The 57,671-nt window shown below is 61.3% G+C and carries 53 protein-coding genes and 1 pseudogene (1 of these 54 running past the window's edge); 7 read left to right on the top strand and 47 right to left on the bottom strand.

The window, feature by feature from the left end:
- From rsfS to pyrR, 36 genes and pseudogenes are all read right to left on the bottom strand, one after another.
- Positions 1–342: the 5' portion of a ribosome silencing factor gene (gene rsfS / locus NUW23_01515; protein ID MCR4424857.1), read on the bottom strand. 48 nt of this gene lie to the left of the window's left edge; the window shows 342 of its 390 coding nt (coding positions 1–342); the start codon lies at positions 340–342; its stop codon lies off the left edge, out of view.
- Complete coding sequence (gene yqeK / locus NUW23_01510; GenBank protein ID MCR4424856.1) at positions 342–974, bottom strand: bis(5'-nucleosyl)-tetraphosphatase (symmetrical) YqeK; 633 nt, start codon at positions 972–974, stop codon at positions 342–344. The genes rsfS and yqeK overlap by 1 nt, the downstream gene beginning before the upstream one ends.
- A gap of 101 nt (positions 975–1,075) precedes the next feature.
- Positions 1,076–1,333: an RNA-binding protein gene (locus tag NUW23_01505; protein MCR4424855.1), complete on the bottom strand. Its 258-nt coding sequence runs from the start codon at positions 1,331–1,333 to the stop codon at positions 1,076–1,078.
- Positions 1,334–1,345: 12 nt separating this feature from the next.
- Entirely contained in the window at positions 1,346–2,005 is a 660-nt protein-coding gene (gene nadD / locus NUW23_01500) for a nicotinate-nucleotide adenylyltransferase (protein ID MCR4424854.1), read from the bottom strand.
- A gap of 15 nt (positions 2,006–2,020) precedes the next feature.
- Positions 2,021–3,346, bottom strand: a complete 1,326-nt coding sequence (obgE, locus tag NUW23_01495; GenBank protein ID MCR4424853.1) for a GTPase ObgE — start codon at positions 3,344–3,346, stop codon at positions 2,021–2,023.
- A complete protein-coding gene (locus tag NUW23_01490; GenBank protein MCR4424852.1) occupies positions 3,328–4,230 on the bottom strand; it encodes a Spo0B domain-containing protein in 903 nt (300 codons plus the stop codon). The genes obgE and NUW23_01490 overlap by 19 nt, the downstream gene beginning before the upstream one ends.
- 373 nt (positions 4,231–4,603) lie before the next feature.
- A complete protein-coding gene (locus NUW23_01485; GenBank protein MCR4424851.1) occupies positions 4,604–5,305 on the bottom strand; it encodes a CPBP family intramembrane metalloprotease in 702 nt (233 codons plus the stop codon).
- Positions 5,302–6,624: a radical SAM protein gene (locus tag NUW23_01480; GenBank protein MCR4424850.1), complete on the bottom strand. Its 1,323-nt coding sequence runs from the start codon at positions 6,622–6,624 to the stop codon at positions 5,302–5,304. The genes NUW23_01485 and NUW23_01480 overlap by 4 nt, the downstream gene beginning before the upstream one ends.
- A gap of 342 nt (positions 6,625–6,966) precedes the next feature.
- The gene (locus tag NUW23_01475; GenBank protein MCR4424849.1) at positions 6,967–7,173 is read right to left on the bottom strand and encodes a LuxR C-terminal-related transcriptional regulator; all 207 of its coding nucleotides are present in this window, start codon (positions 7,171–7,173) and stop codon (positions 6,967–6,969) included.
- A 417-nt stretch (positions 7,174–7,590) separates the two neighbouring features.
- The gene (gene ssnA / locus NUW23_01470; protein MCR4424848.1) at positions 7,591–8,928 is read right to left on the bottom strand and encodes a putative aminohydrolase SsnA; all 1,338 of its coding nucleotides are present in this window, start codon (positions 8,926–8,928) and stop codon (positions 7,591–7,593) included.
- Positions 8,925–9,386 (bottom strand): (2Fe-2S)-binding protein, encoded by a 462-nt coding sequence (locus tag NUW23_01465; protein MCR4424847.1) that lies wholly within the window; start codon positions 9,384–9,386, stop codon positions 8,925–8,927. Before NUW23_01465 ends, ssnA begins: the two co-directional genes overlap by 4 nt.
- Positions 9,383–10,336, bottom strand: a complete 954-nt coding sequence (locus NUW23_01460) for a xanthine dehydrogenase family protein subunit M (GenBank protein MCR4424846.1) — start codon at positions 10,334–10,336, stop codon at positions 9,383–9,385. The genes NUW23_01465 and NUW23_01460 overlap by 4 nt, the downstream gene beginning before the upstream one ends.
- A complete protein-coding gene (locus NUW23_01455; GenBank protein MCR4424845.1) occupies positions 10,333–12,675 on the bottom strand; it encodes a xanthine dehydrogenase family protein molybdopterin-binding subunit in 2,343 nt (780 codons plus the stop codon). Before NUW23_01455 ends, NUW23_01460 begins: the two co-directional genes overlap by 4 nt.
- Before the next feature lie 4 nt (positions 12,676–12,679).
- Positions 12,680–14,956 (bottom strand): molybdopterin-dependent oxidoreductase, encoded by a 2,277-nt coding sequence (locus tag NUW23_01450; protein MCR4424844.1) that lies wholly within the window; start codon positions 14,954–14,956, stop codon positions 12,680–12,682.
- A gap of 11 nt (positions 14,957–14,967) precedes the next feature.
- Positions 14,968–16,236 carry an FAD binding domain-containing protein gene (locus NUW23_01445; protein MCR4424843.1) on the bottom strand — a complete coding sequence of 423 codons (1,269 nt, stop codon included), beginning with the start codon at positions 16,234–16,236 and terminating at the stop codon, positions 14,968–14,970.
- Positions 16,237–16,261: 25 nt separating this feature from the next.
- A complete protein-coding gene (gene preA, locus NUW23_01440) occupies positions 16,262–17,458 on the bottom strand; it encodes an NAD-dependent dihydropyrimidine dehydrogenase subunit PreA (protein ID MCR4424842.1) in 1,197 nt (398 codons plus the stop codon).
- A 19-nt stretch (positions 17,459–17,477) separates the two neighbouring features.
- Positions 17,478–18,794, bottom strand: coding sequence for an NAD(P)-dependent oxidoreductase (locus NUW23_01435; GenBank protein MCR4424841.1), 1,317 nt, complete (start codon positions 18,792–18,794; stop codon positions 17,478–17,480).
- Between the two features lie 68 nt (positions 18,795–18,862).
- Positions 18,863–19,675: an XdhC/CoxI family protein gene (locus tag NUW23_01430; protein ID MCR4424840.1), complete on the bottom strand. Its 813-nt coding sequence runs from the start codon at positions 19,673–19,675 to the stop codon at positions 18,863–18,865.
- Positions 19,659–20,330 (bottom strand): nucleotidyltransferase family protein, encoded by a 672-nt coding sequence (locus tag NUW23_01425; protein MCR4424839.1) that lies wholly within the window; start codon positions 20,328–20,330, stop codon positions 19,659–19,661. The genes NUW23_01430 and NUW23_01425 overlap by 17 nt, the downstream gene beginning before the upstream one ends.
- Positions 20,311–20,757 carry a (2Fe-2S)-binding protein gene (locus tag NUW23_01420; protein MCR4424838.1) on the bottom strand — a complete coding sequence of 149 codons (447 nt, stop codon included), beginning with the start codon at positions 20,755–20,757 and terminating at the stop codon, positions 20,311–20,313. Before NUW23_01420 ends, NUW23_01425 begins: the two co-directional genes overlap by 20 nt.
- Before the next feature lie 52 nt (positions 20,758–20,809).
- Positions 20,810–22,015 (bottom strand): YgeY family selenium metabolism-linked hydrolase, encoded by a 1,206-nt coding sequence (locus NUW23_01415; protein MCR4424837.1) that lies wholly within the window; start codon positions 22,013–22,015, stop codon positions 20,810–20,812.
- A 24-nt stretch (positions 22,016–22,039) separates the two neighbouring features.
- Positions 22,040–23,419: a dihydropyrimidinase gene (hydA, locus tag NUW23_01410; protein ID MCR4424836.1), complete on the bottom strand. Its 1,380-nt coding sequence runs from the start codon at positions 23,417–23,419 to the stop codon at positions 22,040–22,042.
- Between the two features lie 94 nt (positions 23,420–23,513).
- The gene (gene thrC, locus NUW23_01405; GenBank protein MCR4424835.1) at positions 23,514–24,764 is read right to left on the bottom strand and encodes a threonine synthase; all 1,251 of its coding nucleotides are present in this window, start codon (positions 24,762–24,764) and stop codon (positions 23,514–23,516) included.
- 68 nt (positions 24,765–24,832) lie between these two features.
- On the bottom strand, positions 24,833–27,226 hold the full coding sequence (locus tag NUW23_01400; GenBank protein MCR4424834.1) for a hypothetical protein: 2,394 nt from the start codon (positions 27,224–27,226) through the stop codon (positions 24,833–24,835).
- Positions 27,174–28,373, bottom strand: coding sequence for a metallophosphoesterase (locus tag NUW23_01395; GenBank protein MCR4424833.1), 1,200 nt, complete (start codon positions 28,371–28,373; stop codon positions 27,174–27,176). Before NUW23_01395 ends, NUW23_01400 begins: the two co-directional genes overlap by 53 nt.
- A 431-nt stretch (positions 28,374–28,804) precedes the next feature.
- Entirely contained in the window at positions 28,805–29,839 is a 1,035-nt protein-coding gene (locus NUW23_01390) for a WYL domain-containing protein (protein ID MCR4424832.1), read from the bottom strand.
- Between the two features lie 7 nt (positions 29,840–29,846).
- A pseudogene (locus NUW23_01385) lies at positions 29,847–30,011 on the bottom strand (HNH endonuclease).
- Between the two features lie 114 nt (positions 30,012–30,125).
- Complete coding sequence (locus tag NUW23_01380; GenBank protein MCR4424831.1) at positions 30,126–31,187, bottom strand: deoxyribose-phosphate aldolase; 1,062 nt, start codon at positions 31,185–31,187, stop codon at positions 30,126–30,128.
- A gap of 34 nt (positions 31,188–31,221) precedes the next feature.
- Complete coding sequence (locus tag NUW23_01375) at positions 31,222–32,142, bottom strand: sugar phosphate isomerase/epimerase (protein ID MCR4424830.1); 921 nt, start codon at positions 32,140–32,142, stop codon at positions 31,222–31,224.
- Between the two features lie 73 nt (positions 32,143–32,215).
- Entirely contained in the window at positions 32,216–32,842 is a 627-nt protein-coding gene (gene pyrE / locus NUW23_01370) for an orotate phosphoribosyltransferase (GenBank protein ID MCR4424829.1), read from the bottom strand.
- On the bottom strand, positions 32,832–33,566 hold the full coding sequence (pyrF, locus tag NUW23_01365; GenBank protein MCR4424828.1) for an orotidine-5'-phosphate decarboxylase: 735 nt from the start codon (positions 33,564–33,566) through the stop codon (positions 32,832–32,834). Before pyrF ends, pyrE begins: the two co-directional genes overlap by 11 nt.
- A gap of 39 nt (positions 33,567–33,605) precedes the next feature.
- Positions 33,606–34,547 carry a dihydroorotate dehydrogenase gene (locus tag NUW23_01360; GenBank protein MCR4424827.1) on the bottom strand — a complete coding sequence of 314 codons (942 nt, stop codon included), beginning with the start codon at positions 34,545–34,547 and terminating at the stop codon, positions 33,606–33,608.
- Positions 34,548–34,573: 26 nt separating this feature from the next.
- Positions 34,574–35,362 (bottom strand): dihydroorotate dehydrogenase electron transfer subunit, encoded by a 789-nt coding sequence (locus tag NUW23_01355; protein ID MCR4424826.1) that lies wholly within the window; start codon positions 35,360–35,362, stop codon positions 34,574–34,576.
- Between the two features lie 63 nt (positions 35,363–35,425).
- Positions 35,426–36,730 carry a dihydroorotase gene (locus NUW23_01350; GenBank protein MCR4424825.1) on the bottom strand — a complete coding sequence of 435 codons (1,305 nt, stop codon included), beginning with the start codon at positions 36,728–36,730 and terminating at the stop codon, positions 35,426–35,428.
- On the bottom strand, positions 36,714–37,655 hold the full coding sequence (locus NUW23_01345; protein ID MCR4424824.1) for an aspartate carbamoyltransferase catalytic subunit: 942 nt from the start codon (positions 37,653–37,655) through the stop codon (positions 36,714–36,716). The genes NUW23_01350 and NUW23_01345 overlap by 17 nt, the downstream gene beginning before the upstream one ends.
- A 195-nt stretch (positions 37,656–37,850) precedes the next feature.
- Complete coding sequence (gene pyrR, locus NUW23_01340; protein ID MCR4424823.1) at positions 37,851–38,399, bottom strand: bifunctional pyr operon transcriptional regulator/uracil phosphoribosyltransferase PyrR; 549 nt, start codon at positions 38,397–38,399, stop codon at positions 37,851–37,853.
- Between the two features lie 398 nt (positions 38,400–38,797).
- Here pyrR and NUW23_01335 point away from each other — a divergent pair, with 398 nt between their 5' ends.
- Positions 38,798–39,478: an IS3 family transposase gene (locus NUW23_01335; GenBank protein ID MCR4424822.1), complete on the top strand. Its 681-nt coding sequence runs from the start codon at positions 38,798–38,800 to the stop codon at positions 39,476–39,478.
- A gap of 334 nt (positions 39,479–39,812) precedes the next feature.
- On the opposite strand, the gene NUW23_01330 is transcribed toward NUW23_01335, so the two are convergent.
- From NUW23_01330 to NUW23_01305, 6 genes are read right to left on the bottom strand one after another with little or no spacing between them, the layout of a single operon-like run.
- Entirely contained in the window at positions 39,813–40,859 is a 1,047-nt protein-coding gene (locus NUW23_01330) for a hypothetical protein (GenBank protein MCR4424821.1), read from the bottom strand.
- Positions 40,860–40,878: 19 nt separating this feature from the next.
- Complete coding sequence (locus NUW23_01325; protein MCR4424820.1) at positions 40,879–41,649, bottom strand: outer membrane lipoprotein-sorting protein; 771 nt, start codon at positions 41,647–41,649, stop codon at positions 40,879–40,881.
- A 25-nt stretch (positions 41,650–41,674) separates the two neighbouring features.
- Positions 41,675–42,928 carry an ABC transporter permease gene (locus NUW23_01320; protein MCR4424819.1) on the bottom strand — a complete coding sequence of 418 codons (1,254 nt, stop codon included), beginning with the start codon at positions 42,926–42,928 and terminating at the stop codon, positions 41,675–41,677.
- Positions 42,929–42,953: 25 nt separating this feature from the next.
- On the bottom strand, positions 42,954–44,195 hold the full coding sequence (locus NUW23_01315; protein MCR4424818.1) for an ABC transporter permease: 1,242 nt from the start codon (positions 44,193–44,195) through the stop codon (positions 42,954–42,956).
- A gap of 5 nt (positions 44,196–44,200) precedes the next feature.
- Positions 44,201–44,887, bottom strand: coding sequence for an ABC transporter ATP-binding protein (locus tag NUW23_01310; protein ID MCR4424817.1), 687 nt, complete (start codon positions 44,885–44,887; stop codon positions 44,201–44,203).
- Between the two features lie 4 nt (positions 44,888–44,891).
- Positions 44,892–45,416, bottom strand: coding sequence for a hypothetical protein (locus tag NUW23_01305; GenBank protein MCR4424816.1), 525 nt, complete (start codon positions 45,414–45,416; stop codon positions 44,892–44,894).
- Between the two features lie 589 nt (positions 45,417–46,005).
- Here NUW23_01305 and NUW23_01300 point away from each other — a divergent pair.
- The 6 genes from NUW23_01300 to NUW23_01275 all read left to right on the top strand — a co-directional run bounded on the left by NUW23_01300 (position 46,006) and on the right by NUW23_01275 (position 53,563).
- Entirely contained in the window at positions 46,006–47,928 is a 1,923-nt protein-coding gene (locus NUW23_01300) for a sigma 54-interacting transcriptional regulator (protein ID MCR4424815.1), read from the top strand.
- A gap of 243 nt (positions 47,929–48,171) precedes the next feature.
- Positions 48,172–49,137 carry a tripartite tricarboxylate transporter substrate binding protein gene (locus NUW23_01295; GenBank protein ID MCR4424814.1) on the top strand — a complete coding sequence of 322 codons (966 nt, stop codon included), beginning with the start codon at positions 48,172–48,174 and terminating at the stop codon, positions 49,135–49,137.
- 98 nt (positions 49,138–49,235) lie between these two features.
- Positions 49,236–50,753, top strand: a complete 1,518-nt coding sequence (locus NUW23_01290; GenBank protein ID MCR4424813.1) for a tripartite tricarboxylate transporter permease — start codon at positions 49,236–49,238, stop codon at positions 50,751–50,753.
- Positions 50,746–51,189, top strand: a complete 444-nt coding sequence (locus NUW23_01285) for a tripartite tricarboxylate transporter TctB family protein (GenBank protein ID MCR4424812.1) — start codon at positions 50,746–50,748, stop codon at positions 51,187–51,189. The genes NUW23_01290 and NUW23_01285 overlap by 8 nt, the downstream gene beginning before the upstream one ends.
- 43 nt (positions 51,190–51,232) lie before the next feature.
- Positions 51,233–52,567: an NADP-dependent malic enzyme gene (locus NUW23_01280; GenBank protein ID MCR4424811.1), complete on the top strand. Its 1,335-nt coding sequence runs from the start codon at positions 51,233–51,235 to the stop codon at positions 52,565–52,567.
- 60 nt (positions 52,568–52,627) lie between these two features.
- Positions 52,628–53,563: a hypothetical protein gene (locus NUW23_01275; GenBank protein ID MCR4424810.1), complete on the top strand. Its 936-nt coding sequence runs from the start codon at positions 52,628–52,630 to the stop codon at positions 53,561–53,563.
- Between the two features lie 160 nt (positions 53,564–53,723).
- On the opposite strand, the gene NUW23_01270 is transcribed toward NUW23_01275, so the two are convergent.
- The 5 genes from NUW23_01270 to larA all read right to left on the bottom strand — a co-directional run.
- Positions 53,724–54,581, bottom strand: coding sequence for a 4Fe-4S binding protein (locus tag NUW23_01270; protein ID MCR4424809.1), 858 nt, complete (start codon positions 54,579–54,581; stop codon positions 53,724–53,726).
- Positions 54,582–54,585: 4 nt separating this feature from the next.
- Positions 54,586–54,744: a hypothetical protein gene (locus NUW23_01265; protein MCR4424808.1), complete on the bottom strand. Its 159-nt coding sequence runs from the start codon at positions 54,742–54,744 to the stop codon at positions 54,586–54,588.
- A complete protein-coding gene (locus NUW23_01260) occupies positions 54,741–55,319 on the bottom strand; it encodes a TlpA family protein disulfide reductase (GenBank protein MCR4424807.1) in 579 nt (192 codons plus the stop codon). The genes NUW23_01265 and NUW23_01260 overlap by 4 nt, the downstream gene beginning before the upstream one ends.
- A 27-nt stretch (positions 55,320–55,346) precedes the next feature.
- Positions 55,347–56,423 (bottom strand): tartrate dehydrogenase, encoded by a 1,077-nt coding sequence (locus tag NUW23_01255; protein MCR4424806.1) that lies wholly within the window; start codon positions 56,421–56,423, stop codon positions 55,347–55,349.
- A 22-nt stretch (positions 56,424–56,445) separates the two neighbouring features.
- Positions 56,446–57,671 (bottom strand): nickel-dependent lactate racemase (gene larA / locus NUW23_01250; protein ID MCR4424805.1); only part of this gene is annotated, 1,226 nt, incomplete at its 5' end.

Here is a 57,671-nt window from a genome sequence, read left to right as displayed (position 1 = left end):
CAGATCGAGTACAGGGGCGTCCCCCCACAGGCGCTCCAGATCGTAGTAGCGCCGCTCCGTTTCACCGAAGATATGCACCACTACGTCACCCCAATCCATCAGCACCCACCCGGAATCGTCTGAGCCCTCCCGGTGCTTGAGGGTGAGCCCCTGGGTTTCCAGGACACGGGTCACCTCCTCCCTCACCGCCCTTGCGTGTGCCTGTGTACGAACACTGCAAAGGACAAAGAAGTCTGCCATGAGCGATACCCCGGAGATGTCCAGGGCCACAGTGTCCTCCGCCTTTTTGTCGATCGCAGCCTGGGCCGCGGCCCGTGCATGTGCTTCGGCGGCAAGTGGCATTATTCGCTCTCCCCTCCGGCCTTCCTCAGCTGGCAACGTTGGTAGCCTTTACTCTCCACCGAGGCGAGCAGTGCGTTTCTCGCGAGCACCGTTGAAGGGTCGATCTGCCTGCCTGTGTTGATCAGATGCCTTATTGTGCAATCGAACCCAAGGAGTAAGGCAGTGTCCAGATCCTCCTGAGCGGCCCTGCGGATCGATTCCACCCCTGGGAAAGCCCTACCGGGTTCCGTGTAGTCCGCCAGACAGACCACCTTGTCCTCCCTGGACATGGAAACCCCGCCCGTGGTGTGCAGGCCGATTGCCTGCAACACACGACTGTCGCACACACCGAAACTCTCCATCGCGAGATGGGCACCGACAATCCCATGGAGCAACACTGGATCGGAGAGCCTGGTGTCCACCTTCGCCTGGCTCAACGCCCGGGCCTGAGCCAGGAGTTCCTCATGGGGGAGATCCCTTGCGCAATCGTGGAGCAAACCTGCCAGTGCGCAGACCTCCTCATTCGCCCCAAACCGGAGCGCGAGACGGCGTGCCTCTTCTTCCACCCTGAGTGAGTGCTGGTAACGGGAAGGAGTCACCATGGAAGCAAGTCGCCGACATATCTCGTCCCTGGACACCCTGTGCCCGCCCACCTGCCTTCCGCCGGTACAAGAGCAACAACCATACACCACATAATAGCACATCGCCCCCTGGGGTTCCATCCCGGGAGGCGATGCCTCTGTACCTTGAAGGGCTAGATTCTGCCGGGCTTCTCTTTAGCCTCGTTCACGGTTATCTCCCTGCCCCCCACAAGGGTGCGGTCGAGAGACCTGATGATGGGCTCTACGTCATCGTTGGCGACCTCGACGAACCCGAACCCGCGAGACCTGCCAGTCTCACGGTCCGTTATGATCCTGCTCGCGATCACCTCGGCATAGGGCGAGAAAACCTGCTCGAGTTCTTGCTCGCTGAACGCCCACGGAAGATTCCCGACATAGAGTGTCTTGCTCATGCCAGCACCTCGCTATCGATCGTAGTGTGCCGCGCGGTCATGGCCGTTATGCGCAGGGCCGGCGTTTCGTTCGTCCTGGTACAGGCCAGCCTTGTAGATGTAGTTGGACACACTCTCAGGAAGCAGGTACCGTATGGGCCGTCCTTCTCTCACTCGCCTGCGGATATCAGTGGATGATATGGCCAAGGCTGGAACCTCGAAGAATTGAATGCGAGAGGCGTAGATCCCGAAGGTCTCCTCAACTCTATCCACGGGGAGGGTGTAGCCTGGCCTCGTGGCTGCGACGAAATCGCACAACTGAAGAAGAGTATGCGCGTCTTTCCACCCGAATATTTCGAGAATGGCGTCCGCACCGGTAATGAAATAGAGTTTGGTGTCGTCGGGATACAGCTCGCGGAATGCCCGCACTGTGTCGACGGCGTAGGAAGGGCCGGGCCTGTCCGTCTCAATGGAAGACACCTCGAAATGCGGATTGGACATGGTAGCAAGTACTGTCATCATGTACCTGTCAGCTGCGGAGGATATTCGCTGTCCGAGCTTGTGAGGGGGCTGGCCGGAAGGAACGAAAACCACGCGGTTGAGAGAGTAGCGAAAGAAGGCTTCCTCTGCCGTCACGAGGTGGCCGTAGTGTATAGGATCGAACGTCCCGCCCATTATGGCGACGCGCTGCATCTCAACACCGTCCCGTCATTGCTTCATGGCGGCGTAGGACTCCACGAACTCGAACTCCACATCACCGATTCGGACCGTGTCACCCTCAACCATACCCGCCTCGCGAAGGGAATCTATGATCCCGGCGCGCACAAGCATCATGTAGAACCGCTTCAGGGCATCCTCATTCGCTATGTTCGTTCGTCGGCAGAGACTCTCGACGCCCTCTCCTGAGACCACATAGACATCGCCGTCCCGTGAGACGGAGACATCGCGGAGCCGCGGACGGCGAACCGTATAACGCCTTGGGGGCGCGGTGACGTTCTCGGTCTCTGCCTTCCCTGTGGCTGTCTCTTCGATTTCCGCCAGGCGCGCGGCAATGACATAGAGGAGATGGTCTACACCCTCTCCCGTCAGCCCCGATATCCTGTGCACTGGAGTCCCACGCTGCCCCATGGTAGCGTGGAACTCCGCCGCACGCTCGACGGCGCCGGGAACGTCTATCTTGTTGGCTACCACAACCTCGGGTTTCGCCCCGAGGCCAGCCCCGTACTCCTGATCATACTGGGCGAGTTCCCGCCTTATGGAATCATAGTCCTCCACTGGAGACCGCTCGACCGTCCCAGATACATCCACCAGATGCACCAGGAGCCTTGTGCGCATCACATGCCTGAGGAACTCGTGCCCCAGCCCCGCCCCCCGAGAGGCGCCCTCGATCAGACCGGGGATGTCGGCAACCACGAAACTGGTACCTGCGGCTTCTACCACCCCGAGCACCGGGCTGAGCGTAGTGAAGGGATAGTCCGCAATCTTGGGCCGAGCGGCTGATATGCGCGCGAGGAGAGTAGACTTTCCGGCATTCGGGTACCCGACAAGACCGACATCAGCAAGGACCCGCAGTTCGAATACGAGGTCTCTCTCCTCGCCCGGCTCACCTTTCTCGGCGAACCGCGGGGTCTGCCGGACCGAGTTCGCAAACCTGGCGTTTCCCCTGCCCCCGCGACCCCCGCGGGCCAACACAGCCCTTTGCCCAGGGGACACAAGGTCCGAGATAACCTCGCCTGTCGCGCGGTCCCTGATCACGGTCCCGACAGGGACACCTACTACCAGATCCGCGCCGTCGGCCCCGAACATCTTGTTGACCCCGCCCCGGCCGCCGGAGCCCGCGCGAAGGTGCTTCTGGTATCTGAAGTCCATCAGCGTCCGAAGCGACTGGTCGGCCACGGCCACAACGTCCCCGCCGCGTCCCCCGTCCCCACCGGCAGGCCCACCCCTCGGGACGAACTTCTCGCGTCTGAATGCCACAGCCCCGTCGCCGCCGTCTCCAGCTTTCGCGTGGACCTCTACATAGTCGACGAACATGCCCCTGTTCCTCTCTTGGTAGCCGCGTTCCCTGCTCTCGGCAGTCTGACCAGGAATGAGTTGCCGCCTCTTGTGGACGTGCGAACCTTTATGGTCCCACCCAACTCTTCGGCCAGATGCCTGGAGGTGAACAGGCCCAGGCCGCTGCCTTTCCCGTCCTTGGTTGTGAACCCTTTCTGGAAGAGATGGGTGAGGACCTCCCGTGGAATGGGCCCGCCACTGTCCCACACCTCGAAATCGACAAATCCACCGGCTTCACGCACCAGAAGCCTGATGGACTTGGCACCATCATACTCGGTGAGGGCATCTATTGCGTTGTCCAGCAGGTTCCCAAGAATGGTGGCGAGCTTGAACGGTGGAACCGGAAGCAAATCCAGGTTCGCCGACACCTCACAAGAGGCATCAATGCCTTTTGCTTGTGCCAGCATGAACTTGGCCCCCAACAAGGCCCCAAGCTCCGGATAACGCGCGAGCCCAGGCCACGCCCCGCCCATCAGGACATCACTGCTCACAGAGAGTATGTAATCCTGAGCCTTTTGTATCTTGCCCAGCTGCAGGAGCCCATATATGACCTGCAGGTGGTTGACAAAGCCGTGGCGCTGGACTCGTAGATTGGTTACAACTTCCTCAGTGTTCTCAACCTGCATCGATTTCAATGAGTCCACGGACTCCCTCGCGGAACCCCGGGCGTAACTCCACAGAACCAGCATCGCGCACGACATCAGGACAAAGCCCGCGGCGGTCAACCAGACGCAGATCCAGGCTGGACGTCGGGCGGGTTGGCCGGCCCGGGGGACCAGAGCAAGAAGCGCAATCCCCGTAAGAACTGTGGACAGACCGAGCAAGGCCAGAACCAAGCTGATCGCTCGACGGCGGGCCTCCATCCACGCGACAACCCCTCAACCCTAGACTTATCGTGGAGTTGGTGCCGAAAGCTGCTATAATTGTTCATTCGACAGCTTGTTCCCATAATCCTTCTTCTGCCATGCCGCAGAACCTTGGTGCGAACCGCTCAGAATGCCTGCCGCCTCCACAAGGCCTCTGGGCACAGACGGCGACGAATCACCCAACGCCCACGCCATCGAGAAGGAACGGCATGCGTTCCAGGCCAACCGCTCACGGCGGGCACGGTCGGACGCGTGCCGAGCCCGGTCGAGGAAAGCCCTACCCAGCATGGCAAACACCTGGCCAATGTGCAACTTCTGTTCCCCCTCCCCTGGACCGCTCCAACCTGCCCTCAAGCAGTCGATGGGACCGTCACGCCGAGGCGCGCTCACTTGCCCTTCGCGATACCGCGATCAGAAGCGCCCCGTAGTTCAGACTCCAGTGGATAACCCAGGGCCCCATCAGGCTATCCTCCAGGTGCGCGATGAACCCGAGGACCACTCCGGCTGCGGTGGGCATCAAGGTCGCGTACACCACTACCGGCCCGGGGGCACGCCGGACAGCCATGGGAAGCCAGTGGACCGCACCGAACAGTAAAGCCTGCCCGATCAGGGCGGCACCGTGCCCAGCCACAGTCTCGACCGCCTCCGAGATGATCCCTCGAAACAGCAACTCCTCGAGGAATGCACCGGAGGAGGTGAACAGCAGCCCAAGAAGGGCGGCACGCCCCGTCGAGAGGTGCCTGAGCGCGAGGTAAGCGCCGCCGGGGTTGACGCCGGCCCTCACCATCCAGCGACCGTGCCGCCGTGTTAGCCAGATGTGAATGCACTCGTTCGTCACCAACATGACCAACGCGACCAGCCCCCACCTCACAATGTGCGCCCGGCCAATATGGGTTCCGGTCACTTTCCAGACGGCACCAGGGTCTGAGCCTGTCGCGGCCCACGTAAGACACATGATTAACCCGAGAAGCACATCCCCGCCGTCCACCTGAGTGCTCCCCCCACGCCTGCCGCAAAGGGCCCGGGACGCCACTGACAGCCCAAGAACCCCGTAGAGCCACGCGGAACTCACTGTAAGGCCGCCCAGGCGTGTTTGAGGTTTTCCTCTGTCCCCCGAGAGTCGTCCCAGGGCCATACGACGGCCTCCAGGAAGGCACGGTAGGACTCGCACATCGGGTCCCGGCCGGCCAAGTCTCCTGCGGCAAGGGCGGAGGCCCTGCAGCCGCCCGCACACAGGTACCTGACCTTGCACTCCGAGCATCCTTTCAAAGAGTCGACACCGGGGATACTCCAGGGCGACCCGGCCCCAGCACAGGAGAGGACCTCGTCGAAGGATACACCGAACTCGTCCGACATGAGCAGGTGACACGGATACACCGTTCCCCAGGCAGACACGGCAAGAATGAGGGTCCCCGCCCCACAGGCGGTCCTCGGCACAATCCCCAGAACGTCGTCAAGACTGGCCCCAGCTGGAATGAGACCAGCACGGTACGCGCGCAGGAGGTAGGACAGCAAGGCACGGGCAAAAGCTGACGGTTCTCTCCTGGAGTGCCTGGGTGTGCACCGCCCTCTGCCCACCTCCATAAAAAGGCTTGAATGAAAACCCGCCCCGAACTCCCGGGCGAGAGAGGTCAGGCGGTCCGGGTCGAAGGTGGCTGGGTCCACCATGGTGGCGACAAGCTCTATGGAAGCGACACCCGCCCGTGCCAATGTGGCGAGTCCACCCAGGGCACGCGCGAATGAACCCGGGCCTCTGACGCGGTCATTCTCCCCGGGGTCTGAGGAGTCGATACTCACCTGCACCCGGATGTCGAAGCTGGCGATGGCCCGCGCGAGGGCAGGAGATATAGAAGTGCCGTTGGTGGCCAGGGTCACCATAGGGGCGACGGACCGTGCCATCTCGAGCAGGTCAGGAAGGTCGTCCCTGAGAGAGGGCTCGCCCCCTGTCAGAACCAACTCCCGTGGACGCAACTCTACAATCCTGCTCATGGTGTCCAGGGCAACCTCGGTTGGAGCATCGCGGCCTGATAGGTCTCCTCGGTAGCAGGTGGTGCAGGCAAGATTGCAGCGTTCACACACAGACAGGAACACTTTGGGCCTCGGGGCGACCTCCTCCGCCCGAGCGACGGTCGGGGCGCAAGATATCAATCCCCGCGCAGCCATGTCCCGCACGAAGCCCTGTATCTCGTCCCCTGAGGCCCCGAAAGCAGTACTGACCCGATTCACGAGGGTTGGGAGGTCCTCTCCAGCATCATTCTGGCACACAGCCCCTGCCACTGGCGACAGCTTGGCCCATGTTCCGAGCCCTGGGTTCATCACAAGCCACGCTGACTCCGATTTGATGACCCTGGCGCCGGGATGGAGAGTCCATACTGTCTGGGGTTCGTCCATCGCGCCACACCTCACAAGAAGAGTGTTGGGGGGCGGGGACCAGTGCGCGAAACGGCCCCCGCCGAGCCTGGTTGGAGTGGAGGTCCCTCTGGGAAGTCATCCGATCGTTATGAAGTGCCCCCAGAGTGGAAACGAGATGCAGAAGCTGTTGATGGAGACGTTGACCCGGGCCTTGCGACCTGCGAGAACCCTGAACACTCCCGCTCACCTCCTCCCGTTGCGCGCCACGGGTGACGGCCCTCCAGCGCGGTGGTGCTTGCAGGCAAATCATACCATTCACGTCGAATCCACTACCATTGCCTGAACGGGTGAATTGTGAGGCGGAATGCGCCCGTGTGAGGATCAGATGAGTCCTGCTTCGAGAGCCCTTCGCACCGCGGAGCTTCTGGTCCCCACACCCAACTTCTGAAAGATCGAGCGCACATGGGTCTTAACCGTATTGACCGAGATGAAGAGTTCCCGCGCGATCGCACGGTTCGTCTTGCCCTCCGCGAGCAGGGCCATGACGGTTTTCTCAGCTCTGGTGAGCCTCGGACGCAGGATATCCAGACAGGGGGCAGAAGCCTTACCCGGCCTCTCCACAACCTGAACGTCCGAGCCACCCCGGACTGCAGGTGGGTTGATGTACAAGAGAATGATCCCCCGGCCTCGCCCCGGCGAACCGGGCTGTAAGGGTTCTAGCCCACCGAGCCCTGCAGCGACCAAAGCTGATATGTCGTGTCCGGACTCGGGCAGCGGCCTCAGCGCCGCTTCCATCACACAAGCGATGGGGCGAGGCTCGACTCCCGGCCCAGGGTCTGGCGTGGACTCATACATGCGGGGCCCTCCTTCCAAAAATCTCCGTTATTGGTAGTATGAGTATATCACCTCGGCCGGCTGCGGTCAACTGAAGGCGAAATAGATGGAAACACCCCGGTCCGCATGACCGGGGTCCCCATCACCTTGCTTGTTCTGCAACTCTTCCTGCTACAACCTATCCCACAGTCTCCTCGCAAGTTCACGGGATCTGGCAGCCATCTCCTCCTCATCCAGGGTGGTGAGCTTCCTCCGTCTCATGAGGAACTTCCCTCCCACCATGGTGCTGTCAACCATCCCTCCGGATACGCCAAAGAGGATGTGGCTGTACCAGTTGTGTTCGGTCATGGGTGTCGGCGGCCTGTAATCCACCACTATGAGGTCGGCATAAGCACCTGGGGTCAGAACGCCCAAGGGGGTTTGCCAGTACTTCGCAAGGATGCGAGAGTTGTTGGAAAAGGCCATGGCCGGGACTTCTGACCAGGCGGCCTGCGGGTCTGCCTCCTTGAGTTTGTGCAGGCAGTTGGCCACTTTGATGGTTTCAAACATGTCGGTGGTGTACCCATCGGTCCCCATCCCCACAGTCACATCCCGCTTGATCATCTCGAGGACCGGGGCAACCCCCACGGCATTGCCCATGTTGGACTCCGGGTTGTGCACCACGTTCGCGCCTCTTGTCCGAAGGATCTCCATCTCCTCCGGGCAAACGTGAACACAGTGGATCGCCAGCGCCTTCTTGTTCCAAATCCCGAAACCGTCCAGTCGCTTCACCACTGGCATACCGTGATGGCGAACGCTGTCCACAAGGTCCTCAATGCCCTCGGCCGTGTGAATGTGGAACCCCGCTTCCCGCGCCTCGGAAAGCTCAGCACACCTTCTGAGTGTTTCGTCGGAAAGCGTAAACGACGCGTGCAGCCCAAAGGTCGCGCGCAGGCGGGTGGACTTCGTCCGGTTACACCTTTCGATGAACCTCAGATTCTCGGCGATGCCCTCCTTTGTCGCTCGCGCCCCGTCACGGTCGGATACTTCGTAGGCGAGAGAAGCCCTGATGCCGGTCTTTTCGACCGCGTCAGCGATGATGTCCAACGACCCCGGGATGCAGTTCGGGCTGGAGTGATGGTCCAGTATGGTGGTGGTCCCGTTCTTGACACACCAGATCAAGGGCATGACAGCACTCATCCATACGTCCTCAGGGCCCAGCGCTCTGTCCAGACGCCACCAAAGTCTTTCCAGTATCTGCCCGAAAGTCCTGGCGGGTTCGCCAGGGAGCGGGATCCCCCGGGCGAACGTGCTGTACAGGTGCATGTGAGTACAGGTCATGCCGGGCATCACTAGCTTCCCGTCAACTCCCGTAAATCGGGCATCCGGGTATCTCTGCCTCAACTCAGCCGTGGTCCCGATGTCCACGATGAATTCGCCGGAGATGGCCACAGCCCCGTTCTCTATCACCCTCGGCTCTTCGCCCAACGTCAGGACGACTGCGTTCCCGATCACGAGTCTCGCCTTCATTGACGTCCCCCCGCTACTGACTCGATGGCTCTCACTATCTGTTCGTACCCAGTGCACCTGCAAAGGTTCCCCGAGATCGCCTTTCGTATCTCGTCCCTACTAGGGTTGGGATTCCGATCGAGGAGGGCTTTCGCCGATAGGAGCATGCCGGGAGTGCAGAACCCACACTGCACCGCCCCGTGATCGATGAAGGCCTGTTGGAGCGGGTGGAGTGCCTCGCCACATGCAAGCCCCTCCACGGTAGTGATCTCCGCCTCTTGACACGAAGTGGTGAGGACCAGGCACGAGTTCACCGCCAGCCCGTTCAGGATGACCGTGCACGCGCCGCACTCTCCTATCCCGCACCCTTCCTTCGTGCCTGTCAGGCGTAGCCTGGTCCGGAGAGTGTCAACGAGCCTTTCATCATCTGGCACATCCACCGACACCGCAGTCGCGTTAACCGAGAATTTCACTCTCACCTGGCCCACGCTGAACCCTCCTCCCTGCCCAAGCACTTCATGATCGTCCTGGCCACCAAGGTGGAAAGAACCGGGTGTTTGTAGTCCGTGGACCACCTGACTCCAGTCACCCGCACCATCTCGAGAGCGGCCTTCTCTCCTGCCTCTCTGGCAGCCTCGGCATCAGGCACTCTCCCCACGAGAACCTCTTCGGCCGCGCCGATCCTGACGGGTCTCGGGAATGCCGCCCCGGCGGATATCCGAGCTTCCCTTACGGTTCCGTCCGGACCCGGCACCAGTGCCACCGCACACGAGAGCCTCGCAATTGCCATGGAACTCCTCCTGCCGAGCTTGGTGAAGGCCATTCTGGCACCCTGCGGCAGCTTCTGGAACTCCACCCTCGCGAGGATCTCATCCTCTCGAGCACAGGTCCGGTAGGGTCCGGTGACGAGTTCGGCCACTGCGAGCTCTCGTGTGCCGGACGGAGACACCAGAACCGCTCGGGCGTCCAACGCAACCAGCGCGGGGAGAGTGTCTGCGGCTGGCGAAGCATTCATTATGTTGCCGCCGATGGTGCCCCGGTTCCTGATCTGAACAGACCCCACGCTTTCGGACGCTACCGCCAGCATCGGGGCAAACCGCTTGATCTCCGTGGATTCCGCTACCTGTGTGTGTGTGCATGCGGCGCCGATGGAGACTATAAGCCCCTCGTGATCCCGGATGCCGCGGAGTTCCTGCAGACAAGATACATCCACAACCCACGCCCTGGTCCGTTCCGGCGACAGGTTGTCGATAGGAACTGCGCCCTGCTCCTCCGCACCCCTACTCCCCGCAGGGGGCCACTGTCCTCGCCTCACGGCGATCAGCAGATCGGTCCCTCCCGCAATGACTTTCGCCCACCCTGAGTGAGCAGAGAGAAACTCGCAGGCCTGAACAAGCCCGGCGGGCCGGAAGTAGTCAAACCTCGTCACCGCGCCTCACTCCCCCTTCCGCCGCGCATCGGTCTCAGCGACCGTCCGAGCAGGACCTTCTCCATGTCTATGGGCAGGTCTCTCACTCGTCTGCCACATGCGTGGGCAATGGCGTTGGCTATTGCGGCCGCCGCAAGCTCGCAGGTGGGCTCACCCACAGTCTTGGCTCCGTACGGCCCGTGAGAGTCAGGGTTCTCGATGATCAAAGGAACAACCTCAGGGACGTCCGAAGCTGTGGCAATCAGGTATTCGTCGAAGTTCTGTGTCTTGGTCCTCCCCGCGTCCAGCTCCACTTCCTCGAGCAGCGCGTAGCCTAGTCCCATCGCCACGCCTCCGAAGACCTGGCCCTGAACCATCTGAGGGTTTATGGCCCGGCCGACGTCATGGGCAGCGGTGATTCGCTCCACCACCACCTGCCCGGTCTCAGTGTCCACTGCGACCTCCGCCACCTGGCAGCCGTAGACGTAGGTGAAATAGGCGCGACCCTGTCCGGTTGCCTCGTCCCAGTCGACCTTGGGGGCCCCATACCACCCAAACTCCGCCATGAGCTTCCCTTCGTTCCATGCAAGCCCAACCGCTTCATCGAACTCCATTCCACGCTCGGGCTGCGCTCGGACGAAGATCCTATCACGCTCAGCGGCAAGTTCAGAAGGCGAACAGGAGAGAGCCTGGGCCGCTGCCTCGAACAGGGCCTGCCGTGCTTTGGCCGCTGCGATCCGGACTGCGTTCCCCCCCATGACCGTACTTCTCGAGGCTACTGTGGGACCACCGTCCGGGACCGTGGACGTGTCCGTGTCCATGAAGACGATCCTGCCCAGAGAGACTCCCAATTCTGTCGCGGCAATCTGAGAGAATATGGTCTTGAGCCCTTGCCCGTTCTCAGCCAGCCCCGAGAAGACCAGGACGCTTCCGTCAGTTTGCACTGACACGATCGCTCCCGTGGCATCCACACCCTCAGCACCCAAGCTGCACCCGCGGAAACTTGCGGCAAGGCCGATGCCCCGTTTGACTGGATTGCCGGCCGACAACTGGGGCAGGTTCCGGCGTTTCTCGGCATACCCCGCCTCCGTGGCCGCTTTCTCCATCACCTCGACCAGGGACACGGTGTGGTTGTCCAGGATTTGCCCTGTGGCGGTCACTGACCCCGCCCTGAACCCGTTCTTCATGCGCAGGGCGAGGGGGTCCATTCCGAGCTCGTCGGCGAGTTCGTCCATGAGAGACTCGTTGCCGAAGATCGCCTGAGGTGACCCAAATCCCCTCATGGCCCCTGTGTAGGTGTTGTTGGTGAAGACGGCTATGACGTCTGTCCGCACATTTGGTATCTCGTAAGGCCCCGTGGCCTGCACTGTCGAACGCCACGTCACGAAGGGGCTCATCGAAGCGTAGGCGCCCGCGTCTGCCACCATTCTGACCTGCATCGCCATGATCTTTCCATCGCGTTTCGCCCCGACTTTGTAGCTCATCACGTAGGGATGACGCTTGTACGACTCGATGAGTGATTCCTCGCGAGTGTTAACCATCTTCACAGGGCGTCCGGTGGCTCTCGCGAGAAGGGCGGCGCGGCCTGCCATGGCCGACATCACCTCATCCTTGCCTCCGAAGGATCCACCCATGTTGGTCTGGATTATCCTTACCCGAGCAAGGGGAAGCGCAAGCGCACCCGCGACGGCCCTGCGCGCGGAGAACGGGTTCTGGATGGACCCCCAGACCGTCACGGACCCACCAGGTCCGGGCATCGCCACTACGGCCTCGGGCTCGATGTAGGCGTGCTCTATCAGCGCGGTGCGGTATTCCCTCTCCAGGATCACGTCGGACTCCGCAAAACCCCGCTCCACATCTCCCTTTCTCACTGGATGATGCACGACCACGTTCCCCGGGTATTCCTCATGGATCACTGGCGCGGCGGGGGCCTGGGCTTCCTCCGGTGAGAAGACTGCCGGCAGCTCGGTATAGTCCACCCTCACAAGGCCGGCGGCCCTCTCGGCCTGATCCCGTGTCTCCGCAGCGACCAGGGCAAGGCCGTCGCCCAGGTACCTGACTCGCTCAGATGCAAGAAAGGGCTGATGCTGTATGACTACTCCGAAAGCATTGCGCCCGGGGATGTCGGCCGCGGTGAGAACAGCCACAACCCCAGGAGCCCGTCTCGCCTGTTCGGTGTGTATCGCGTTCACGACGGCGTGGGGGTAGCGCGCCCTGACCACCACTGCGTGAAGCATTCCGTCGAAGGAAAGATCCGCCCCGTAGACTGCAGCCCCGGTAACCTTGTCTCTTCCATCCACTCTGGGAGCTGGAGCGGAAACGGGAAACCAGGTCCCAGACCACCGCTGATGCCGTACCAATCGATCACCTCCGATTCTCCCGGTTCTCCCAGATCTTCGCCAACACTCGCTCCGCAGTGGCCGGTATCCTGTCCAGCCAGACACCGACTGCGTCTCTGATGGCTCCTGTGATCGCCGGGGCAACCGGAACCATCACCGCCTCACCTATTCCTTTCGCCCCAAAAGGCCCCGTGGGTTCGAGGACCTCGACGGCCCTGGTTTCCACTTCCGGAGTGTCCATGCTGGTGGGGACTATGTAGGTGGAGAAATTCGGCGTCTTCGTGATGCCGTCCTCGATGATCGTGTCCTCCATGAGGGCATACCCCATCCCCATGACCGCGCCGCCCTCGGACTGCCCGACGAGCCCCTGAGGATTCACGACCCGGCCGGCGTCGGTTATGGCCACTATGCGCAGGACCTCTGTCTCCCCGGTCATCTCGTCCACCTCCACCAGAGCGAGGTGGGTCACGTAGGAGTTGATGAGGTGTGGAAGACCCACCGCACCCTGAACCGGCTTGTCGGCGACAGGCCAGATGAACGCCCCGTCTGCAGAGATTTCGCGGCCTTCTGCGGAAACCATCGCCGCAAGCTCTGAGAACGAGACACGCCTTTCGCCGGCTCGCGCTGCTCCCGACTCGATCACCACACCCTCGGGTTCGACCCCGAGCACACGACCTGCCTCAGCCTGGAGTTTCTCTCTCATCTGTCGTGCAGCAAGGGATATAGCATTGCCCCCTGTGTAAACGGACCTCGACGCGGTGCAGCTCCCTGAGTCGGGCCCGAGGGCGGTGTCGCCCGTTATGACCGTCACATCCCCAATGCCGCATCCCAGAGATTCCGCTGCCATCTGCGCATATGTCGTGGAGTTTCCCTGCCCGATTTCGGGGCAGGAGAGCGACACCACGAACCTGCCTCCGGACACCAGGCGGATGAGGGCGGCACCATAGTCGGGAAGCCCCATCCCGAGGCCAGTGCCTTGCATCTGGACCGCCAGTCCAACCCCTCGCTTGCGCCACGGGGCGGATGACTCTTTCTTCAACTCCTCCCTGCGCACCCACAACTCGTGTCTGCCGGCTTCCTCAAGAGTGCGGGAGGTCCCGACCGCGTCTGCCATCGTGTGCCCGAGGGGCGACTTCTCCCCGCCCCTCAGTGCGTTCTGCTTCCTGATCTCGAGGCGGTCCATGCCCAGGGCGTCTGCAATCTTGTCCATCTGGGTCTCCATCGCGAAGGTGGCCTGCGGAACCCCGAATCCGCGAAACGCGCCTGACACACCGTTGTTCGTGTAGACGCAGAAGCCGGAGAGTGAGATGTTCGGGATCCGGTATACGCCGCAGCAGTTCTCAAGGCACAGGTTGGTGACAGGCCCGCCGAGCGAAGCGTAGGCGCCTGTGTCGGCGACGACCCGGGCCTCATGGGCAATCAAAGTGCCGTCGCGTAGGGCTCCTGTTTTCATGTAGATTTTCATCGGGTGGCGCTTCCACCCGGCGATGACTGACTCTTCACGGGAGAGGACTATCTTGACCGGCAGCCCGGTCGCCATCGCCCCGAGCGCCACAAGAATCTGCAGGGTGATTTCGTCTTTTCCCCCGAACGCCCCTCCAGCCGGAGTGGAGACTACACGGATCTGGGAAGGCTTCATCCTGAGGGACCTGGAGATCTGCATCTGGTCTCTGTAGGGGTGCTGGGATCCGCAGTAGACTGTGACTCCCCCACCCTTCTCAGGCACTCCCACTCCAGACTCAGGCTCAAGAAAGGCGTGCATCTGCCTGGGGGTATAGTACACGCCCTCCACCACCACATCAGCCTGGGCGAACCCTGCCTCGGTGTTGCCATTCTCCACATGCGTATGGAGATGGATGTTTCCGGGTTCGTGGACCATTGGGGAGTCCGCTGACATCGCGGCCTCTGCGTCGGTGACCACGGGTAGAGGGTCATACTCGATAGCGACCAGATCGAGGGCTGCCTCCGCCTCTCCCTCTGATTCAGCGATGATGAGTGCCACTGCGTCACCCATGTACCGGACCTTCTCGTGGCACAACACGGGCTGATCGGGGACAACGATTCCGTAGGCATTCAACCCCGGGACGTCACGCCAAGTGAGCACCCTGATCACCCCAGGGGCCTTTTCCGCCCTCGAGGTATCTATGGACTTGATCAGAGCATGCGGATGCCGACTCCGCAGCACGCGGCCGTAGACCATCCCCGGGAATACAAGGTCGCCCATGTACCTCTGAGACCCGGCGACTTTGTCAACAGCATCCACCCTAGCAACAGGTTTTCCAACCCACCTGAAGTCCCCCATGCCACATCACCTCATGCGCCGCCGCCCACGGGGTTCATCAGCGAGATGCTATCCCCGTCGGCGAGGACCGTGTCATCGAACGCGCGTCGCATGTTGACGAGCACAACCACGTAGGACCTGTCACCAATGGGCAGAGACCCCAGAAGATCCGCTGCGGTGGACCCCGCAGGGAGTTCCCGGTCGAGTCGCCCGCCCGGCGCGAGAGGCCTCAGGTCCCCAAAGAACTCGATAGACACGCGGATCGTGCCCCCTCGCGGCCCGCCTAGCTGACCGCGCCGCCCGTCCGACAGATCGAGGGATCCGACCGGACAAGCATCGCAGGATCCGGCTGGCTGAAGAGTCTGCCCGCTCTGTTCACGCCACGACGCCTGAGCAACCCCGCGCGTCTCCAGGTCCCGGTCATCCACCTGTAGGGTGGGCCGGAACTGGTCGGGCCGGAGCATCCCGACGATGACCTGATAGGATAGAGCCTCCACCACGGCGAGACGGTACTCGCGAGACCCGCGAATGTCGGAGATGGGGCAGGCCGCGTTCCTGGCCTTCCTACATGCAGCGGCGAGGGCGTCCGGAGTCGACTCGACTCCGAGTGTCTCGCGCTCCAGCTCGTAAGCGCGGACCACCGTGGGAGCGACCGATCCCAGGGAGACCCTGAGATCTGAGAGAACTCCCTGGCAAAGCCTGGCGCGCGCGGCGACGCTGGCAATCGAGATGGACATGGCCCGCCTCTGGCCCAGCTTGCGGAATCCCCACACATGTTCCCCGGTATCCACCGGGACTCGTACCGCCCGGACGATCTCGTCCCCGGCCAGCGTGGTGCGGCCTGGGCCTACCAGGAACTCGGAGACAGCAATCTCTCTGACACCGCCAGGGCCCAGGATCTCCACTATGGCCTCAAGCGCAACGAGTGCGGCTATGGCGTCTCCGGCAGGGGACGCGGTGCACAGATTCCCACCGATGGTCCCTCTGTTTCTGATCTGGGGTGAGCCTATCGAAAGACACGCCTCCGCGAGAAGCGGGGCCTTTGTGCGGATGAGAGTGGATGAGGTGATCGCATGGTGTGTGCACGCGGCCCCCACCCGGATCTGGTCGCCCAGATCCTCGATGCAGGACAGGTCGGAAGCACCCTCAATGTTCACGAGGGTGTTTGGGACGGCTCTCCCCTCTTTCATCTTGACGACCAGGTCTGTCCCGCCCGCAAGGATCATCGCGCCCGAATCGGCGGCAAGTGCCGCCACAGCCTCAGGCCCAGACCTCGCCCACACAGTCTTGAAAGTACGCACACACCCACCTCCCGGCCTTCAGCCCCTATCTCGGAACGAGCCGAACGCAGTCCCACACGGGGCAGACTGTGGCGCACATGCCACAGCCAACGCATTTCTCCTCGTCCACCCTGGGAAGCCTGTTCTCGTCGAGAGATATGGCCTGGTGTCCTCCGTCCCTGCAGGAGATGTAGCAGACGTCGCATTTGATGCAGGTCTCCAGGTTGATCTCGGACACAGGTCGGTAAGACCGGGAAAGCTCGCTATGGTCCACGATGTTTGGAAGCGCCCGGCCCACGAGCTCCTCCACCCCGGATAGACCCTTCTCCTCGAGGTAGATGGAGAGTCCATCAATGAGGTCGTCGATGACCCTGAACCCATGTTTCATTACAGCCGTACAAATCTGAAGATTCGTCGCCCCCACGAGCAGGAACTCCGCTGCATCCCTCCATGTTGTAATGCCGCCCGTGGCCGCAATCGGGATGTTCACGGCCTTTGCCACCTCGGCGACACATCTCAGCGCGATCGGCTTGATCGCAGCCCCGGAGTACCCACCGTAAGTGGACTTCCCCCCCACATTCGGATAGGGCACGAAGGTGTCGAGGTCCACGCCTATCAGGCTCTTGACCGTGTTTATTGCACAGACCGCGTGCGCCCCGGACCGGACCACGGCTCTGGCGATGGCAGGCAGATCTGCGACGAGAGGCGTGACTTTGATCACCACTGGGACTCTGGTTGCCGCCTCCCGAACCCACCGGGCAGTCCGTTCTGTGAGTTCCGGGTCCTGCCCGATGGTGGACCCCATTCCCCTCTCAGGCATCCCGTGGGGGCAGGAGAAACTGCACTCTATGAAGTCCACGCCCGCGGCCTCGAGCCTCCGGACGAGGGTCTGCCAATGCTCCTTTCTCGCTCCCATGATGCTCGCTCCCACGATTTTCGTGGGGTAGTTGGCCTTGAGCTCTCGGACATCCTGTTCAACGAGGTCGATGTGGCGCTCGGAGATGAGGTCGATGTTCTCAAGGCCCACGACCTTCTTGTCGTCAAAATCCAGGCCTGCCATCATGGGATAGCACAGCTCCACAACCTCTTCCTCTACCGAGGTGGTCTTCATGACTGCGCCGGCCCACCCCGCCTCGAACGCCCTGGACACCATCTCCGCACTGTCAGTGCACGGTGAGGCCGCCAAGGTAAATGGGTTCTCAAACCTTATCCCCGCAAAACTGATAGAAAGGTCTACCGACATCCTGATCCCCCCACTCTCCTTATGAGGTCGCCGTTGCGCCCCGGAGGTACTGGGAGATCCCCCGGGCCGCACGGATCCCTTCCGCCACTGCCTCCACAACAGTCGAGCCCCCGTTCACCCCGTCTCCCCCGGCGAACACCCCCGGAACTGATGTGGCTCCAGTCTTCTCGTCCACCCAGACCATCCCGCGCGCGTCTCTCTCGAGCCCATCGAACATCCGGAATACCTCCTCGTTCGGCCCTTGGCCGAAAGCGAGGATGACCGTGTCCGCACCGATCAGTTCGTCAGGCTCTCCAGCCGGCACGGGTCTAGCCCTCCCCGATTCATCGGTGCCTTCGAGCCTCATGTGAGCTACCTTCACCCCTATTACCTTGCCATCTGCACCGATGACCTCAACCGGGGAGATGAGGAACTCGAACTCGACTCCCTCCTGCCGGGCGAATTCGATCTCACGGGGCCACGCGGGCATCTCCGCCTGGGTCCTCCTGTAGGCGATGGTTACACTGTCCGCCCCGAGTCTTTTCGCGACACACGCCGCGTCCACCGCCACATTCCCCCCGCCCAGCACTACCACTCTCCCCAGTGGGTCTGGTATGTCTGGGTGCGGGCCGTGCCCATCCGGGTCACTCACATGGTGCAGAAATGAGTAGGCAGAGATCACACCCGCCACCTCATCCCCGGGAAGCTGGGGGGCCAGTGGCTTGCCCAGGCCCGCCCCGATGAACACCACATCGAAACTGGACAGCAGAGAGTCCGCTGGCACGTCTTTCCCTACCGTCACTCCAAGACGGATCTCGACCCCCGCACGCTCTACCTGCTCGACTTCAGCCCTGACAACCTCCTTCGGGAGCCGATAGGATGGTATACCATAACGCATGATGCCACCGGGCTCCTGCTCGGCCTCGAACACCGTGACAGAGTGGCCTTCCTGTGCCAGCAGAAGGGCGGCAGACAGACCAGCGGGTCCCGCACCGATCACTCCGACACTGCGGCCCGTGGGAACAGGCTTGGGCGAGGCACTGCCCGCTCGGGCCACCGCGTGCTCCATCGCGAATCTCTGGAGGTCTGCGATGGCAATAGGCTCGGCCAGGCCCGAGCTGGTGCAGCTCTTCTCGCACAGGACCTCCGCGGGGCACACCCTTGCGCATACAGCCCCGAACGGGTTTGCCGTCCTTATCAGCCTTGCGGCCCCCGCGAAGTTCCGCTGGGAGAGCCTGCGGATGAAACCGGGGATGTCGATTCCAACCGGACAACCCCGAACACACGGCGCATCGTGGCAGAACAGGCACCGCCCGGCTTCCGCCATTGCCCGGTGGGGTTTGAATGTCTTCTTCACCTCGGCGAGAGGAGACTCCCTCTCCTCCGGGTCTTTGTGGTCAGGTCTCTGACGCGACGCCAAATGCGTCACTCTCCTTCCGTGTGCCTCGGGTCCCGGCCGTACCTCGCGGCGACCATCTCCGCCACGACGCTCACGGCAATTTCTCGGGGTGTTACGCCTCCGATATCGAGGCCGATTGGTGCGTGAACCCTGGCAAGGGCATTCTTCGTGATCCTTCTCGCCTCGAGATTCGCGAAGCATTCCCGCACTTTCCTGCGGCTGCCTATCATTCCCACATAGAAGGGCTGCTCAGGCAGGGAGAGTATCGTTTCGAGGACCACCTCATCCCACTCATGTCCTCGAGTGACGATCACCGCGTAGGAACGCAATCCTCCCGGTATGCTCAACGCAGCCTCCTGGAAATCCGAAACCACTATCCTATCTGCCCATGGCGCTAGGTCACGATTGGCGAACTCCTCGCGGTCGTCGATGAGTGTCACTCCGAACCCTGCGAATTTGGCAAGCTCACCCACGGCGAGCCCGACATGGCCGGCGCCGAAGATGTATGCCCTGGGCCCCGCCGACACGTACTCTACGAGAAGTTCCACCTCGCCCCCGCACGCCATGCCGAGAGCCGCAAGCCCCCCCTGCTCTCGCCCAAGCGAGACCCGAGAGGAGGCAGCTGCCGCAATCGCGTCCAGGCCAGCCTTGATCGCTGCGGCTTCGAGGGGCCCACCGCCGACCGTGCCGAAGGTCTTGCCGCCTTCGACCACTACCATCTTGAACCCTTCTCTACCCGGGGAGGATCCCCGAGCAGACACAACAGTGACAAGAGCCGCGTCGGACCCGGACTTCACAGTCTCCACCAGTCTCTCCAGAATCTCAATCGTCCCGACCATCGCTGCCCTCCGGTGATATTGCGGCCTCATACTCCGCAAGTGTATCGATATCCAGCAGTACCCCGGCGGAGTCCACTTCTACCATGCTCTCGGGCACGAGGTGTGGTCTGATGACGTCTGCGAGGGTCCCGCCTGGAGGAAGCGACAGTATCTCCTGTGCTAGTCGCGCTCCAACAAGCACCGGGTGCCCTCGCCTTCCGCGGAAGGTGGGGACAAATACCCGCTCACCGCGGAGATGTGGCGGGCACTCCAAAGAGGCCGATATGAGGAGGTCGACGGAGCTCCCGTCCACCGCAGGATGGTCCGCTAAGCCGATGAGGTATCCGTCCACCCCAGGTGACGACAGTTGGATGCCGCGCTTGATGGAAGAGAGCATCTCGCCGTGCTCCCAGTCTGGGTTGATGGAGACCGTCAGGGGCTTGTGCCCGTCTGGAATCCACCCGGCAAGCGCCTCCGCCCCGACCTCGGAGGGGCGGCAGCCGACCATCACTATGACCTCGCTTGCGCGGGACAGCATGAACACTCTGGTGACATGCCTGATCATGGGTACACCATCCCACAGAAGAAGCTGCTTGGGTGTGCCCATCCGGACCGATGCTCCGGCCGCGACCACAATGGCAGCCACCCGAGGGGTGTCAGCGTTGGTCGCGGACATCCCGAATCGCCTCCATGATGCTCCTGTATCCAGTGCACCGGCACAGGTTTCCCGAGATGGCCCTGGCGATTTCCGCGTCAGTGGGGCAAGGGCTTGAGTCCAGGAGTGCACGGGCAGACATTATCATCCCCGGGGTGCAGAAACCGCACTGAACAGCCCCGTGGCGGATGAAAGCCTCCTGGAGAGGGTCGAGCCTCCCTCCACGCGCCAGCCCCTCTATGGTGGTGATCTTCTTGCCGTGGCACTGGTAGGCGAAAACGAGGCAGGAGTCGACGGCGGCCCCGTCGAGTATGACCGTGCACGCGCCGCACTCACCTTTGCCGCACCCTTCCTTCGTGCCGGTCTGCCCAAGTTCCTGCCGTAGGAACTCCAAGAGTGTCATGGATGTAGGGACGGTTCGTATGACTTCCTGGCCATTGACAACCATCCTGACGCGGGAAGCCTCCAAATCCTATTCCCCCTCGTCATCTGGAATGACGTTACTGCCTCGAGATCATCCGCGCGGCGACGCCCGGGAAGACAGCATAGAATGAAGCGGCCCGGACCAAGTGGTCCACGGGGACTTGGTCCTGCACTGTGTGGGCGTACTTCTCCTCCCCGGGTCCGAACCCGATAGTCGGGATTCCATGCTTGCCCATGGTGGACACCCCATCCGTGCTGAACTCCCATTTCCCCACCGGCGGCGTCGCGCCCAGGACAGCCTGGGCTGCCTCGACACCTGCCTTGACCAGTGGGTGATCCTCCGGTAGAGCCCATGTTGGGTAGTCCTTCACCATGTCGGCACGGTACCCCGTCCAGCTTGACTCGGCATAGCGCAGGAGCGACACCAAAACGTCAGGACCGGCGGCAGCCTGCACCGCCTCCATGACATCGGCAGCGGTCTCGCCGAGAGTCATGCGTCTGTCTATGTATACCTGACACTTGTCTGGGACAACATTCAGGGAGCCGCTGTGGCTCTCGATCCTGGTGACTGCGAGGGTCCCCCGTCCCAGGAAGGGGTCGTCCAGGGTGCGGGCTGAGAGAGCCTCGAGCGCCTGGATTACCGGAACCATCTTGTAGATGGCGTTATCACCACGTTCAGGCGCGCTGGCATGGCACGAGACACCCCGCGCCGTCACCAGGACCTCACACCTGCCCCGGTGGCCACGGTTGATCCCCAGGTTCGTGCACTCCCCCAGGACCACGCAGTCAGGAGTCACAAACCCCCGGGATATCATTTCTCCCACCGCCCACCCGTCGGAATCCTCCTCTTGAGGCACTCCGGCGACGTAAAGGGTGGCCCCCCGCCCCAAATCCAGGTCCATCATGATCCTGGCGCCATAGACCATGGACACAATGGCAGCCTTGTTGTCAGAAGCCCCAAGCCCGTATATCACACCGCCCTCGAGCTTGCCCTCGTACGGGTCATGGGCCCAGGCGTCGGGGTCACCCACTCCCACCGTGTCGATGTGGGAATCGTAGAGGACCCTGAGATCACCCGATCCAAGCCGGCCAACCACGCACCCAATCTCATCTATGGACACATCAGGCAGGCCCAATTCCTGCATCTCCTGGGCAATCCGCCGCATGGCGGGGCCTTCTTTGCCGCTCGGGCTCGGAATACGTATCAGATCTCGGAGAAATTGCACCATCTTGCCTTCGTATGCCTTTGCCCTTTCGAGTACTGCGGATGTAACGTGGTTCACTCTCAAGACTCCCTTCCACGAGACTCAAGTAACTGCAGTGCGGGCAAACTCGCCGCGCCCTGGTGACCCAGTGAATTCCCCCCGATGCGCCACCGTGGTTCCGCGGAGAAAGACTCGGTTGACCCGACCGCGCACTTCCATGCCGTCGAATGGTGAGTACCCCGCCGCTGATGCAAGGGCTTCCCCCCGGATCACGTTTGTACCAGCAGGATCGTAGAGGACTATGTCAGCATCCGCGCCCGGGGCTATCTCGCCTTTTCGGGGAAACAGCCCGAACAGCTTAGCAGGGTTTGAGGAGAGCATCCTCGCAAGGTCAGGCAGGGACAGCTTCCCCACACATACTCCATAGGTGTACAAGAGGGGGAGCAAAGCCTGAACGCCCGGAATCCCGGGCAAGGTGTCGAAGCAGGACGTAGCTTGGGATTTCTGGGCAACCGTGTAGGCGCAGTGGTCTGTGGCTATGACGTCCACGTGCCCGCCGAGTACAGCACCCCAGAGTGTGGCGCGGTCCAGGGGCGTCCTTAGAGGGGGGCTCATGATATACAACCCAGGGTGGTTCCCCGTGTACCGGTCTTCTCCCAGTAGCAGGTAGTGTGGGCACGTCTCCATATATGCCGCACACCCCCGTTCCCTTGCCTGGATGATCTCCAGTGCCGCGCGTCCTGTTGAGATATGCACGAAGTACACAGCTCCTCCGGCGGAGCACGCCACCCCAAGAACCTGCTGGACCGCTGCTGCCTCGGCTCGCGCCGGCCTCGACCATGGATGATACTGTGGTGCGGTCCGGCCTGAACTCTCGAGATCCTGTCGGGCTGCAGAGATCGCCGCGTCATCTTCTGCATGCACCGTGACTAGGATCTGGCTGGATCGCGCTGCGCGGAAAAGCGCAGCCAAATCAGCCGGGTCCAGCATGTACCCGGCATCTCGGTATGTTGTGAATACCTTCACGCTCGCGATCCCCGACTCCCTCAAGTCCGAAAGCTGCCGCTCGATGCCGGGGCGTACCCTGGTTACGTTCTGGTGGACCGTGTAGTCCACCGCGGCCTGAGGGGCCGCCTCCTCAAGGCGCAGTGCAGCGCATTGAGACAGGGTAAGGCCTGGAAGATGGTCTGCGAAGTCTATGACAGTGGTCACACCGCCCATGGCGGCCGCCCTGGTCCCGGAGGCGAAGTCGTCAGCGGTTGTCGCGTTTCGCGACCTGAGGCCGAAATGAACATGTGCGTCAATGACCCCGGGCAGAACCAGAAGACCGCGGGCATCGACGACTTCGCGCGCCGCCGCACCCCCGTCAGGGCCGGAAGGCGGATCGATGGATACGATCTTGCCTCGCGATACCCACACGTCGGCAGGTTCCGCTGAATCTGGCGTGACGACTGTGCCCCCCCGGATCAAGAGGTCCTCCATGGACCACACCCCTCGTGTCCCGTCTCCAGCCACCCAGACGCGATTGTGTCTCAGGTGGTCCGGGTACCCCGACCGGCACGCTCTCCGTTGTCCTTCAGGTCGAGATCGCAAATGGCGCGACCGCTGCAAGCTTGCGGTCCAGGAGCGCGAGGTCGGGAGGAATGGTGATCGGCTCCCCGGCTGCCCGAGCCCCCGAGACGATGTCCTTCAGACCGTTTCCGGTAACTATCACGCAGGCCCTAGATGTGGGGTCAACCACGCCAGACCGGACAGAGCGGCGAAGGCCAGCGAGGCCCGCTACTCCGGCGGGCTCCCCAAAGACGCCTGCGGTCCGGCCCAGAAGGCGCATGGCGTCGAGGATCTCCTCGTCAGAGACATCGACCATAGTCCCACCGGATTCACGTATGGCAGCGAGGGCCTTATCGGGGTTTCTCGGGACTGCTACTGCGATAGAATCGGCGATTGTGTCCTCGCGCCCTGGTTCGACGCGTCGTCCTGTGCGGAACGCAGTGCTTATTGGATTCGACCCCTCCGCCTGCACCCCCAGGATCCTCGGGGTTCTCGATATAAGGCCCACCTTATGGAATTCGCGGAATCCCTTCCATACCCCCGCAACTGTGCACCCATCTCCTACAGACACCGCGACCCAGTCAGGAACGTCAAACCCCATCTGCTCACAGATTTCGAAAGACACAGTCTTCTTTCCCTCAAGCATGTACGGGTTTATCGCCGCGTTCCGGTTGTACCACCCGTATACCCTAATGGCCTCGGAGGACAAGTTGAACGCGTCCTCGTAACTGCCCTCGACCCGTACCACCACAGCGCCGAAGATAAGAAGCTGAGCGATCTTTCCGGCCGGGGCGCGTTCGGGCACGAAAATCACAGCACGCATGCCAACCGATGCGGCGCTTCCGGCCAGCGATGATGCAGCATTCCCGGTGGAGGAGCAGCTGATGGTGGTGGCTCCGGCCTCCATTGCCCGGGCGACCGCGACTGCGGATGCCCGGTCCTTCAGTGATGCGGTCGGGTTCATGCCGTCGTCTTTGACAAGTACGGAGGCCAAGCCGAGCTCGGATGCGAGCGCTTCCGAGCTATACAGCGGGGTACCGCCCACGCGGAGCCGGGGTCGCGGACTCCCCGGGTCGACCGGCAGGAACGGTTCGTATCGCCAGATGGAGATTTCCGGATCTGCCCGAAGTGTGGCATGCGAAACAGATGAGGCAATGGAGTCATAGTCATACTTCACGTCCAGGACTCCGCCGCAGACCGGGCAGGTGTAGCCCACTGGGAGGGAGCCCACGGACTGTCCGCATGAGACGCAGGTGAATCCCGAGACGAACTGCAAAGGCAGAGCCTCCCCGGCGCAGTATTCCCATAGGAAATTCCATACCACGCCTCGAGTTCCTGCGACGCTCAGATGATATTGACTGGTTGGCCTTCTGGGAAGGCTTCTTCCAGGTCCACCCCTTCCGCGAGCCATATCACCTGCCGGGTGCGGGCAAGCTTTCTGAGCGCGGGAAGTATCTGTCTCGCCACGTCTTGAGTGCGCCTCCCTGCTCTGCCCTTGCATACACCTGCCTGTAGTGGCGGGTACACTAGCAGCAGGGGGTGAACCCCATGCCCGTTCGCACACTCGCTCGCCGCGAGCCTTGCGGCGAGAGCGGCGCGAACCAACGTATCCGCGTCCTGCTCATCAATGGTGAGCACCAACTCGTCGCCTTCAATCCGATGAGCCACCCGGTGCCCCGCGGCCCCAGTCATGAAATCGAGAATGTCCGAAGTCAGGGAAGCGAGCTTGGCCCCGGCAAAGGAGCCCGCGTCCTCCATCACTTCCAGGAGGATCAGACGAGCGATGGAGAGGGCAGCACGGTCTTCGCCGCGTTCGCTCTCGTCCTTCTCGAGTTCCGCCGCATCGCTCGCCAGCTCCCACATATCCAGACCGCTCAGGTCCTGTTCAATTCGGGCGAGTTCAGCGGCGCCCATCTCCGATTCACGGGCGAGCGCCATCCGCTCTGTTATCTTGAGCGCGTACTCCTCCACAAGATCCATGACACGCTCAGATGTCTTGGGGTCCGCAAGTGCATCCCTCTCCGCCTCGGCAGACGCGATCTCTTCCACGATGATCTCAAGATCCGTCTCCAGCGTCCACCTGGACCGGTTCCCCAGGACCGAGCGGAGCCTTGCCGCGGCCTCCTCCGCTGCGAGCTCCACTCTGCGGTAGTGCTCGCATTCCTCGAGGTACTTAGCGGATGAACTGAACCCCACGATCCGCAGGAGCTCAGAGAGCCGCTCCCGGCACCGCTGGATACGTACCCTGAGGAGGTCGGCCTCGTTCCGCGCCCGAGTCAGGTCGATCCCCGCCGCCTCCACGGACTTCTCGAGCTCGGCCCTCCTTTCGACCAGACGCCTATGGGTCTCGAGGTCAGCCATGTACTGCTCCAGGCTGTGGCCCCCCAGGACCACTGCCAACTGCTGGCGGCTCCAACCCAACTGCCGCCAGAGGGTTGTTCTCTCCTTCTCCAATCTCTCCTTGGCCTCGTGCTTCGCTTCGAGTCTCGCCCCGCCCATGAGGCCGATGGCTGCTGCAGCCACACCTGTGGCGAGCCCCGCAAAGAGCAGCGGATTACCTGGAATCGCCCGGCCGAACAGCCAGAAGCTTCGGCCGGGCGAAAGGAATCCGAGTACACAGAGGACAGTCAGTATCCCGCCGGAGAGCGACAGCACCTCACAGAGCCTCTGGCGGAGCAGAGCCCGGTCGAGAGCGGCGATACTCTCCTCGAGCGACGCGAGACGGAGTTCGCGCTCCTCCACGCTTATGGCGAGTGACTGGATCTGTCCCGCCGTCTCCCGCGAAAGCCTCGCCGAGTCCATCTCCTCCAAGCTTTGCACAACCGATGCCAGATCCGCTTTGAGGCGGGTGAACCGCCCGGACCACTGGGACTGCTGGGCCTCCTGCTCCACCGCCTGCCTCTCCAGGGGTCCCAGAGTGTTCTGGAGCGCCCGGATCTCAGATGCAATCGACGGGTCAAACGCGCTCTCCCGCCCGCAAAATGCTTTCAGCGCTGCCTTGGCCGTGGCGAGGGATGTCTCCGCGGAGGTCACGTCGGAAAGCCTTTTCCTCGTAGTATCGAACTCTGCTTTGAGCCTGGCTATGTACTCCTCGATTTCTTTGCGCTCCGCATGCGCACGCAAGGCCTGGTCGATATAGGAGATCCGCGAATCCAGGTAGACGATGCGCTCCGAAAGCCAAGTCAACCTCTCCCTGAGTTCGTCACGTCGCGCGCGCATCGAGAGTATCTCAGAGATCCGATTGCGGACATCGGCAGCCCCGGGTTTGCGGTGTGACTCCACCGAGGCGATCCTTGCATCAATGATATCTACAGCGCCTGCAAGCCTCACACCGTCGTCCCCCAGAAGCTCCGAGAGAGGGATCCTGCCGATCACCTTCTTGCCGTCTAGCTTGCCGAACTCCCGATCGAGCAGCGTAAGGGATTCGGCAACCCGCTCAGGGGGACGTGCCTCGAGGCCGGTGTCCAGGTCTACGACACGCAGGCCGCCGCCTGACAGGAAGTCACGGACGAACATGAGCTTGCGGTCGGATTCATCTACCACGGTCACAGCTGAACGCACAGCCGTGCCAGGGTCTTTCATCGCCCCGCCTTGGGATCCCAACGACTCCAGAGCGCCAACCACCAGCCTCCGAATCTCGGGGTCCCGCGCGAGTATCAGCGAGAAGTCAGGAGCGAACTCGAGCTCAAGCAGGGGGTACTTGTCCCTTCCCTGAATCGCCAGCTTCTCGATTCTCAATCCCTCGCACCTCCCCCAGCGCCGAGAGGCCATACTTCACCGCTCGCGCGAGCACAGAAGCAGGCACATCCCCGAAAGCCCCGCTCGCACTCCGAGCCCCGGACGAGATCTCTGTGACCTTCCGGAGAAATGCCCGAACAGGAGGTCCCAGGTCAGAACCTTGGGGCCGTTCCGCGCGTCGCCCCCGCCTGCCCAGTCCAACAGCAGTCCTATCCACCACCTCCAGGTGGAAGAACCGGCCAGAGAACTCTTCGACGAGTTCCCGAGGGACTGATGCGTCTCTTTCGTCCAAGTGTCCCTGGAGCTCAACCTTGAGACACAGATCCTCGCTTTCGAGGCTCTTGAGCCTGGCGAAAAGCTGGTCTTTGGACTTCCCTGTCACGTCCACACATATGACCCGCTGCGCCCGGCTGGGGACCTTGATCGGGCTGACTCTTGTGCCTTGGTCCCTGAAGGTGACTAGGAGGGCGTGCCGCTCTCCCCTCGTGTCGAACCCGTGGTGTGCCGGGGCACCCGAGTACCAACATGTCGCCCGGCCAACGGAGCAGTTCACCATGTTGTGGTAGTGGCCCAACGCCAGGTAATCCAGGCCCGCTGCAGACAGGTCCTCAGAGGAAACCGGGGATAGGGGCTTTTCGAACCCGGGGGTCCCTGAGAACGTCCCATGCATCACACCCATGTGGCGGCCAGGGCCCTCGATTGCCAGGTTCGCAAGCACCGCCGAACCGGCGTTCCTACCCGTAGTTCGCAGGCCGTACACTGTGAACTCAGGAAACGGGGTGAATTTGGCCCACTCCTCTCCTGCGAACAGGTGCACATTGCTTTCGCAGGCCACCTCCTGCAGTGCATCGAGGCCGCACCCCTCCTCCGCCTCCCCCGGCACGAGGACGACGTAAGTGCCCGCCTTCATGAGGCGGGCGAACCCGGCACGAACCACCCCCATGGTCGTGTCCGCCACCGACTCCGCGCAGAGAAGGTCCCCTGCGATTACGAAAAGCTTCGCCTCAGCCCGGATCGCCTCATCGACGAGGAAATTGAAAGCCTCGATGAGTTCCGCCCGGCGTATGGCTCGAACTTCCCGCCTGTAGTCAGTGAGGGTGTAGTCTAAGTGCAGGTCGGATGTGTGAATGATTCTAATGGCTTCCAAAGCCGTGCCTCCCGGTCCCGCGCGGCACGCGGGTTCGACAGGACCGTGAGCCTCTCGAGGTCATCCATGAAAACTCGGCGATTTTGACTATCTATGGGGAATACGCACGATTCTTCACGATTAGGGGCTCCATGGTCGTCAGATCTAAGTATTTCTCCGCCTAATCGCATTTTCCTTCCTCGTCGCGTGGAAGTGCCCAAAAACACGACTGAAGCCCAGAGGCACAGGTGTAGCCCGGGCTTCAGATAGGCACTATGGCCGGTTCACCCCCACACGCGTGGGGACAACGAGACGTGGACTTGATGACTCTATGGGTCTTCAGGACAAGTGGACGAAGCACGGGGCGGATCTGCGCGTGCGTGGATAGGGCCTGCATCAACCTCCCTGAATGCTACTCCCAGAATGGCGGATGTGCGCGTGCGTGGATAGGGCTATTCCACCCGGATTCTGTACCGTTCGAGCACCCGGGCGACACTTGCGGCCACACTGTCCCGCAGCTCCTTCGGAGCCAGCACCTCCGCCGACTCGCCGAAGGACAGCACCCAAGTGCGGAACTCGTTGTACCCGGGCATGATGTCGCGGTATATGACAGATCCGTCAGCGCACTCTTCGTAAGTTGCGGACTGCCTGTCAGCTGTGTCCGCACGCATCCTTTCGATGACGTTGAAATCGTTCGCGAACCGGACAGCCACCGCAACCGGAGGGCCGGTGCACTCCACCCCCCAGCACGAACGAACGTGCCGGTCCACTTCGGCGGAGTCCGGCGCCGGGAGGCTCTTCGAAGACGGCCAGAAGCGCCGAATCCGGTCCACCCGGAAATGGCGGAACCCGCCGTCTCGCGGGTTGTAACCGTACAAGTACCAGGCGCACGTGCGCCAGTCGTACACTAGCGCGGCAGGGCAGGTATCCCTTTCTGTGCGGCGGCCACGGGTATCCTCGTAAATGATCGAAAGAGCGGTCCCGTCGGACGCGAACTTCTCCAAAGCATCGAGTCTGGACTCCTCCTGCCCGGAGCCGTACATGGTCCTGCCGGTCTTCACGACTCTCCGACCCAGGGCACGATCCACCTCAGCTGGAGATTTCGTCAGGTCGAGGCTGCGCTCCACCTTCTTCCTGGCGGAAGCTGCGGCGGACTCCCCATCCGCCCGCCTCAGGATGCGAAGGAGTGTCAAAGCCTCACCCCTGGAAAGTGACGTGATCGGAAAGGAGAAGTAAGTGGACGCGAGGCTCCACACTTCTTCTTCAGGGCTTGAATCCTCGTGGGCGTCGGGGGCGTCCAGGCTGCTGACGAGGGGCGCGCGGCAGTACTCGGAGAGCCTGATGAGGTCCTCCCTTACCAGCGCAGCGGGGACACCGCACCTCTCGGCGAGTTCCGCCAAGGTCATGCCATCTGGGGCAGTCCGGAGCAGATTCACGATTCTTATGAGGCGGAGAAGCGTTTCGTCAGTGACGTCACCGCGGTCCACCACCAGCCTACGCGGCGTCGGGAGCTCCCGCCTTCAGGCGTGGGGAGGAGACGCCGCTTCCCCCTTTCTGGGTATACTCGTATCCATCGGCTTTTTGAAGCAGCCGCAGGTACTTTGGATGCACGTCGAAGCCGTTCAACTTGAAACAGGGCCTATGCCGGACGGCTATCCGGTCGGTATGCCTGTCTAATGCCGAGCGACAGAGCCTGGAAATGGCACGCATCCCAGGGTGTCATGACCTGAATAACGTAGCCCGAAGGCCTTACGGCCGATGAGCTGAGGCTGGTCAGCTCCAGGCTTGCTTATCGCAAGCCTCCGGCTTTAGCCGTGGGGTAGCTGACTCCATCCGGTAGAGATCCCGACCGAAACCCGCCACCTCGTTTATCTCGGCTATGGCCTGGTCCGCAGAATACCCGCGGTGAATCATCCTGCTTATGGCGAGCGCCACCCCTAGCGGGTCGACATCACCCGGGTAAAGCACGTTCCGGCCGATCAGTGCGCCCCTCACGTTCGCCCCCGCGTTCAAGGCCCGGCGGAATTCGCGAATGACCTCGGTGGGATTGCCCGAGGATTCGCCACCTAGGAGCAGAAGGGGAAGTGTGGTCGACCGTGCCACCCTCTCGAACTCCGGCACGATGGGGATCTTGAGCCAGAGCCTCGCCGTGGATTCCCCCATGGCAGACGCGACACCGATGGTCTGGATCATATCGAGGGAAGTCTTCTTCACCCGGTACCCGCAGTCGGTCTTCTCTATGGGGAGCGGTTCAAGGAACACGGGCATCTTCACCCGGTTTAGGGCATTCATGGCCTCGGCGCAGTACACCATGGTGGCCAGGGAGTCCGGGTTGGAAGGGTCCAGCCGGAACATCATCTTCGCGGCGTCAAGTCTATGCGCCACCATGCTTTCGACGGTGTACGATGTCATTGCGTCGTCCAGCTCGAACACAGTGCCGGCGAGGCCCCCACGGTTCATGCAACCTATCAATATCTTGCCGTCCAGGAAGGACCCGCCTCCGCGGTGCCGCCTGAGTAGGTGGGATACGATCAGAAGGTCCTCGATTATGTCAGGTGTGGCCATCACCCCGTCGATCTCCGGATGAGACATCACTCGAAGTATGCGGCCTAGGTAGTCGTGACGGTCCCCCATCGCCGTGGGGTCACCAAGAGCACTGGTCACGCGGCGCGCCGGGTGGTCGCACGCGAGAATGCAGAGCTTCCCGTCGGGCGCTAGGACCTCTCGACGCCCCCGTGCAAGTGCTTCCTCCATGATCGCCCCGGGGTAGTCAACCCGGACTGCGGTTATGCGCTCAAAGAGCGACTCCGGCACGAAGTCGTTCGGGTCGAACACAGCCCTTCCACCTCACAATTCTGCTGAAGCCCCACTACACCAGGGCCCAGGCTTCCTCGAAGGCCCGCTTTGTGCCGGCGACCAGGACATCAGAGTCCTCTCCGGGCAGCGGCTTGACTTCAAATGCCACCGTCGGCAGGAAGGCCTTCCGGTCTCCTAGGTATCCGATGGCGAACAGGCCGCGCAGGAACTCGGCAAGCTCCGGCACGTCGTTCTTGCCCCCGGGGATTCCGAACCTGGGGTGCTGGTCCCCATCGGCGGGGTGGCCGGGCTGGTTGAACAGGCAGTTGCCGACATGTACATGGACGAGGTAATCCCTGACAGCCGCAAGACACTCGATAGAAGTCTCATTCAGCATCGGTATGTGGCTGAGGTCAACCATCAGTCCGAAGTTCGAGTGCTCGGCACGGACGGCCGCAGCGACTTCGGCGGCCGCGGTCGACGGACCAATCAGGCATTTCTTGTCCACCACATCGTCGAAGGTCTCCAGGACTATGGTGAGCGTGCCCTTGCTTGCAGCGTAGGCACACATCTCCTTGAGGGATGCTACCAGGAGCGCAGTGGCACGCGCCCGATCCGGCCTGGCGACGTCCTTCCCGGATAATACGGCAAGTTTGCCTGCGCCCACTTCATACGCCTCGTCGATCGCCAGCTTGACGCGGTCCATTGCACGGCGCCGTTCGTCCGGATTCAGTGAGTTGATGTCCAGCTTGTTCGACAGGAGGACGGGCTGGGCGCCATAGCCGACTTCGATGTGCCCGGTGGCAAGAATCTGGGCCACTCGCTTCCGCTCGTTCACGTCGGCAATGTGGGTGATCTCCACAGACCCGAAGAACTCGTCGTCCACTATCTTCTTGACCGTCTCATAGACAGGCCCCTCACCCTTCATTACCTGAGGATAGGCCATGAACTGGACAATACCGGCTTTGAGATACGCCTTCCACGGCTGCTTCATAGGTCAACCCCTGCCTTGCTCTTGATTCCTGGCTCAGAGCGATCTACCCCTTTCCGAGCCAATAGTAGTATTTCTAGCAACATCCCCTGCTTCCTTCCACCACAGTAGGAGAATCTCCCCCGGTGTTGACGCGGCTCCCGGGCTTGATTGCAGGTATCCGCCCTTCTCTGCACAATGCGCACTCACCGGGGTCCCAGGACCTCATGTCCAGCGTGACTACGGCGCGCTGCTTCACGCCGAAATCCACCCTGCCGTTGGATCGGTCAACCAAGGCGCCTACTCCAACTACCTGCCCACCATGCTTCTCCACCACGTCCATGACCTCACGGACTGACCCACCGGTGGTGGTCACGTCCTCTACCACAAGAACACGCTGACCCGGGAAGATAGAGAATCCACGGCGCAGGGTCATTATCCCGTCCACTCGCTCCGTGAACAAGCTTGGGGCTCCGAGCTGCCGCGCGACTTCGTAAGAGACTATGATGCCGCCGATGGCGGGACCAATGACGAGGTCCACGCGGTCACCTGAGAACTGCTCTGCCAGGTGCCGCGCCAGCTGTTCGGTGTAGTGAGGATACCTGAGAACCTGAGCGCACTGGACGTAGCGGTCGCTGTGCCTGCCTGAAGTGAGGACGAAATGGCCTTCCAGGAGTGCACCGGATTCCTCGAGAATCTCTAACGCTAGTTCTTCACTGAGCACAGCTTGTCCCCTCCATCTCTTCGATGACCATCCTGGCGGCACAGGCGGGGTCCTCAGCGTGAGTTATGGGCCGCCCGACTACAACATAGTCCGCGCCAAGCTTGATCGCCTCTCCCGGCGTCAAGGCCCGTTTCTGGTCGTTGTTGGCAGCCCAGGCCGGGCGGATTCCAGGGGTCACTATTACGAAGTCAGGGCCACATGCAGCCCGGACGGCGGCGATCTCTCTCGGCGAACACACCGCGCCGCTGATACCGGAGCTTTGGGCCATCCGCGCCCATTTGGCAGCCACTCTCTCGACGCTTTCGCCCCGAATCAACAGCTCCTCCTCCAACTGACGTTGGTCTATGCTGGTCAATACAGTCACCGCCAGAATGAGCGGGGCGGGGATGCCGAGCCGGGCTGCCTCATCCAGGGCCGCCTCCGCCGCGGCCCGCATCATGTCCGTACCGCCGGAAGCATGTACGTCCAACATGAGGCATCCCAGCCTGGTGACGACCCGCACGGCTCGGGCCACGGTGTTGGGGATATCGTGGAACTTCAGGTCCACGAAGACTCTGCCTCCGAGGTCCTGAATCCTCCTGACAATGTCTTGACCTGCGCTGTTGAAAAGCTGCATTCCCACTTTGAAGGCCCACACGTTCCCGGCCACCTTCTCAACAAGGGCGAGCGCCTCGTCCTCTTTATCCACATCCAGCGCTAGGATGACGCGGTCTCTTGGTTTCAACTCGAAGTCCTCCAATCAGCGGCGGCCTTGAGCAATCAATCACACGAGCGCCGCTCCTACGATCTCCGAAATGCGGCAGTGGCCGTGAGCCCGAAGGTAGTCCTCGAGTCCTTTCACCACTTCCAGCGGGAGCGTCGGGTTGACGAATGTCCCCGTGCCGATGGACACGGCGCCGGCGCCAACCATGAGAAACTCCAGTGCGTCTCGTGTACTCATGATCCCTCCGCCCCCCAGGATGGGCAGATCCACTTCTCGGCGCACCTGGTAAACCATGCGCAGGGCAATGGGTTTGATCGCCGGGCCCGAAAGCCCTCCGAAGACGTTGCCCAAGGCCGGCTTCCTCGCATCGACGTCCACTGCCATTCCGAGCAAGGTATTGATCATCGAAAGCGCGTCCGCCCCGGCATCCTGAGCCGCCACGGCGATGGACACGATGTCGCCGACGTTCGGTGAGAGCTTGGCGATGACCGGCAGCGTCGTCACCTCCCTCACCGCGCGCACCACCTCGCGGGTGAGAGCTGGATCAGACCCGAAGTGCATTCCCCCGTGACTCACATTGGGGCAAGAGATGTTCAGCTCTATCCCAGCCACACCTGGATGTTTCTCGATCATCTGGGCCATCTCGGCATACTCGCGGACGCTGTCTCCCGCGATGTTGGCAATCACAGTGGCCCCTCTGTCTAACAGGCGGGGAAGGTGCTCTTCTATGAACACATCGATGCCGGGGTTCTGAAGCCCGATGGAGTTGAGCATTCCGCACGGAGTCTCGACGATACGCGGAGCGGGGTTGCCCGGCCGGGGGTGCCTCGTGGTCCCCTTGACAACGATGCCGCCGATGCGAGATAGGTCCAGCAGTTCCTCATATTCCTGCCCGTAGCCGAACGTCCCAGCGGCGACCACCACCGGGTTCGCCAGCCTGATTCCGCCCAGGTCCACACTGAGGTCCGGTCTTCCCTGAAGGAAAGGCTCTCGTCCCTCCACGCAAATCCCCCCTCGCCAGGAAGCGCTCAATACCGGAACTCCACCGCGTGCACCGGGAACACCGGCCCGTCACGACAGACGCGGGCGTACTGCTCTCCCGGGCCGACAAGCCGCACTGCGCAGCCGAGGCACGCCCCCACCCCGCAAGCCATCCTGGCCTCGAGCGAGGCTTCTCCGGGTATGCCCCTTGCTCCGGCGTATTCAGCCACCTGGACCATCATCGGCTCAGGGCCGCACGTATAGATGAAGTCCACCGCGCCCTGGCTGGTCTGCTCGCTTAGCAATTCGGTAACGAGCCCCGTGAAGCCTGCGCTGCCATCCAGTGTGGCGGCAAGCCAGTCCACACCCAGGGCGTCCAGGCGCGTGGATGCGGCGAGTTCACAGGCAGTGTTCGCGCCGTAGAGTACTCGCACCTCGCGCCCTCGCTCTCTCAATGCCCTGGCGAGGTGGACAAGCGGGGCGATGCCTACCCCTCCCCCCACCAGGAGTGCCCGCCGTCCCGCCTCAATCAACGTGAACCCGGTCCCGAGCGGCCCCAGGATGTCGATGGTCTCTCCCGGCGCTGCGGCGGACAGTAGCCCCGTGCCGAGGCCGCAGGACTTGTACAGGAGGTGTATAGTCCCGCAGCTCCTGCGCACGTCATACAGGCTGAGCGGCCGTCTCAGCAGCGGATGGTAAGCCGGGCTCGTCCGGACATGCACAAACTGCCCCGGCGCGCACGAGGACGCGATCCTGGGCGCCGCGCACTCCATCTCGTAGAGATCTGGTCCTACTTGTTCGTTTCTCACCACTCGGGCTTTCTCAACGACGGGCATGTGCATGCCTCCACTCTGGTTTGGGCCGCGCTTACCGCACAACTAGGCTCTCGGCCCAATGGCTCAGCCGACACTTCCGTCATGGGCCACGACCCGGCCTTCCGATATAGTCATCCAGGGCCACCCGCGAAGCTCCATCCCAGCGAACGGCGTGTTCCGAGCCTTGGAATTGAAGGTCTCAGGGTTCACCCTCTTCACCCGATCTGGATCGATGATGGTGATGTCCGCCCTGGCCCCGGGGGACAGCGTCCCGCGATCCAGGCCCAGCACCCGCGCGGGTCCGACCGTAAAGAGGCTCACCATCTTTGTGATGTCGAGGGCACCCGAGTGCACCAGCCGATCCATTATGACCGCTACGGCCGTTTCAAGACCTGCTATTCCCGGGGCGGCCGCAGCGTACTCGCAATCCTTGCTTTCCAGGTGGTGGGGAGCGTGGTCAGTTGCGATGCAGTCAATGAGGCCTTCCGAAAGCGCCTGACGCAAAGCTTGAACGTGGTCCTCGGACCGAAGGGGCGGGTTCACTTTGGTGTTGGTGTCGTAGGAGCCCACCACTTCGTCGGTGAGGGTCAGATGGTGCGGCGTCACTTCGCAGGTGACCGCTATCCCTTCTGCCTTCGCCCGACGTATGAGCTCGAGCGAGCCCCGAGTCGACACGTGACACACGTGCAACCGGCCCCCGGTCAGTCTGGCGAGAAGGAGATCCCTGGCAACCATCGTTTCCTCGGCCTCGGCGGGAATCCCCTTGAGCCCGAACACGAAGGAATAGTAGCCCTCGTGCATCTGCCCGTCGCGAGTGAGGTTCAAGTCTTCGCAATGAGAGATTATGGGCGCGTTGAAGATGCGGGAGTAGCTCAGGGCGTTGCGCATCACGTCTGCCCTCATCACCGGCTTGCCGTCGTCGGAGAACCCCACACATCCCGCTCGGACGAGCTCGCCCATCTCGCTCAGCTCCTCGCCTGCCTGTCTCTTGGTGATACTCCCGAACGGCAACACGTCAATGACGCCTGCGTCCTGCGCTCTCTTCCGTACGTAGGAGGCCACGGCCCCGTTGTCTATCACAGGGTCAGTGTTGGGCATGCAGCACACGGTGGTGAAGCCCCCGGCGGCGGCGGCCCGCGATCCGGTCTCGATGTCCTCCTTGTACTCGTATCCCGGGTCCCGAAAATGCACGTGCATGTCGATGAAGCCGGGGCATACTATCTTGCCAGTCGCGTCGATTACCTGAGCGTCACCCTGGGTGGAGCCCCTATCTGGATCCGTGGCAGGTTCGAGACCCACGATTCTTCCGTCCTCAATCAGAACATCCGCCACACTGTCCACATTGTGCGCAGGGTCTATGATCCGCCCGTCCCTAACTCGCAGCCTCATCTCTGCCACCTCCCATCATGAGGAAGAGAACCGCCATCCGGACGGCCACTCCGTTCATTACTTGCTCGTTGATGACCGACCTCGGCCCATCCGCCATCTCGCTGGATATCTCCACGCCTCTGTTCATGGGTCCCGGATGGAGGACTATTGCGCCGGGAGCGGCAAGGCGCAGGTGGTCCGGGCGGAGCATGTAAAGGTTCGAGTACTCGTCCACCGAGGGGAATAGCCCGGCCTGCTGGCGTTCTTTCTGAATGCGGAGGACGTTTATGACGTCCGCGCCCCGGATGGCTTCCTCGAGCGTGAAACACGGCTTGACGCCGAGTCTCTCCACGTCGGGGGGTATGAGGGTCGGTGGGCCGGCAACTCTGACCTCACACCCGAATTTGAGCAAACCGTAGATATTGGACCGCGCCACCCGGCTATGAAGGATGTCACCGAGAATCGCAACCTTCAGGCCGTCCAATCTCCCTTTGTGCTCGCGGATGGTGAACATGTCGAGCAGGCCCTGGGTTGGGTGCTCGTTTGTGCCGTCCCCGGCGTTGATGACCCTCATGGAGGTATTGCGTGCCACGTAGTGTGGGGCCCCGCTCATCGAGTGGCGCATGATGATCACCTGGGGACCCATCATCTCGATGGTCTTGATCGTGTCCCTCAGGGTCTCCCCTTTTTGCACGCTGCTGGTAGAGACTGCGAGATTGGAGGTGTCTGCGCTCAAGTATTTGCCGGCGAGCTCGAAAGAAGTCCTGGTGCGGGTGGAGTTCTCGTAGAAGACGGTGATGAGGCCCTTGCCTCTCAAGGTCGGCACTTTCTTGATCTCTCGCTGGACGATGTCTTTCATGGGAATCGCAGTGTCAAGAATCTGTTCAATCTCTTCCCTGCCGAGATCCCGCAGGCCAAGGAGGTCTTTTCTCTGATCGAATCCCACTTCAGCCCCTCCTCCCTCTCTCACTGTCCCGGTTCTGGCTATGCCCCGTCTGTTCGGGTCAGGGAGCCCTTCCGCGGCAGGTCTGGCTCACGAAGGTGGCCTACCTGGCCGCGTGATACAAGGAAGGTTGGCGCCGCTCCGCAGGCGCGGTCTCCCTTGCCAGCCTCGCAGGACTAGCTTAAAGGGACTAATTACCTATCTGACTATCTGCTGGATAACGACCTTGTCTTCCCCGTCGATCTCCCGGACGCACACCGAGATCACCTCGTCCCGGGAGGTAGGAACGTTCTTTCCAACGAAGTCCGGCTTGATCGGCAGTTCTCGATGGCCCCTGTCCACTAGGACAGCTAGCTGGATGCACTTCGGTCTGCCCAGGTCCATCAGAGCGTCCATTCCCGCGCGAACGGTCCTGCCCGTGTAGATCACATCGTCCACCAGCACAATTGCCCTGCCTGCCACCTCGAAGTTCACTTCGGTGCGGTGCACCTGGGGTTGGTGCGCCAGGGTAGTCAGGTCATCACGGTACAGAGTAATGTCCAGTATCCCGACTGGCACCCGGACCCTCTCGATGGTTTCGATCTCCGCCGCGAGACGCTCTGCCAGAGGCCCACCCCTGCGCCTGATCCCGACAAGCGCAGCATTGCCGACGCCCTTGTTCGCTTCGATGATCTCGTGGGCGATCCGGGTTAGGGCGCGCCTCATGGCGGCCTCGTCCATGATCACGTTCTTGTCGCGGAGTTCCACCACTCATCCCCCTTTCCTCAGAAAAAATGCCTGCACCAGCCGTGAGGCTGAGCAGGCTTACATCCCCGTTGCGACCTTGCCAGCCTCACAGGGCTGACTTAAAGGTTCTACTTGATTGTAGACGATGATAGAACGGAAGTCAACGCTCGAGTTGCCTCAGCAAAAATGGACGCGAAATCGATTCATTGCCTCAGATCAAAAATGTTCGCGAAGGGGGCGAGTTGGGAATGCCTAGAATGGCAACTCCTCCCACAGGAAGAGGTGGACAAGACATGCCCCTCACCGTTTGCGACAGGCAGCGCGTTACCATGCAGCTTCCCGCGAAGTGCGCGCGCCGAAGAAAGAGAAGACCAAGCTCTTCGACAACCTGGTCGAGCTGACCGGATACTCGCGCCGATATGCCGCAAAGGTTCCGAAACGCCCTCCCCAGGACTGCCAGGTTCTCCAAATGGGTTAGGGGGCCAGAGAGAATCCATCGCCGCAGTAGGTACGGCACTACTCGCCGCGACCCTAAAGCCAAGCTCTCTGATGATCTTGTGAGCCGCCGGTTCGTAGCGGACGTTCCAGACCGACTGTGGGTTGCCGACATAACTGAACACCCCACGGATGAAGGCAAGCTGTATTTGGCCGCAGTGATCGACGTCTTCTCGCGCAAAGTGGTTGGGTGGTCCATGGGTGAAACCGCTTCCGCTGAACTGGCCGTGAATGCGGTCAACATGGCAATCTGGAACCGCAGACCCGAGCCAGGCCTCATTCACCACTCAGATCACGGTTGCCAGTACACCTCACTCATACTCGGAAAGACGCCGCGTGGGTGCGGCATAGTAGGCTCGATGGGCACAGTCGGGGACGCTTTGGACAACGCAGTTGCAGAGAGCTTTTTCGCGGCCCTGCAAACAGAGCTGTTAGACCGTCACGCCTGGCCAACACGGCGTTTTCTGGCATCTGCAGTATTCGAGTACATAGAGGGATTCCATAACAGGCGCCGAAGGCACTCGGCCCTGGGGTACATGAGCCCCATGGAATACGAGGCCGCTCGGAAGCTAAGAGAGGCATCCAATACCCACTCCGCCGCGTAGCCGAAAAGTGTCCACTAAAGTTGGTAAACTTCATACCTGATCTGGAAGTACAACATGGGCTTCGTGACCGAGAACGGCAAGCTCAACGCAGTCAGCTACCCCGAGTCGTGGCTCAAGAGGGTAGTCGGACTCGACGAGCCCGACCACTACCTGCCGTAGCCTGAGACACCCAGACGGGACACATCAGTCAGCACTGAGCCCGGGACCGCTTCCCCCCAAGCGGACCCGGGCTCTTCATTCATTGTGATATCCGCGTCGCCCGTCACTTCATTCCAGTCAGCGCGATCCCCTGCACGATCTGTCTTTGGAAGAAGGTGTAGACGATCATGATGGGTTACAAGTACCACCTCAACCCCACCATAGCCTGGCCTTTCAGGCGCGTGTCTCCCCCCGCGCCCCCCGCGCCTGCCGGGCTCGGGCCACCGCTGGGAACCACGGACACCACCACGCCGAAGTTGAGGTCCAGGTCGTCCGCTACAAGCATAGAAAGCGTTCCTGTGGCAGTCTTCGTCCCACCGCGCAGGTCCGCGACTAACGCCGCACTTGCGGTGGTAAACTCATCCAAGGGGTATGTGATACCCGCAGCCGCGAAACTAAATGGTAGATGAATACCCCCCTGGCGAACATCCTTTCGGTGATACTCCGCAAACACCAGTTTCCCGCTGCCGAAGGCCTTCTTCCACCCCAGCGTGCCGGCGGTGCTGTAGTCCTCAGGAGCGCCGTCTGCCCAATCATAGCACGCTTCGCCGTACAACCCGCCGAGGCCCCCCTCGAAGTCCACACCCAGGGCATGCCTTGCACCTGGCTGTGAGACTCCCAGCACTCTCATGTTGGTCTGCCCAATGGCGACACCCGCTCGCACGGCATAGACGTCTTCCCCGGCAACGAGCTCGACTCCGGTGACCGGCGATGTCCTCCAGTAGAGGGTGGCGAGCACCTTCCCGGGGCGGCTCTCATCCGAGGTCGTGGGATCCCTCGGTGTGATGAGATCGGTCGGCCGGAACATTGTCGCCAACCCCCAGTTTATCGCCTGACGCCCCATGGTGAGCCTTGTGCGCCCGGCTTCGTACTGCACAAATAGTCGGTCCACGCCCAGCTCAGGCTGGAGGTCAAGGAATGAAGCCGCTGCGTGTGCCCGGGCTGTGAGATTGAGCCCGGGCAGGATGGCCCAACCAAGGTCACCTGAGAGTCTAAGGTTCCACGAAGCTACAGGATCCGACACCAGGTTCCCGAAAGCATACCTGGCATCGAACTCACCGCGGAGGGTGAACCCCTCCGGCGCCGCAGCTGAGGCCGTTCGCGCCGTCAATACCGCGACTACGACGAAGGCCACAGCAGTCGCCACTATCGTGAGACTCAGCCTTCTCATCGTCACATGCATTGAGCTGCTCCTCCTCCGCCTACCTGCTTGTCAGCCTCTGCCTAGTGAAGGTGGCCGCCGGAATGGGCTGATCGAACATGATCTTCTCCACGACGAACCGGGTCGAGGATCCCTTCCTCGCCATGTCCTCCATGACGATGGACATAGGATAGTAGCGGTCTGCCACCTTTTCAACCTTCTCAGTAGTGGACCGCTTGAGCAGCTTGCCTGATGGGGCATACAGCTCCTCGCGCAGTGCGACGTAGCGTTCGGAATCGACCCAGATCTTCCGCCTGTGGTAGCTGACCCGGGCGCCTTCCTTGGCCACGAGTTCCAGAACAAAGCAGGGGCGGCCTTCCAGGGTCTCCTGCCCGGCCACCCGGGCATCATACAGCTCCAGCAGTCTTGCGCTCTCGAGCGCGTCCTGGTAGGAGAAGTCGCTGCCCATCATGCCCTGCTTGAGCATCTCCCCGGAGAGCTTGACCTCCTCCTCGGCAGTGGGAGAAAAGAGCCACAAGTCGTCCCCGATCTTGAGGATCCGAGTTCCGAAATCGCGCTTGTTGGTGAACTCCACGAAGGCCCGGTCATTGCCTTCCACCCATGCCCTCATGGTCTTGGTGTTGCTCCGCCCGCCGAGAGTCATCTCCATCCGCGCCTCATAATAGGCGGTCGTGAACTCCGTATTCCTCTCCATCCTCCCGATTATCTCAGCGGGAGTGGGAGCAGCCAAGGCCGCGCCCGGGCCAAATACAAGGGCCACGGCGACCAGGGCCGCAGACGCCAACATGCGAGTAAGTGCGAATCTCGCCATTTCGCTACCTCCCAGAGTTCCTGAATCATGCTGTCCTGAGTGCCTCCGTCGGCCGGAGGGATCCCGCCCTTCTTGCCGGAAGGTAAACTGCAATCATTGTGACGGCCACGCCCAGGATGAACGAGAAGACCGCGACCGAGAGATCGGTCGTGGGATAGACCCTGGGTGTCATGAGAATGTCTCCACCGAGAGCCTCCGTCATGGAAGCGATGTCTAATCCCACCTGGCCGAACCACCAGTTGAATGCCCATCCCATCACCGCGCCCGCGATGCTCCCGGCCACGGCCACTATTGCGCCCTCCAGAAGGAAGAGGTGCCTTATGGACGCGGGATTGAGTCCCAAGGCCGAGAGCATGCCGATCTCCCGCGTCCGCTCGGACACGACCATGAGCAGCGTGTTGAACACTACGAATGAAGCGAGGACCACTAGAAACGCGTAGATCACCGTGTAGATGGCGCGCACCTGCTGCATATAGGAGATCAGCTCGTTGTATTCGTTCCACGGGACCGCCTTCAGGCCCGGCCCGACCACCCGCTGGACACCGGCCATGAGAGCCGGAGTCTGGGCCGTGTTTTGGCCGAACACTACGATCTCTGTGACGGCGTCGTCCATATCGAGAAGACGCATCGCCACGTCGAGGGGGATGTATACAGAAGTCTCGTCGAGAAGCTTGAGGCCGCTGGACATTCTGCCCACCACCTGGAAGGTGGCAAGTCCGAGTGAGCCGAAGGATGTCGAGAACAGCCCTGTGACCTTGTCCCCGACTCTCAACCTCAACTTGGCCATGAGTTGCTCACCCATGACGATCTCCTGCCGGCCAGGCTCAGGAAGCCTGCCTGCATCCCGATCTGCCAGGAACCGGCTCAGGCGGACCGCTCTCTCCTCCTGGTCGAGCTCGGTCCCGATTCCAAAAGCCGTCTCCTGCAGATCTTCCCCCGCCACCAGCATCATCCCGAACCGGATGCGGCCAGTGGCCGCGGAGACCTCCGGCAGCCGCCGGATGTCCTCCACTATGTCGCTGTAAGGTCTCTCATCGTCTCCCACTGGGTGGGCCAGGGAGAGCATCCGTTCCTTGAGTTCGTACTCTGGCTGGATGATCCTCACATGCCCGGAATTCAAGCTGATGTTATACATAATCCAGGAGTCGAGCATGCCGTCGACGAAGCCCTTTGCCATCACCACCACGAACACACCCATGACCACGGCGAGCAGGCTCAGAGCGGTCCGTCCTCGGTGCCGGCCCAGGTTGCGCCAGGCCATCCTCATAAGGTAGTTCATCGTGCAACCGTCCTCCCTTCAGCGGTCAGACCCGGCGCAGGCTCTCGACAGGGTCAAGATGTGCAGCCCTCTTCGCCGGAAAGTAGCTCGCCGCCAGCGCGACTACGACCCCGAATGCAATGGCGCCGAAGAGCGTGGGCCAGTTCCAGGCTCCGAACATACGTTGGGCAATGGGATACCCGATATCGATGTCCATCTCGCCCATGAACATCTCAAGGTTAATCCCAACGTTAACCAGGTAGGCGTTGGCGCCTATGGCCATAATGGCGCCGAGAACACCTCCAAGGATGCCGAGCCCGCATCCTTCGAGTACAAATAGCCTGGTGATGTTGGCTTCGTTCATGCCCATGGCCTTGAGTATCCCGATCTCCCTCACACGCTCCAGGGTCGACAGGAGTATAGAGTTGACCACGCCGATAGTGGCTATGACCAGGACGAGCCCCAAGAAGACCATGCCGAGACTCCTCTTGCCCGCTCCGATCGCGAGGAACGTCGCGGCTTCCCGCCACGGTTTGATCTCCCACACCGCGTCCCACATGCCAAGCCCTCGGATCGAGTCGGCGATGCCTGCAATGTCCCGTTCGGACTCTGCCCGGACAGCAACCATGGTTGCGCCTGACCCAGCCCCAAGCGCCGCCTGTGCGACATCGAGAGGGAGGAATACGTGCGCCTGGTTGACGGATGGGTGCGGGGTCGAGACAATGCCCAGAACGGTCAGGTCAACTGCCTGGAACGCCATCCCCACCGTCTGAGTCCTGATAGTCAGCATGTCCCCAGGTTCGAGTTCCAGGAGGTCGGCGATGCGCTTGCCCAGAACCACACCTTCCTCGCCAGGTCTTAGCCACCTCCCGGCTGTGACGTGCTCGGGGATACGGAAAACCCGAGCATCGAGATCCGGATCAACTCCAACGCCGAGGATAGGGAGTTCCTCCAGTCCAACGATGACAGAGGCCGGGAACGTCAGCCTGGGCGTGGCAGCCTTCACCCGAGGCAACGCCGAGATCTCCCGTGCAAGATCCCCGCCGTCCGGCAGCAGCTCCTCGGGCCGAGGCCTCCGATCTTGCGACGCAGCCGCAGACACAACCTGCACGTGGCCGGTTTCGAAGTCGATCATGTTGTCTACCGCTTCCCTGTCCGCTCCGGATAGCAGGGAGTCGAAGACGATGAAGTACATTATCCCTATCGCGATAGCGCCGGCGGTCAGGAAAGTGCGCCTCTTCTGCCGCCACAGATTCTTGGCCGTGAGACCGAGGTAGAAGCGGAACATCACTCCTACCTCCTTTCGTCCTTCACAATCTTGCCATCGCGCATGTTGATCAGTCTCCTCGCGTAGTCCATCACGAGCGGGTCGTGGGTGGAGAAGAGGAACGTCGCCCCCTTGGCCTCATTGAGCTTCTTCATGAGGGCGAGGATGGCCTCGGCATTCTCCGAATCCAGATTCGCCGTTGGCTCGTCAGCCAGAACTAGCGAAGGCTCCTTCACGAGCGCCCGGGCAATAGCGACCCTCTGCTGCTGACCGCCAGAGAGATCCACGGGGCGCCTAGTTTCAAGGCCAGCCAGTCCTACTTCGGCGAGGAGAGCCATGACTCGATCCCGGATATCCCGCTCAGACTTCCTCCGCAGCAGCACCAACGGGAGTTCCACATTCTCGTAGGCGGTGAGGACAGGGATCAGGTTGTATGTCTGGAATATGAACCCGATCTTCTGGCGCCTGAGATCCGCGAGGTTTGCTTGGCTGTACCCTGATACGTCTTGACCGTTGATGAAGAGCTTGCCGCCGGAAGGTCGATCCAGGCAGCCCACGATATTCAGGAGGGTAGTCTTTCCGGACCCCGATGGTCCGGCGAGAGCTGCGAACTCGGCGGGCTCGATTGTCAGATTCACCCCGCGCAGAGCGGGCACAGCCATCCGGCCGTGGGAGTAGTTCTTCGTAAGGTCGTGGGTCTCCACTACAGGCATGCACTTACACCTCACTCTCTGGCTTCATTGAGCGAGCCTCATTCATGCCAGATTGGGCCAGCTCCATGGCCATCCTTTGAAACACTCTGTAAAGCGCCGCGAACTGCTCCAGCCTCTCCAACACCACCGATGCCTCCTCCGCAGCGGGGGTTCCCCGGGACACTCTCTCTGACAGGGCCCGGGCTGCGCGCTCAAGTATCTCAGTCATGCCCTGCAGTTTCTGGATTGCGCCGATCAGCATGACCCGGTCGCAGTCCGGATGCATCCGGTAGAAATCGCGCCTGTCGCCGGGGACCGTCACTTTCTCAACCATGCTCATCTGGCTGAGCACACGCACGTTCACGCTTGCGGCGGGCTTGGAGATCTGAAGATCCTGGGCGATCTCATCGAGCGAGAGCGGCCTGGTGGAGAAGATCAGCCTTCCTAGTATTCGCCCGCAAATGCTGCTCGCCCCGTAGGTCTCGAAGTAGTTGCCCATCTCACGCGCAAATCGCTCGCCGATGCTCTCGGGTTCTTCTGCAAGGCCCATGAGATCACCTCTGTTCACGGTGTTTACAATTTTGTTAACGGCGGCACCATCATACTACGCCTCCAGACATCGGTGTGTCAATCCCCTGTCAGCGTGTAGAGACAGCGCGCAGGCGGGTACATGACGAGGACGGGACCGACGCTCGAGCGAGGTCCCGTCCGGGCCGTCAGTTACTATGCAGCTGGATCTTACTCTACGGATTCTTCCAGCTCCCTACTGCAGTATCGTGCACCAGGTCGTTCAGGATCTGCCGCGCGACTCCCAGTGCGTAGAGGGCAGTACCTCGAATCCCTCTGCCACTCACGGCTGCGCCTCGGCACCTGATGGAGCGCCGTTCGACGCCGTTGCGTTTCAGTTCGGCAACGAGGGCGTTACGCCACGTTAACATACGATCAGAAAACTGGCGTAACCTTGAACGAAATGAAGGGTATGCGCGCTCGACGTCGAAAATACTGGAAGTCGCAGCATAAACAACCGCCAACCGCAAGGCGTTGGCTCAGACAGCCGGGATCTGTTTCAATTGCACAACCAAGTTTGCCGAGTACCCGTCTCAGGCTTTTCAATACTCCGTGCGGGGGACTTGATCGTCATGGCAGGGATTGCTGTAGTTGCTCCCTACGAGGGCCTCGCTAGCATTGCGAGTGACATTGCCGGGTCCGGGACACCTTTGACCATCGTGAAAGGACTCATGGACGAGGGAGTACGGGCAGCAAGGCAGGCTAAGGCGCTCGGGGCAAAGGTCCTTGTGAGCAGAGGTGGAACCGCCATATGCATCAAGGAAGCAGAAGACGTGGGCCTGCCACTGGTCACGGTGCCTATTACCGGCTACGAGATCGCGCGCGCTGTCATGAAGGCCCTTGAGATCGACCGGAGAGTCGCGGTCATGTTCTTTCGCAATATCTTGTCGCCTGACACCAAAGTCCTTTCGGAAGTCTTTGGAGCAGAGATCATTGATGTCCCCATCGATAACGAGGACGAAGCCCGCGACCGCCTGCGCGAACTGCGCCGAATGGGAATACGCGTCGTAGTTGGGGGAGTCATAGGTGTGCAGAATGCCCCGAGGTTCAACCTGACCGGAATACTGATCGAGTCCGGCAGAAACAGCCTCGAATGGGCGATACAGCAGGCGAACGAGGTGATCCTCAGCCAGGAGGGTAGGGAAGACAGGTCGAGCATTCTGCATCAGGTAATCAATAGTGTATCAGATGGGATAATCGCGGTAGACAAAGTTGGCAGGGTCCTCGAGTTCAATAAAGCGGCTCAGCAAATGACTGGGTTACCCGCAGCAGGGGTGCTCGGGCGCCACATCGCCAGTCTCTTTCCAAACATAGAAGTCCTGAACGTCGTGAGGACGGGTGAGGCAGAGACCGGAGAGGTCCAGAAGGTCGGAGGCGTCCAGGTGACTATCAACAAGTATCCAATAACGTGTCACGGCAGATGCCTGGGTGCCGTAGCCACCCTCCAGAAGGTCACGAGCCTGCAGAATCTCGAACGTAACGTGAGGCAAAAGCTCATGGCTCACGGGCATGTGGCGAGGTTCACCTTCGAAGACATAGTCGGGAACAGTAAAGGTATTAACACTGCGTTGGACACCGCACGCAGGTTCGCGGAGTCTTCCTATACAGTCCTGATTTTGGGCGAGACTGGAACTGGCAAGGAGCTCTTCGCCCAAAGCATCCACAACGGCAGCCCCCGCAGGCATGGCCCTTTTGTCGCGGTCAACTGCGCCGCTTTTCCCGACACCCTGCTCGAGAGCGAGCTCTTCGGGTACGTGGATGGTGCCTTTACCGGTGCCCGAAAGGCCGGGAAAGTGGGGCTCTTCGAGCAAGCCCACGGAGGTACCGTGTTCCTTGACGAGATCGCAGGAATGCCGCTGCCTCTCCAGGAGAGGTTCCTCAGGGTACTTGAGGAGAGAGAGGTCATGAGGATCGGAGACGACAAGGTTATTCCTGTGGACGTCAGGGTGATTGCCGCCTCCAACCGTGACCTCAAGGCACTCGTGGCATCGGGTCAGTTCCTCTCGGATCTCTACTTCCGTCTGGACGTCCTGCGTCTCTTCATCCCCCCACTTAGGACCAGGAAAGACGATATCCCACTCCTCGCCGACTTTTTCCTCGATGTTTACACTCGAGCCACAGGCAAGCATCGGAAGACCCTATCGCCGGACGCGGTCAACCTTCTCTGCAGATACGACTGGCCTGGCAATGTGAGGGAGCTCAAGAACATAATCCAACGGGTCATAACACTTCACGATAAGCATCTCGTAACCTCAGCCGATCTGCAGGGAATCCTGGACTTTCCACCCGACTTCCTTTCTTGCTCCGAACATGGGGGGGCATGTCCTGGAAACCTGAGAGAGGTCGTGAACGACCTGGAGGTCGAGACTGTATTGGCGGCGCTCGAGGAATGCCACGGGAACAAGAGCCTCGCCGCCAAGAGGCTCGGCATAAGTAGAGTGACTCTGTGGCGAAAACTGAAGAATCGGTCGGACAGATCTGTTTCAAGCACGTAGCACAGTTGTTGCGGACCGGAAACGCTGGGGCCATCCTCCGCGAGGTTCTCGCTTCGGACCTCCGGCTCCGCAGCATCTTTCGTGCTTTCCCGCGCTGGCACGACAGTTGCGTGGTACACAGGTGTGGCCCATAAAACCCGTTGAAGGAGTGGTAGTGAGAAGAAAGACCTGTTGAAGGCGGTTTGTTGGCGTTCGGAACATGAGGCACTCAGGCAAGGACAATACATAGGGAGGTAGAGACGGATGCGTGCCAAAACCAGACTTGCAGTTCTCGGATTGGCCATGCTGTTGGTCCTCGGAGGATTCACAGTCGCTGTGGCGGCGAAGTATCCTGACAAGCCGATCAACTACATCATCTGCTTCAATCCCGGCGGCGAATCAGACCTCACGGCTAGGCTTCAGCAGAAGTATCTCGAGGAGATCCTCGGGGTCAAAGTCGTGATCCAGTACAAGATCGGCGGAGGCGGCGCCACAGGCTGGTCCGAACTGGTCCGCGCAAAGCCAGACGGGTACACCATAGCCGGCGACAACCTCCCCCACACGATCCTACAGCCTCTGCAGCGTGGGGACGCAGGCTACAAGACTGAGGATCTGAAGCGGGTCTACTGTTTCGAGGCAACGCCCAACGCCCTGCTCGTGCGGAAAGACAGCCCGTTCAAAACCCTTGACGATCTCATCGCCTACGCTAAGAAGTATCCTGAGGCCGTCACCATCGGAGGAAGCGCAAGCTGGTCCGCGAATCACCTGGGCACCATCGAACTGGAGCAGGCTGCAGGTGTCAAGCTCACCTACATCCCGTTCACTGGGTCCGGTTCCGCGGTTCCCGCTCTCCTCGGTGGGCACGTCGGAGCCCTGATGTCCTACACCACCATGGCAGCTCAGTATCCTGACCAGATGAGGGTTCTCGCGGTAGCCGCCGAGGAACGGTCACCGGTGCTTCCAAATGCCCCGACCTTCAGGGAGCTAGGCTACGACATTGTCGAAGGTGCCTACCGCGGAGTCTCGGTGCCTCCGGGAACACCGGACGAGATCGTCCGGGTCCTCGCGGATGCGTTCCGCAAGGTCAATCAGAATCCTGAGTACATCGCGAAGATGAAGGAGATGGCCTTCGACATCGTGGACATGGGGCCGGCTGAGTACACCGCCTTCGTGAAGGACAGGATCCCGTACTACACCAAACTGCTCCGTGACGTGGGTGCCATCAAGTAGGCACTCATCCGGCTGATTTCGGTTCTCACCGGACAGGACTGGGCCGGGATTGCATCATCCCGGCCCAGTATGCAATCTGAGAGATCGGGGGGAGACCTTTGGACGCCCTTCTTCAGGGTATCGGCCAAGTGTTGAACTTCCAGACCTTGTTTCTGATGTTCGTCGGCACAATCGCCGGACTCACAGCCGGCGCGCTGCCGGGCCTGACGGCCACGATGGCAGTGGCACTTCTTGTGCCGTTCACTTTCACCATGACTTCGGTGACCGGTCTAGCCACCATGGGAGCCGTGTATATGGCCGCCATCTACGGTGGCTGCTTCTCGGCCATTCTGATCAACACTCCTGGAACACCGTCCTCTATAGGCACGTGTTTTGACGGGTACCCGATGGCCAAATCCGGCCGGGGCCAGGAAGCCGTCGTCGGGGCTACGGTTGCGTCAGTTTTCGGAGGCCTCTTCGGCCTTGTGGTTCTTGCGTTCCTCGCTCCGCCCCTTGCGCGCGTCGCGCTGAAGTTCGGACCCCCGGAGTACTTCTGGGTCAGCGTCTTCGGGCTGAGCATAATCGCAAGTCTCGCGTCGAAGTCCCTGATCAAGGGGCTTATAGGCGGAGTCGTCGGCCTTCTCATAAGCACCATCGGCATCGCCCCAATCGGCGGGGACGTGAGGTTCACGTTCGGGCAGCCGATGATGCAGGGAGGCATAGACCTAGTTGGAGCATTGATCGGGTTGTTCTGTATTTCCGAGGTCCTGTCCCTGATCGTGCAAGGGACACAGTCCTACGAGGGAGTAAACGTGGTGCACGTTTCGGGGGTCATCATGAAGACTTTCCGCAAGGTTCTCTCGATGCCGGTCAACCTCATCCGCTCGAGCGTGATAGGGACCGTGATCGGGATCATACCTGGCGCTGGCGGGAGCATTGCCAACCTCGTCTCATACAACGAGGCGGTCCGGGGATCCAAGCATCCCGAGAAGTTCGGCACAGGAATCCTGGATGGGGTGGTCGCGACGGAGGCCGCGAACAATGCCACTGTCGGCGGAGGCCTGGTTCCCCTCCTCACGCTCGGCGTCCCGGGAACCCCCGTAGATGACAGCGTCAACGGGGCACTTCTGATACACGGGCTGCGGCCTGGCCCCGAGCTGTTCACTATTCATGCAGACGTAACGTATGGTTTCATTTTTTCCCTGTTCTTGTCGACGCTCATGATGCTGGTTGTGGGCCTGGCGATAGGGACAGCTTTGCACAGGCTCGTGTCGCGGTTGCCGCTCAGGCTCCTGGTGCCTTCGATTGTCTTTCTGACCATCATAGGCTCCTACGCCATCAGGAACAACACGATGGACGTGTTCCTCATGCTTGCCTGCGGGTTCATCGGTTACATTCTCAAGGAGATAGAGATCCACCCGGCACCGATCGTACTGGGTCTGATCCTTGGTCCCCTGGCCGAGGAGGGGTTCGCCCAGTCCATGTTGATGGCCAAAGCCTTCCCTTCGCCCTCGCACGTTTTCTTCGGCCGCCCGATTTGCATCATCTTGATCGTCATGACTGTCGTCTCGCTCACGTGGCCGTTTGTGTCAGCCTTCTTAGCAAAGCACCGGAAAGGAGGCACCGTGAATGCGTAGCAACACGGACAGGGTCGGCGCGATCCTCATGCTCATCGTGGCGGTGGTGTTCATCTCCCAGATGGGGAACCTGACTTACCTGGGCGTGGTGTTCCCCAGGGCGGTGCTGACGATCCTGGTTGTGCTTTCTACAATCCTGCTTGTAAAGAGCTTCGTGAAGCCATCCCCAGCTAAGACTTTTCGGTTCGTGGACATACGTACTGCTGTTGCCGCAGCCGCAATTGTGGTCTTGTGGGCGATTCTCATGTCCTGGCTGGGTTTCGTGGTCGCGAGCATCCTCTCCTTCGGCGTTCTCATGGTCATGGTCGATCGGAGCGCGCGTGACCTGAAGGTGTTCTTGCCAGCGATCTTGATAGCAGCAATAGAGATCCTGGTGTTCTACTATGTGTTCGTGAACTTGCTCACTGTCCCCCTTCCCCGGGGGATCTTGATCTAGACCCGCCCCATCACGAGACTGACACACACGAGGAGGCATGCACATGACAACAGAAGATCTTGTAGAGAAAGCAAAGAAGCCCGGACGGGATGCCCTGCGTCTGCACCCGTTCTACCGAGGCAAGGTGCAGACCGCTCCCAGGTGCGCGGTGAGATCGTTCAACGACTTCGCAATCTGGTACTCGCCCGGCGTGGCGGAGCCGTGCCTGGCAATCCAGAAGAACCGTGACCTGGCTTACGAGTACACGTGGAAATCCAACACCATCGCCGTGGTGTCAGACGGAACCAGAGTCCTGGGCCTTGGGAACATCGGGCCTGAAGCCGGGCTTCCGGTCATGGAAGGGAAGGCGCTCCTCTTCAAGTACCTGGGCGGAGTCGACGCAGTCCCCATCTGTCTTGCCACGCGTGATCCCGAAGAGATCATCTCCGCCGTTAAGTGGATCCAGCCCTCCTTCGGTGGGATCAACCTCGAAGACATCGAGCAGCCCAAGTGCTTCGACATCCTCGACAGGCTCCGTGCGGAATGCGAGATCCCGGTCTGGCATGATGACCAGCAGGGAACGGCCGCAGTCATCCTGGCTGCGTTCATCAACGCCCTGAAGCTCGTCGGAAAGGACATCGGCTCGGTGAAGGTCGCCATGGTCGGAGCGGGCGCCGCCAATGTGCGCACCGTCAAGCTCTTGGTGGCGGCCGGGGTAGACCCGGGCAAGATCATCATGTGCGACTCCCGGGGCACTCTTCACCGCGGGCGCCACGACCTTGAAGGCGCTCCCGGCCCCAAGTGGGAGATGTGCAAGACCACAAACGCGGAGGGAGTCACTGGGGGGATTGCCGAGGCCATGGCGGGCGCGGACGCCGTCATCGGGTGCTCACAGCCTGGCCCGGACGTCATTCTGCCTGAATGGATAAGGGGCATGGCCTCCGACCCCATCGTCTTCGCGTGTGCGAACCCGGTCCCCGAGATTTGGCCTTGGGACGCCAAGCAGGCTGGCGCCGCCGTGGTGGCGACGGGAAGGTCGGACTTCCCGAACCAGGCCAACAACTCGCTTGGGTTCCCCGCGATCTTCCGTGGGACCCTTGACGTGAGGGCGCGCGGCATCACCGACGAGATGTGCATAGCTGCGGCACAGGAGCTTGCCCGGTGCGCGGAGGAGAAAGGCCTGAGCGCGGACTATATCATCCCGACAATGGACGAGTGGGAGGTCTACCCGAGAGAAGCTGCCGCCGTTGGCGCCATGGCCGTCAAACAGGGGATAGCCCGGATCACGCTCTCCTGGGATGAACTCGTGGCCAAGGCCTCGTCGGCGATCAAGCAAGCCCGCGACCTCACCGCCCTGATGATGAAGGAAGGCTTCATCCCCCAAGCCCCCGAGGAGTAGCGCGGAAGGATTGCCTCGGAAAGAGCGGCCCGTTGGTAACGGTCCGGGAGGTGCACGGCAATGATCACTGGTCAGAGCAGTGTCAGTCGGCCCTTCGCCCTGCAGGTCGCGGTCGGGTTTCTCGTGCTAGTGTCGGCTCTCGGCCCTGCCGGGGCGGTCCTTTCAGCCCCCGGCGAGCTCGGGCGTTTCACAGCTCCGGCCGGTGCCCGGTTCCAGCTTGACGAGCTCTGCGATGTGCTGGGAGTTCTCAATCTCCAGGCCTTGGCGGCTGTGGATACCATGATCGAAACCAGAGACCTCAAGTTCCGAGCCGCTGCCATGGAAGCGCTCGAGGCGATGAAAGGGGTTCTTGCGCAGATCAAGGCGGTTCCCGACATCGCTGAGCGCATTCCCGCTGCGGTGGACCATCTTGAGGCTATGCGGGCCGGCAGCATTGAGCTGGTGAGGCGGATGGGCGACAGGATGACCGCGTTCGTGTCAGGCCGCCTTGCGCTCTCGTCCGCGCTCGCGGAAATCGACGCTCTGGTCGCGAGGGACATCGAGCCCCTGCTAAACATAGCCCGGACTCGGGCGCGTTCGAGTCCCACGAACACTGCAGCGTTCACAGAGATCACCGGCGCTGTGCGGCAGATGGAGCTCGCCGCGTACCTTGCTGGCTGGGGAGCAGCCCGCGAAGTCCAGTTCGCCGATGCGAACGCCGCGCAGAAAGCAAGAAAGGCCATGCATGAAGCCACGAGTTACCTTGAGCTCGCCTCGTCGAATCTGGACGCTCAGTTCATATCCAGGGACGTTAGCCTGTTCTCGCCTGAGGAGAACCGAGCTTTGAAAGAACACATGAACCACCTGGCAAGGCTCTCAATGGAGATTCCCGCCCACGCTGACCTGGTCTACGCGTCCTGGAAAGTCATGACCGCGCTCTATTCGGGATTCGCAGCGAATGTCTACACCACGGACAAGTACATCTCATCTGAGCTTCTCGGCATCTGCTTCTCCTGAAAGTGAAGCTCAGCCCGCAGTTGCGGGCAAGACCGAGGCCGCCGGGAACGCATGTGAAGGCAATGCGTGCTCCCGGCGGTCGCCGTTATCCCTCTTGGTTTCTGCCTTGTCTCCGGTTTTCTCAAGCATCTCTGATTTGCTAAGCCGCTTCCCGACTCGCTCAGCTGTTTCTGCTCAGCTTTGCAGCCACATCCCCGGCTGCCTTCGAGGCCCATGCGGGTCCCTTTCCCCATTCCACAGATACTGCCGGGCACCTTGTGCACTCGAGGCATCGGATGCATGCGTCGGAGCCGGGATCCTTGTGGACTTCGAGCTCAACAGGGCAGAGGTTCCTGCACAGGCCGCAGTTGGTGCAGCGGGTATGGTCAACCGAGAGCCTCATCCGGCTCAGGCGGTTGAACGGGGAATACGCGGCGCCAAGGGGGCAGATGAAACGGCAGAATGGCCGCTTTATGAGGACCGCAGCGGCCACGAGTGCAGCGAGGATCCCGAGCTTCGCCCAGTAAAGAGGGCCGATGAGGTCCCTGACGTAGGGCTTGGTCAGGGCAAGCGGGATGCCTGCCTCGAGAGTCCCAGCGGGGCAGAGTTTACAGAAAATCGGTGATCTGACGATGAATGCCCCCGCACCTACCAGGCCAACCAGGACGAAGTACCGGACCCAGCCGGGGCCTATCCCCCGCGCGAGCTTTCTCTTTGGATCCAGGCAAAGCCTCGCGAGCAGATCCTGGATGAACCCAAACGGGCACGCCCATCCACACGTCGCCCTGCCCACTAGTGCTCCGATCGCCGTCACGAAACCTAAGAGCGCGAACGGCACTCTTCGGATGGCAAGGAAGTACTGGAACGAGCCGATGGGACATGCCGTCGTGGCCAAAGGGCATGCGTAGCAGTTCAGAGCGGGGGTTGGACAGAACTTGAGGAACGAGAGAAAGTAGGAGTTCATGGCGACCGTCGCCCCGATCTGCACAAGAACCCGTTTTCTCGCCCAGGGCCTTTGATGCCGAGTCTTCGCTCCCATCGCCTTACTCAAGCCCTATGCACGAGAAACATATGAGCCTGGCATTTTGGAGAATGAGCGGGAAGTCCCCGAATGCCAAGCCCAGGGCGAGCAGGGCGATGCCCGCCCCGAGCAGGATCGCGTAAGGCGAAACGATGGAGGTTCTGCGGCCAGCAGAAGTCATAGCCCCAGCAACTCCCGGATGACGCGCTCCATGGCGGCCTCAAGACCTAACCCGTTCCGGAACCCGATTTGGACGTGCCGAACGATTCCTCCCCGGTCGATAATCACCACCACCGGCACGCCCGGGATCTGATATGCCCGTGCAACGGCTGACGTGCCAATGAGCACGGGGTACGTCAGCTTCTTATCGGCCACGTATGTCCTGAGCCTCGACGGAGGGTCGCCCATGGAGACTCCAAATACCTTCAGGCCCTTTTCAGCATATTCCTCGTAGAGCCCTTGAACGTGAGGCGCCAGTTCATCGCAGTTTGGACACGTGGTGGTGAAGAAGTCGAGGAGGACGACTTCTTTGAGGTCGCGAAGACTAATAAGCTTGCCCTCCATATCAGGGAGCTCGAAAACCGGCGCGGGTTTGTTCTTCAGAGAGGTGGTGTCAGCCAACGCCTTCGTTTGGCCTAAGAAGGCGAAGGCGACCAGCACAAGAACGAAAGCGACCAAAGCCACTGCCCCGACTGGGCGGACCCTCTTCGTGCGCCGGGGCCTGTGGCGCGGCTTGAGTTCATGGATGTGAGTCATGTGAGCCCCTCCCTCCGGACCTCGAATTCACCCGGCCCTGAGTGCCTCCGCGACGGCATCCCCCACCTGGCTGGTGGTAGCGGTACCGCCGAGGTCCACGGGCCTGGGGCCGTCAGCTAACAATACTTGTTCTATGGCGGACACGACTTCTCCTCCGAGATCTGGATAGCCAAGAAAGTCCAGCATCATCGCAGCGGCCCAGATGGTGCCGATCGGATTTGCGATGCCTTGTCCGGCGATGTCTGGTGCGGACCCATGAATCGGCTCGAACATCGACGGGTACTTCCTTTCGGGGTTCAGGTTCGCGCCTGGGGCAAGGCCGATGCTTCCCTGAATCGCGGCGCCTTCATCGGTCAGGATGTCCCCGAACAGATTGGTTGCAACCACGACGTCGAACCACTCGGGCTTGGTTATCAGGTACATCGCTGCTGCATCCACGTGGACCTGAGTTGCCTCGATCTCGGGATAATCCTTCGCGACCTGGTGGAACACCTCATCCCAGAAAACCATGCTGTAGTTGCACGCATTCGACTTGGTGATCGACACCACGCGTCCTGCGCGCCGTCTCCCCCTGGCAAGCTCGAAGGCGTACCTCATCACCCGCTCCGTCCCATGTCGTGTGAATACGGCGCTCTGGACCGCCACCTCCTGGGGCGTGCCGACGTGTACCCTCCCGCCTACGCCTGAGTATTCCCCTTCTGTGTTCTCCCTGACCACCATGAAGTCTATGTCCTCCGGCCCTTTGCCCACCAGCCTACTGGGAATGCCCCGGAGCAGCTTGATGGGTCGGAGGTTCACGTACTGGTCGAAGGTCTTCCTTATGGGAAGAAGGAGTCCCCACAGAGATACATGGTCCGGCACCAACCCTGGCGCCCCCACAGCTCCTAAGAGAATAGCCCTGTGATCCTCGAGCGCTCGAAGGCCACCCTCCTCCATCATCCTCCCAGTTCTCAGGTAATACTCACACCCCCACGGGAACTCCGTAAACGAGAACTTCACGCCCCCGTGCAGGTCTGACACTGCGGCAAGCACTTTGATTGCTTCCGCCACGACCTCGCGGCCAACTCCGTCGCCGGGAACAACGGCTATCTCCAAAGTGTCCATGTGCGCCCTCCTATCATCATGCTCAGGACTTCAATGTGGGGACGACGATGCCCGCGTGGGGCAGTATCACTGAAGTGAACCCCGGCCCGTGCTTGGCCCGGACGTAGTCTATCGCCGCGTCCAGACTCGGAGCCGGGGTCATGAATAGCTTCCGGGTGAAGGCCTCCCCAAGACCAGACACCAGGACCACTTCCCGGTCACGCATTACCCTGGCGAGAGAGTAGGCCTTGTGCCCTCCCAGTTCGAATCCGGCAGCGAATCTTGCGAAGATGTCTCCCGGGGAATGCGCCTCTTCCATCCATTCCTCGAACGTTGGCTCGCCGTAACCCTCGGGGCACTCCGCAACCAGTATCACAGTGCCCCCAGACCTCACAGCGCGCGCCGCGTTGTCCAGGCCTTTCTGGGCCTGGTAGACGTTGATGTCCTTCGGGTACCCGCCCGGGCTTGCGATGGCGACATCATACAGGCGGTCGATATGGGTGACTGAGATCTCACGCCCCATCCGCACGCCTTCGAGCCAGGCCTGCTCGATGTCCCCCGCCACGACCCCCACGGCATCCCCGTGGGCGTCCACAACGACATTCACCATGAACCCGACGTCCACCTTGCGGGCGGCCTCAACCATCTCCTGGTGCACGGGATTCTCCTCGATGTTACAGACTTCGGCGAAGTCCGACGTCATCAGAGAGTGATTGTGGCTTATGGTCTCCCTCCCCGCCACTCCTGGCAGGATCGACTTCCTGCCCCCAGAGAACCCGGCGAAATAGTGGGGAGCGATGACACCCGTGGTGATGACCATGTCAGTCTCCAGAACGACGCGGTTCACGTAGAGTTCGCTTCCGTGGCTGAGCCTGCCTAGGTGGACCAGGTTCGCCGTGTCGTCGCAGTCATGGTTCATGACAGGGTGGGCCGCCATGACATTGGACCCCAGTATGGCCTTCATTTCCTCTTCGGTCATGCCACGGTGTATACCCGTTGCCACCACGAATGTGACATCAGGCTTCCTCACCCCTGCGGCCTCGATCTCCGCAAGCAGAGGTGGGAGGATACTGTCGTAAGGTGTGGGCCTGGTGACGTCGTTGACGATCACCACAACTCGCCTGGCATTTCGCCGCCTGATCTCCTCCAAAAGCGTGGCGCTGCCAATGGGCCGGGCGATCCGTTCGCGGACCGCGGCCGCAAGGTCCGCAAGGACCGGCGGTTCGCGCCCCGTGAGAACCGGCGGGTCTCCCAGCGCCGACGTATCCA

The organism is Bacillota bacterium (assembly GCA_024655925.1).
Taxonomy (GTDB): domain Bacteria; phylum Bacillota; class DTU025; order DTU025; family JANLFS01; genus JANLFS01.
This window is presented reverse-complemented; position numbering and strand designations above follow the sequence as displayed.

Bases quoted from the DNA above. Each gene is read 5' to 3' on its own strand.
- NUW23_01335 (MCR4424822.1), top strand. From the start codon at position 38,798: ATGCCGCAAAGGTTCCGAAACGCCCTCCCCAGGACTGCCAGGTTCTCC.
- NUW23_01425 (MCR4424839.1), bottom strand. From the start codon at position 20,330: ATGTCCGCGACCAACGCTGACACCCCTCGGGTGGCTGCCATTGTGGTC.
- NUW23_01285 (MCR4424812.1), top strand. From the start codon at position 50,746: ATGCGTAGCAACACGGACAGGGTCGGCGCGATCCTCATGCTCATCGTG.
- NUW23_01490 (MCR4424852.1), bottom strand. From the start codon at position 4,230: ATGGAGGCCCGCCGTCGAGCGATCAGCTTGGTTCTGGCCTTGCTCGGT.
- hydA (MCR4424836.1), bottom strand. From the start codon at position 23,419: ATGGAGGACCTCTTGATCCGGGGGGGCACAGTCGTCACGCCAGATTCA.
- NUW23_01270 (MCR4424809.1), bottom strand. From the start codon at position 54,581: ATGGGAGCGAAGACTCGGCATCAAAGGCCCTGGGCGAGAAAACGGGTT.
- NUW23_01255 (MCR4424806.1), bottom strand. From the start codon at position 56,423: ATGGACACTTTGGAGATAGCCGTTGTTCCCGGCGACGGAGTTGGCCGC.
- nadD (MCR4424854.1), bottom strand. From the start codon at position 2,005: ATGCAGCGCGTCGCCATAATGGGCGGGACGTTCGATCCTATACACTAC.
- ssnA (MCR4424848.1), bottom strand. From the start codon at position 8,928: ATGAAGGCGAGACTCGTGATCGGGAACGCAGTCGTCCTGACGTTGGGC.
- NUW23_01320 (MCR4424819.1), bottom strand. From the start codon at position 42,928: ATGAACTACCTTATGAGGATGGCCTGGCGCAACCTGGGCCGGCACCGA.
- NUW23_01305 (MCR4424816.1), bottom strand. From the start codon at position 45,416: ATGGGCCTTGCAGAAGAACCCGAGAGCATCGGCGAGCGATTTGCGCGT.
- NUW23_01505 (MCR4424855.1), bottom strand. From the start codon at position 1,333: ATGAGCAAGACACTCTATGTCGGGAATCTTCCGTGGGCGTTCAGCGAG.
- NUW23_01450 (MCR4424844.1), bottom strand. From the start codon at position 14,956: ATGGGGGACTTCAGGTGGGTTGGAAAACCTGTTGCTAGGGTGGATGCT.
- preA (MCR4424842.1), bottom strand. From the start codon at position 17,458: ATGTCGGTAGACCTTTCTATCAGTTTTGCGGGGATAAGGTTTGAGAAC.
- NUW23_01265 (MCR4424808.1), bottom strand. From the start codon at position 54,744: ATGACTTCTGCTGGCCGCAGAACCTCCATCGTTTCGCCTTACGCGATC.
- NUW23_01260 (MCR4424807.1), bottom strand. From the start codon at position 55,319: ATGACTCACATCCATGAACTCAAGCCGCGCCACAGGCCCCGGCGCACG.
- NUW23_01315 (MCR4424818.1), bottom strand. From the start codon at position 44,195: ATGTTCCGCTTCTACCTCGGTCTCACGGCCAAGAATCTGTGGCGGCAG.
- NUW23_01280 (MCR4424811.1), top strand. From the start codon at position 51,233: ATGACAACAGAAGATCTTGTAGAGAAAGCAAAGAAGCCCGGACGGGAT.
- NUW23_01480 (MCR4424850.1), bottom strand. From the start codon at position 6,624: ATGGACGAACCCCAGACAGTATGGACTCTCCATCCCGGCGCCAGGGTC.
- NUW23_01375 (MCR4424830.1), bottom strand. From the start codon at position 32,142: ATGAAGCAGCCGTGGAAGGCGTATCTCAAAGCCGGTATTGTCCAGTTC.
- NUW23_01355 (MCR4424826.1), bottom strand. From the start codon at position 35,362: ATGCCCGTCGTTGAGAAAGCCCGAGTGGTGAGAAACGAACAAGTAGGA.
- obgE (MCR4424853.1), bottom strand. From the start codon at position 3,346: ATGTTCGTCGACTATGTAGAGGTCCACGCGAAAGCTGGAGACGGCGGC.
- NUW23_01420 (MCR4424838.1), bottom strand. From the start codon at position 20,757: ATGGTTGTCAATGGCCAGGAAGTCATACGAACCGTCCCTACATCCATG.
- NUW23_01300 (MCR4424815.1), top strand. From the start codon at position 46,006: ATGGCAGGGATTGCTGTAGTTGCTCCCTACGAGGGCCTCGCTAGCATT.
- NUW23_01310 (MCR4424817.1), bottom strand. From the start codon at position 44,887: ATGCCTGTAGTGGAGACCCACGACCTTACGAAGAACTACTCCCACGGC.
- NUW23_01430 (MCR4424840.1), bottom strand. From the start codon at position 19,675: ATGGTCGGGACGATTGAGATTCTGGAGAGACTGGTGGAGACTGTGAAG.
- NUW23_01350 (MCR4424825.1), bottom strand. From the start codon at position 36,730: ATGAGGCTGCGAGTTAGGGACGGGCGGATCATAGACCCTGCGCACAAT.
- NUW23_01325 (MCR4424820.1), bottom strand. From the start codon at position 41,649: ATGGCGAGATTCGCACTTACTCGCATGTTGGCGTCTGCGGCCCTGGTC.
- NUW23_01275 (MCR4424810.1), top strand. From the start codon at position 52,628: ATGATCACTGGTCAGAGCAGTGTCAGTCGGCCCTTCGCCCTGCAGGTC.
- NUW23_01330 (MCR4424821.1), bottom strand. From the start codon at position 40,859: ATGCATGTGACGATGAGAAGGCTGAGTCTCACGATAGTGGCGACTGCT.
- NUW23_01295 (MCR4424814.1), top strand. From the start codon at position 48,172: ATGCGTGCCAAAACCAGACTTGCAGTTCTCGGATTGGCCATGCTGTTG.